The sequence below is a fragment of the Micromonospora sp. NPDC047620 genome, from assembly GCF_043205005.1.
GTDB lineage: Bacteria > Actinomycetota > Actinomycetes > Mycobacteriales > Micromonosporaceae > Micromonospora.
In genome coordinates this window covers 1-40,935 of sequence record NZ_JBIDDG010000047.1, presented here as the reverse complement: position 1 = coordinate 40,935, position 40,935 = coordinate 1, and the positions used below count along the sequence as shown (strand labels likewise).

38 protein-coding genes, 3 tRNA genes, 2 pseudogenes and 1 riboswitch are annotated in these 40,935 nt (G+C 74.0%); of the genes and pseudogenes, 21 read left to right on the top strand and 22 right to left on the bottom strand.

Annotation, left to right across the window (positions count from 1 at the left end):
* Positions 1-144 precede the first annotated feature (144 nt).
* Positions 145-712, bottom strand: a pseudogene (locus tag ACGF5C_RS32710) (YbjQ family protein).
* Between the two features lie 23 nt (positions 713-735).
* Positions 736-1,419: a S1 family peptidase gene (locus tag ACGF5C_RS32705; RefSeq protein WP_393307936.1), complete on the bottom strand. Its 684-nt coding sequence runs from the start codon at positions 1,417-1,419 to the stop codon at positions 736-738.
* Positions 1,420-1,829: 410 nt separating this feature from the next.
* Between ACGF5C_RS32705 and purS the strand changes: the two genes are divergently transcribed.
* The 4 genes from purS (at position 1,830) to ACGF5C_RS32685 (ending at position 6,396) form a co-directional block, all read left to right on the top strand.
* Positions 1,830-2,093, top strand: a complete 264-nt coding sequence (gene purS, locus ACGF5C_RS32700) for a phosphoribosylformylglycinamidine synthase subunit PurS (RefSeq protein WP_030332194.1) — start codon at positions 1,830-1,832, stop codon at positions 2,091-2,093.
* Positions 2,090-2,773, top strand: coding sequence for a phosphoribosylformylglycinamidine synthase subunit PurQ (purQ, locus tag ACGF5C_RS32695; protein WP_393307934.1), 684 nt, complete (start codon positions 2,090-2,092; stop codon positions 2,771-2,773). The genes purS and purQ overlap by 4 nt, the downstream gene beginning before the upstream one ends.
* 130 nt (positions 2,774-2,903) lie before the next feature.
* On the top strand, positions 2,904-5,636 hold the full coding sequence (gene purL, locus ACGF5C_RS32690) for a phosphoribosylformylglycinamidine synthase subunit PurL (RefSeq protein WP_393307932.1): 2,733 nt from the start codon (positions 2,904-2,906) through the stop codon (positions 5,634-5,636).
* Positions 5,637-5,640: 4 nt separating this feature from the next.
* Complete coding sequence (locus tag ACGF5C_RS32685) at positions 5,641-6,396, top strand: 2-phosphosulfolactate phosphatase (RefSeq protein WP_363703791.1); 756 nt, start codon at positions 5,641-5,643, stop codon at positions 6,394-6,396.
* 290 nt (positions 6,397-6,686) lie between these two features.
* Here the strand turns inward: ACGF5C_RS32685 and ACGF5C_RS32680 are convergent, their stop codons facing one another.
* Positions 6,687-8,741, bottom strand: coding sequence for a hypothetical protein (locus ACGF5C_RS32680; protein WP_393307930.1), 2,055 nt, complete (start codon positions 8,739-8,741; stop codon positions 6,687-6,689).
* Positions 8,742-8,901: 160 nt separating this feature from the next.
* On the opposite strand from ACGF5C_RS32680, the gene ACGF5C_RS32675 reads away from it, so the two are divergent.
* The 5 genes from ACGF5C_RS32675 (at position 8,902) to amcA (ending at position 13,664) form a co-directional block, all read left to right on the top strand.
* Positions 8,902-9,255, top strand: a complete 354-nt coding sequence (locus tag ACGF5C_RS32675) for a sterol carrier family protein (RefSeq protein WP_357693540.1) — start codon at positions 8,902-8,904, stop codon at positions 9,253-9,255.
* A 172-nt stretch (positions 9,256-9,427) separates the two neighbouring features.
* A complete protein-coding gene (purF, locus tag ACGF5C_RS32670) occupies positions 9,428-10,966 on the top strand; it encodes an amidophosphoribosyltransferase (RefSeq protein ID WP_393307928.1) in 1,539 nt (512 codons plus the stop codon).
* Positions 10,967-11,025: 59 nt separating this feature from the next.
* A complete protein-coding gene (gene purM, locus ACGF5C_RS32665) occupies positions 11,026-12,180 on the top strand; it encodes a phosphoribosylformylglycinamidine cyclo-ligase (protein WP_350702130.1) in 1,155 nt (384 codons plus the stop codon).
* 175 nt (positions 12,181-12,355) lie between these two features.
* Complete coding sequence (gene amcB / locus ACGF5C_RS32660; protein WP_393307938.1) at positions 12,356-13,459, top strand: cyclophane-forming radical SAM peptide maturase AmcB; 1,104 nt, start codon at positions 12,356-12,358, stop codon at positions 13,457-13,459.
* Positions 13,428-13,664, top strand: coding sequence for a multiple cyclophane-containing RiPP AmcA (gene amcA / locus ACGF5C_RS32655; RefSeq protein ID WP_393307926.1), 237 nt, complete (start codon positions 13,428-13,430; stop codon positions 13,662-13,664). The genes amcB and amcA overlap by 32 nt, the downstream gene beginning before the upstream one ends.
* Positions 13,665-13,812: 148 nt before the next feature.
* Here amcA and ACGF5C_RS32650 read toward each other — a convergent pair whose 3' ends face one another.
* Both ACGF5C_RS32650 and ACGF5C_RS32645 read right to left on the bottom strand, forming a co-directional pair.
* Positions 13,813-14,028, bottom strand: a complete 216-nt coding sequence (locus ACGF5C_RS32650) for a DUF3073 domain-containing protein (RefSeq protein WP_091099829.1) — start codon at positions 14,026-14,028, stop codon at positions 13,813-13,815.
* Positions 14,029-14,318: 290 nt separating this feature from the next.
* Positions 14,319-15,401: a Glu/Leu/Phe/Val dehydrogenase gene (locus tag ACGF5C_RS32645; RefSeq protein WP_393307924.1), complete on the bottom strand. Its 1,083-nt coding sequence runs from the start codon at positions 15,399-15,401 to the stop codon at positions 14,319-14,321.
* Between the two features lie 172 nt (positions 15,402-15,573).
* On the opposite strand from ACGF5C_RS32645, the gene ACGF5C_RS32640 reads away from it, so the two are divergent.
* Both ACGF5C_RS32640 and ACGF5C_RS32635 read left to right on the top strand, forming a co-directional pair.
* On the top strand, positions 15,574-16,413 hold the full coding sequence (locus ACGF5C_RS32640) for a hypothetical protein (protein ID WP_393307922.1): 840 nt from the start codon (positions 15,574-15,576) through the stop codon (positions 16,411-16,413).
* A 251-nt stretch (positions 16,414-16,664) separates the two neighbouring features.
* Positions 16,665-16,874 (top strand): BldC family transcriptional regulator, encoded by a 210-nt coding sequence (locus ACGF5C_RS32635; protein WP_007073996.1) that lies wholly within the window; start codon positions 16,665-16,667, stop codon positions 16,872-16,874.
* Between the two features lie 153 nt (positions 16,875-17,027).
* Here ACGF5C_RS32635 and ACGF5C_RS32630 read toward each other — a convergent pair whose 3' ends face one another.
* A complete protein-coding gene (locus ACGF5C_RS32630) occupies positions 17,028-17,426 on the bottom strand; it encodes a PPOX class F420-dependent oxidoreductase (RefSeq protein WP_350702123.1) in 399 nt (132 codons plus the stop codon).
* Positions 17,427-17,479: 53 nt separating this feature from the next.
* On the opposite strand from ACGF5C_RS32630, the gene ACGF5C_RS32625 reads away from it, so the two are divergent.
* On the top strand, positions 17,480-18,259 hold the full coding sequence (locus ACGF5C_RS32625; RefSeq protein ID WP_393307920.1) for a class I SAM-dependent methyltransferase: 780 nt from the start codon (positions 17,480-17,482) through the stop codon (positions 18,257-18,259).
* Between the two features lie 49 nt (positions 18,260-18,308).
* Here the strand turns inward: ACGF5C_RS32625 and ACGF5C_RS32620 are convergent, their stop codons facing one another.
* Positions 18,309-18,605, bottom strand: coding sequence for a hypothetical protein (locus ACGF5C_RS32620; protein WP_363702376.1), 297 nt, complete (start codon positions 18,603-18,605; stop codon positions 18,309-18,311).
* Between the two features lie 162 nt (positions 18,606-18,767).
* Between ACGF5C_RS32620 and ACGF5C_RS32615 the strand changes: the two genes are divergently transcribed.
* Together ACGF5C_RS32615 and ACGF5C_RS32610 are read left to right on the top strand one after the other, a co-directional pair.
* Positions 18,768-19,625 (top strand): 3-hydroxyacyl-CoA dehydrogenase family protein, encoded by an 858-nt coding sequence (locus ACGF5C_RS32615; RefSeq protein ID WP_393307918.1) that lies wholly within the window; start codon positions 18,768-18,770, stop codon positions 19,623-19,625.
* Entirely contained in the window at positions 19,622-20,365 is a 744-nt protein-coding gene (locus tag ACGF5C_RS32610; protein ID WP_393307916.1) for an enoyl-CoA hydratase/isomerase family protein, read from the top strand. Before ACGF5C_RS32615 ends, ACGF5C_RS32610 begins: the two co-directional genes overlap by 4 nt.
* A gap of 134 nt (positions 20,366-20,499) precedes the next feature.
* Here the strand turns inward: ACGF5C_RS32610 and ACGF5C_RS32605 are convergent, their stop codons facing one another.
* Positions 20,500-21,849: an ABC transporter substrate-binding protein gene (locus ACGF5C_RS32605; protein WP_393307914.1), complete on the bottom strand. Its 1,350-nt coding sequence runs from the start codon at positions 21,847-21,849 to the stop codon at positions 20,500-20,502.
* 154 nt (positions 21,850-22,003) lie between these two features.
* Between ACGF5C_RS32605 and ACGF5C_RS32600 the strand changes: the two genes are divergently transcribed.
* Both ACGF5C_RS32600 and ACGF5C_RS32595 read left to right on the top strand, forming a co-directional pair.
* Positions 22,004-22,393 (top strand): hypothetical protein, encoded by a 390-nt coding sequence (locus tag ACGF5C_RS32600; protein ID WP_393259898.1) that lies wholly within the window; start codon positions 22,004-22,006, stop codon positions 22,391-22,393.
* 52 nt (positions 22,394-22,445) lie between these two features.
* Positions 22,446-23,153 carry a DUF2786 domain-containing protein gene (locus tag ACGF5C_RS32595; RefSeq protein ID WP_393307912.1) on the top strand — a complete coding sequence of 236 codons (708 nt, stop codon included), beginning with the start codon at positions 22,446-22,448 and terminating at the stop codon, positions 23,151-23,153.
* 64 nt (positions 23,154-23,217) lie between these two features.
* Here ACGF5C_RS32595 and ACGF5C_RS32590 read toward each other — a convergent pair whose 3' ends face one another.
* Complete coding sequence (locus ACGF5C_RS32590) at positions 23,218-23,733, bottom strand: SRPBCC family protein (RefSeq protein ID WP_393307910.1); 516 nt, start codon at positions 23,731-23,733, stop codon at positions 23,218-23,220.
* Between the two features lie 213 nt (positions 23,734-23,946).
* Here ACGF5C_RS32590 and ACGF5C_RS32585 point away from each other — a divergent pair, with 213 nt between their 5' ends.
* Positions 23,947-24,906: a hypothetical protein gene (locus tag ACGF5C_RS32585; RefSeq protein WP_393307909.1), complete on the top strand. Its 960-nt coding sequence runs from the start codon at positions 23,947-23,949 to the stop codon at positions 24,904-24,906.
* A gap of 230 nt (positions 24,907-25,136) precedes the next feature.
* On the opposite strand, the gene ACGF5C_RS32580 is transcribed toward ACGF5C_RS32585, so the two are convergent.
* The 10 genes from ACGF5C_RS32580 to ACGF5C_RS32535 form a co-directional block, all read right to left on the bottom strand.
* Positions 25,137-26,270 (bottom strand): alpha/beta hydrolase family protein, encoded by a 1,134-nt coding sequence (locus tag ACGF5C_RS32580; RefSeq protein ID WP_393307907.1) that lies wholly within the window; start codon positions 26,268-26,270, stop codon positions 25,137-25,139.
* Positions 26,271-26,598: 328 nt separating this feature from the next.
* The gene (locus ACGF5C_RS32575) at positions 26,599-27,234 is read right to left on the bottom strand and encodes a GAP family protein (RefSeq protein ID WP_393307905.1); all 636 of its coding nucleotides are present in this window, start codon (positions 27,232-27,234) and stop codon (positions 26,599-26,601) included.
* Positions 27,235-27,475: 241 nt separating this feature from the next.
* Positions 27,476-27,549: transfer RNA gene (locus ACGF5C_RS32570), tRNA-Phe, on the bottom strand.
* A 101-nt stretch (positions 27,550-27,650) separates the two neighbouring features.
* Positions 27,651-27,727: transfer RNA gene (locus ACGF5C_RS32565), tRNA-Asp, on the bottom strand.
* A gap of 32 nt (positions 27,728-27,759) precedes the next feature.
* A tRNA-Glu gene (locus ACGF5C_RS32560) sits at positions 27,760-27,832 on the bottom strand.
* 154 nt (positions 27,833-27,986) lie between these two features.
* Positions 27,987-28,787, bottom strand: coding sequence for a polysaccharide deacetylase family protein (locus tag ACGF5C_RS32555; protein ID WP_393307903.1), 801 nt, complete (start codon positions 28,785-28,787; stop codon positions 27,987-27,989).
* Positions 28,788-28,861: 74 nt separating this feature from the next.
* Positions 28,862-29,815 (bottom strand): MerR family transcriptional regulator, encoded by a 954-nt coding sequence (locus tag ACGF5C_RS32550; RefSeq protein WP_393307901.1) that lies wholly within the window; start codon positions 29,813-29,815, stop codon positions 28,862-28,864.
* On the bottom strand, positions 29,805-30,416 hold the full coding sequence (gene idi, locus ACGF5C_RS32545) for an isopentenyl-diphosphate Delta-isomerase (protein ID WP_393307899.1): 612 nt from the start codon (positions 30,414-30,416) through the stop codon (positions 29,805-29,807). Before idi ends, ACGF5C_RS32550 begins: the two co-directional genes overlap by 11 nt.
* Positions 30,417-30,450: 34 nt before the next feature.
* The gene (crtI, locus tag ACGF5C_RS32540; RefSeq protein WP_393307897.1) at positions 30,451-31,959 is read right to left on the bottom strand and encodes a phytoene desaturase family protein; all 1,509 of its coding nucleotides are present in this window, start codon (positions 31,957-31,959) and stop codon (positions 30,451-30,453) included.
* A complete protein-coding gene (locus ACGF5C_RS32535; protein ID WP_393307895.1) occupies positions 31,959-33,110 on the bottom strand; it encodes a polyprenyl synthetase family protein in 1,152 nt (383 codons plus the stop codon). Before ACGF5C_RS32535 ends, crtI begins: the two co-directional genes overlap by 1 nt.
* Positions 33,111-33,175: 65 nt before the next feature.
* On the opposite strand from ACGF5C_RS32535, the gene ACGF5C_RS32530 reads away from it, so the two are divergent.
* A complete protein-coding gene (locus tag ACGF5C_RS32530) occupies positions 33,176-34,114 on the top strand; it encodes a phytoene/squalene synthase family protein (protein WP_393307893.1) in 939 nt (312 codons plus the stop codon).
* 118 nt (positions 34,115-34,232) lie between these two features.
* Here ACGF5C_RS32530 and ACGF5C_RS32525 read toward each other — a convergent pair whose 3' ends face one another.
* Positions 34,233-35,297, bottom strand: coding sequence for a serine hydrolase domain-containing protein (locus tag ACGF5C_RS32525; RefSeq protein ID WP_393307891.1), 1,065 nt, complete (start codon positions 35,295-35,297; stop codon positions 34,233-34,235).
* 91 nt (positions 35,298-35,388) lie between these two features.
* Between ACGF5C_RS32525 and ACGF5C_RS32520 the strand changes: the two genes are divergently transcribed.
* Positions 35,389-36,855, top strand: a complete 1,467-nt coding sequence (locus tag ACGF5C_RS32520) for a dihydrolipoyl dehydrogenase family protein (protein WP_393307889.1) — start codon at positions 35,389-35,391, stop codon at positions 36,853-36,855.
* Between the two features lie 23 nt (positions 36,856-36,878).
* On the opposite strand, the gene ACGF5C_RS32515 is transcribed toward ACGF5C_RS32520, so the two are convergent.
* Together ACGF5C_RS32515 and ACGF5C_RS32510 are read right to left on the bottom strand one after the other, a co-directional pair.
* Positions 36,879-37,640 (bottom strand): crotonase/enoyl-CoA hydratase family protein, encoded by a 762-nt coding sequence (locus ACGF5C_RS32515; protein ID WP_393307887.1) that lies wholly within the window; start codon positions 37,638-37,640, stop codon positions 36,879-36,881.
* Positions 37,641-37,681: 41 nt separating this feature from the next.
* The gene (locus ACGF5C_RS32510) at positions 37,682-38,599 is read right to left on the bottom strand and encodes a DMT family transporter (RefSeq protein ID WP_393307885.1); all 918 of its coding nucleotides are present in this window, start codon (positions 38,597-38,599) and stop codon (positions 37,682-37,684) included.
* 203 nt (positions 38,600-38,802) lie between these two features.
* Positions 38,803-39,003: riboswitch (cobalamin riboswitch) on the top strand.
* 36 nt (positions 39,004-39,039) lie between these two features.
* On the opposite strand from ACGF5C_RS32510, the pseudogene bluB reads away from it, so the two are divergent.
* Both bluB and ACGF5C_RS32500 read left to right on the top strand, forming a co-directional pair.
* Positions 39,040-39,668 (top strand): annotated as a pseudogene (bluB, locus tag ACGF5C_RS32505) (5,6-dimethylbenzimidazole synthase).
* A gap of 267 nt (positions 39,669-39,935) precedes the next feature.
* Complete coding sequence (locus ACGF5C_RS32500) at positions 39,936-40,775, top strand: Rieske 2Fe-2S domain-containing protein (protein WP_393307883.1); 840 nt, start codon at positions 39,936-39,938, stop codon at positions 40,773-40,775.
* The last annotated feature ends 160 nt before the right edge of the window (positions 40,776-40,935 follow it).

Here is a 40,935-nt window from a genome sequence, read left to right as displayed (position 1 = left end):
CTGACGATGCCCAAACGTCAACACACCCGGCGCGGCCACCAACACCCCCCAGCACAACCAAGATCAGTTGCACTGAACCCTAGAAACCGCCCCGAACGGGCGGGCAACAACTTCATGATCAACGGGGCCAAGGGGGCGGGAGGGTCAGGAGTCGCGGGTGGGGGTTTCGGCCGCGGTGCGGAGGTTGGGGGCGCTCGCCGGCTCGGCGATGCCGCCCGGGGACTCGGCGAAGGCGGGGTCGTGGGCGGTCTCCGCGGCGACCAGCGGCTGGTCGGGCGGCATGACGTCGGGCACCTTGGGCACCACGATCACCGCCGTGCCGTACGCGCAGATCTCCATCCACATCTCGCCGCAGTCGCGGCTGTCGAAGCGCATCCCCACCACGGCGTTCGCACCGAGGCGGCGGGCCTCCTCGCCGAGCCGGGCCACCGAGTCGGTACGCCACCGGGTCAGGTTGTCCGGCGCCATCGGGTCGTACGCGCCGCCGCGCAGGTTCTTGACCCCCTCGCGGTACGGGTTCCGCGTCCTGGCCATCGACGACACCACTTCGCCGAGGATCTGGCGGATCTCGTACCCGGGTAGTTGCTCCGTCGTCACGACCAGCACGTTTCCGATGCTGTCAGGGCGACCCCGCACCCGATCGCGAGCCTTGTTCACCTGATCGGATGCTGCAAAACGGCGCGGCGCGGACGGGCGGCGCGTGGCCGGCCATCCGCGCCGCCCGGGCGCTAACCGTCAGACACCGGCCACCGAGGTGATCCAGGCCCGGTTGTACGCGACACTGCCGTAGTTCTGGATGCTGTAGCCGTCGGCGGTCGAGGCGACGCCGACCTGGCGGCCGTTGTAGAACTGCGGGCCGCCCGAGTCGCCCCGCCACGCGTTGCCGGTGATCCGCGTGCTCCGGATCGCCTGGCCGCCGTACGCGTCGGTGGCGCTGTTGCTGGTCACCTGGACGCTCGCGGTCTTCAGCTGGCTGGCGGCGGAGCAGCCGCTGTAGCAGGTCATGCCCCAGCCGTAGATCGAGTTGGTGGAGCCGATCGGCGGGTTGCTGCTGGCCAGCGTGACGTATGAGGTGCTCACCGAGCTGGACAGGCGCATCAGGGCCAGGTCGTAGCGGCTGTAGCTGGCGCTCACCGTGCGGGTGACCCCGCCGGAGGAGCGGTAGACGCTGCCGACCCGGACGGACATGGTGCCGCCGAGGCAGTGCCGGGCGGTGAGCACCCACTCCGGCGCGATGATCGTGCCGGAGCAGGTGAACGATCCGTTGCTGAACACCGCGGCGGCCCACGGGGCGGACGAGACGCTCCCGCCGCCGATGATGGGCTGTGGGCCCGCCGGGGCGGCGAGGGCGCCGGAGCTGGCGCCGAGCAGGCCGGCCGCTGCGGTGGCCAGCACTGCGATCATGGATCGGATGCGCATGGGGGCTCCTTCGGGGATGGGCCCGGGGTCACCGGGTCGAGCTGTCGGCCGGCGGGCTGGGTGGCCCGGCGACCGGGCACGTCCGATCGACGTACGACGATGTACGGTAGGGCTCCTGAGATGTCGTTCACAAGAGGTCCATTGAAATACATCAATGAGGAGGATGGTCCGTAGGTCGGTGGCGGCGGGCATCCCGGCGGCCGGAGTGGGGCGAAACGGGCTGGTCGGCAACGGAAACGCATCGGGATCGCAACGAACCCGTATCGGTCCGCGGCCTCCGCGCCGGGAATGCCGATCGCTGCCTGAACTGCGTCCGGCCGGTGCGTCCAGGGCCGTATCTGCCAGGTAGGCTGGCTGCGCTCGCCCGTTGTGGGTCGGCACCCAACTGCGTACACAGTCAGGAGTGCCCAGTGCCTCGCGTCGTCGTCGACGTCATGCTCAAGCCCGAGATCCTCGATCCGCAGGGCCAGGCCGTCGCAAACGCGCTGCCCCGGCTCGGCGTCAGCGACGTCGCCTCGGTTCGGATCGGCAGGCGGATCGAGATCGAGTTCACCGGTGAACCGGACCTGGACCGGGCCCGGGAGATCGCCGACAAACTGCTCGCCAACCCGGTCATCGAGGACTTCACCGTCCGCCTGGTCGAGGCCGACGAGACCGCGGACGCCCGCTCGTGACCGCCCGGGTCGGTGTGGTCACGTTCCCCGGCTCGCTTGACGACGGGGACGCGGCCCGGGCCGTCCGCATCGCGGGCGCCGAACCGGTCCGCCTCTGGCACGGTGACCCGCGGCTGCACGGGGTGGACGCCGTCGTCCTGCCCGGCGGCTTCTCCTACGGCGACTACCTGCGCTGCGGGGCCATCGCCCGGTTCGCCCCGGTGATGGAGACGATCGTGGACGCGGCCCGGGGCGGCCTGCCGGTGCTCGGCATCTGCAACGGCTTCCAGATCCTCTGCGAGGCCCACCTGCTGCCCGGGGCTCTCACCCGCAACCAGCACCTGCACTTCCGCAACCGGGACCAGGTCCTGCGCGTCGAGTCGGTCGGCACCGCGTGGACGAACGCGTTCCAGCCCGGCCAGGAGGTGCTGATCCCGGTCAAGAACGGCGAGGGCTGCTACGTCGCCGACACCGCGACGCTCGACCAGCTCGAAGCCGAGGGTCGGGTGGTCGCCCGCTACGTCGGCGGCAACCCCAACGGGTCGCAGCGGGACATCGCCGCGATCACGAACCCCGCCGGCAACGTGGTCGGCATCATGCCGCATCCCGAGCACGCCGTGGAGGCGCTCACCGGCCCCTCCCTGGACGGCCTCGGCTTCTTCACCTCGGTGCTCAAGCACCTGGTGGGGGCGCCAGCGTGAGCGTGAGGAGCGAGCCGGGTCTGCGAGCCCCGCAGTCGCGAACGAAGAGCGGGGCGGTGACCGTGCGCGGCGGCACCATCGGTCGGCTCACCCGCCCGCAGGGCGGCCCTGAGCGCAGCGAGGAGAGGTCATGACCAGCCATCCGGACGAGGTACGGGAGACCCCGGAGGCCTTCCCGGCCGCCCCGGCGCAGCCGGTGGAGCCGCGCCCGGCCGCCGTCGCGCCGCCGGCCGCGCCCACCGCGCCGGCGGCGGCCGACTGGGCGGCCGGCCTGGACACCGTGCCGCACGCCGTGGACACCCCCGGTGAGCTGCAGCCGTACGCCGAGCTGGGGCTCCGCGACGACGAGTACGACCGGATCCGGCACATCCTCGGCCGCCGGCCCACGCAGGCCGAGCTGGCCATGTACTCGATCATGTGGAGCGAGCACTGCTCCTACAAGTCGAGCAAGGTGCACCTGCGCCAGTTCGGGGAGAAGGCCCCGCCGAGCGACCGGCTGCTCGCCGGCATCGGCGAGAACGCCGGCGTGGTGCAGGTCTCCGACGAGCTGGCGGTGACCTTCAAGGTCGAGTCGCACAACCACCCCAGCTTCGTCGAGCCCTACCAGGGCGCGGCCACCGGCGTCGGCGGCATCGTCCGGGACATCCTGGCCATGGGCGCCCGCCCGGTCGCGGTGATGGACCCGCTGCGCTTCGGCGCGGCCGACCACCCCGACACCGCCCGGGTGCTGCCCGGCGTCGTCGCCGGCGTGGGCGGCTACGGCAACTGCCTCGGCCTGCCGAACATCGGCGGCGAGGTCGTATTCGACCCCTGCTACCAGGGCAACCCCCTGGTCAACGCGCTCTGCCTCGGCGTGCTGCCGGTCAACCGCCTGCAGAACAAGGCCGCCGCCGGCCCGGGCAACGTCGTGGTGCTGATGGGCGCCAAGACCGGCCGGGACGGCATCGGCGGCGTGTCGGTGCTGGCGAGCGCCACCTTCGACGAGGGCAGCGAGCAGCGCCGCCCGTCGGTGCAGGTGGGCGACCCGTTCATGGAGAAGCTGCTCATCGAGGCCTGCCTGGAGCTCTACGACGCACAGCTCGTCGTCGGCATCCAGGACCTCGGCGGCGCCGGCCTGACCTGCGCGCTGACCGAGACCGCCGCGGCGGCCGGCACCGGCATGCGGGTGTGGCTGGAGCGGGTGCCGCTGCGCGAGCCCTCGATGGAGCCGCACGAGATCCTGGCCAGCGAGTCGCAGGAGCGGATGCTGCTGGTCGTCGAGCCGGAGAAGCTCGACGCCGTGCTCAAGACCGCCGAGAAGTGGGGCGTCTGGGCCACCGCGATCGGCGAGGTCACCCCGCCGTCGCCGGACGGCCAGCCGGGCCGGGTGGTGATCACCTGGCGGGACCAGCTCGTGGTCGACGTGCCGCCGGGCTCGCTGGTCGACGACGGCCCGGTCTACGCCCGCCCGATGCGCGAGCCGGCCGACCTGATCCTGCTCCAGGCCGACCGCGCGGAGACGCTGCCCCGGCCGGCCGACCCGGAGGCGCTGCGCGAGACCGTGCTGCGCATGATCGCGTCGCCGAACCTGACCGACAAGACCTGGGTCACCGAGCAGTACGACCGGTACGTGCTGGGCAACACCGTGCTCGCCCAGCCCGAGGACTCCGGCGTGATCCGGATCGACGAGCGGACCGGGCTCGGCGTGGCGCTGTCGGTGGACGGCAACGGCCGGTACGCCCGCCTCGACCCGTACCACGGCACCAGGCTCGCGCTGGCCGAGGCGTACCGGAACGTCGCCGTCACCGGCGCGAAGCCGATCGCCGTCACCAACTGCCTGAACTTCGGCTCGCCGGAGGACCCGGGCGTGATGTGGCAGTTCGCCGAGGCCGTCCGCGGCCTGGCCGACGGCTGCGCCGAGCTGGGCATCCCGGTGACCGGCGGCAACGTCAGCTTCTACAACCAGACCGGCGCGGCGGCCATCCACCCGACCCCGGTGGTCGGCGTGCTCGGCGTGCTCGACGACGTCGCCAACCGGGTGCCGATGGGCTTCGTGCCGCGCCCCGGCGGCGACCACGACCAGCTCTTCCTGCTCGGCGAGACGCACGTGGAGCTCTCCGGCTCGGAGTGGGCGTGGGTCACCCACGAGCACCTCGGCGGCGTACCCCCGCAGGTCGACCTGGCCCACGAGCGGCGGCTGGCGGACCTGCTGGCGGAGGCCGCCCGGGTCGGGCACCTCAGCTCCGCGCACGACCTCTCCGACGGCGGCCTCGCGCAGGGCCTGGTCGAGTCCTGCCTGCGGCGCGGGGTCGGCGCCCGGATCGCGGTGCCGGAGCGGTTCGCCGGCGGCTCGATGCCGTTCGTCTACCTGTTCAGCGAGTCCGCGGGGCGGGTCCTGGCCTCGGTGCCGCGCGGCCACGAGAAGGCGTTCACCGCCCTGTGCGCCGAGCGCGGGGTGCCGTTCGAGCTGATCGGCGTCACCGACCCGGCCGGCGGCGCGCTGGAGGTGCACGGCCAGTTCCGGATCGGCCTGGACGAGCTTCGGGCCGCGCACACCGCCACGCTGCCGCGCCTCTTCGGGGGCTCGGAGGTCGTCCAGGTGCCCGCGCCGGCAGCCGGCGTGGCCGGTGCGGTCGAGGCCGTGCCGCTGCCCGACGCTGAGCGGGCCGAGGTGGCGCCGGTGGACCCGGCGGACGTCGTGTCCGAGCCGATCGCGTCGGCCGGGCCGGTCCCGTCGACCGGTGCCGTGGCACCGGTGGAGGCCGCCGCCCCCGCTCCCGAGGAGCCGGCCGCCGAGGCCGCCGACGGCCCGACCGGGGCCGACGCCGCGTCCGACCCCGACTCCGGTGACACCGAGCAGCCCTCCGCGCCCGATAAGCGCTGAGGCGTTGGCCGCGGCCGTCTACGCCCAACCCGGATCCGGCGCCCGGTTCGACTGGGGGCTGACCGGCGCGGCTGAGCTCGGCCGGGTCTGCGCGGTGCTGGTGGTGGTGGACGTTCTCTCGTTCACCACCGCCGTGGAGGTCGCCGTCGGGCGCGGCATGCGGGTGCACCCGTTCCCGTGGGGGGAGCAGGCGGCCGACTACGCGCGACGGGTCGGCGCGGTCGCCGCGGTGGGCCGCCGGCAGACGACCCCGGAGCATCCGTGGTCGCTCTCGCCGGCGGCGCTGAGCACCGCGCCGGTCGTCGCCGACCTCGTGTTGCCGTCGCCCAACGGCTCGGCGATCAGCGCCGCGGCCAGCGCCACCGGCCTGCCGGTGGTCGCGGCCTGCCTGCGCAACGCGCGCGCCGTCGGGCGCTGGCTGCGCCGTCACGGGTACGGCTCGACGGACGCCCCGATCGGCGTGGTCGCCTCCGGCGAGCGCTGGCCGGACGGTTCGCTGCGCCCCGCTGTGGAGGACCAGCTCGGGGCGGCCAGCGTGCTGGACGCCCTCTCCGGGGTGACCGGCGGTCTCTCCGTGGAGGCGGCCATGGCGCTTGCCGCGCTCGCCAGCACCCCCGACGTCCCCGCCGCGGTACGCGGCAGCGTGTCGGGCCGCGAGTTGGTCGAGGGCGGCTTCGCCCAGGACGTGGAGGTCGCCGTCCGGGTCGGCGTCTCGGACGTGGTCCCGGTGCTGCGCCAGGGCGTCTTCTCGGCCGCCTGACGGTTCGCCGACGCCCGCCCGCCGGCCGCGCGCGCCCGCCCGCCGGCCGCGCGCGCCCTGCCGCCTGCCGGCCGCGCGTCCTGTCACCTGACGACCGCCCGCGCCCTGCCGCCCGCCGGGACCGCGCGGCGGCGTGCCGCCCGGGCGTCCGCTCACCCGCGTCTGCCGGGCTGTCGTCGCCTCAGCAGACCGAGTGACGGCGCCGCGCGCCACACAGCGGCGAGGGCCGCCCGGGGATCCCGGACGGCCCTCGCCGTGGTGCGCTGTCGTCTTCCGCTGTACCCGTGCGGTCAGTCGTCCAGCCAGTCCAGCCGGCGACCGCCCCGGTCCTGCTGCGGCGGGCCGTCCGGGCGGCCGCGCCCGGCCTGCGGGTCGTCGTAGCCGCCGCCCTGCTGGCCGTAGCCGCGGTCGTCGTAGCCGCCGCCGCGCTGCTGCGGGGGCTCCTGGCCGTAGCTACCCTGCTGGCCGTAGCCGCGGTCGTCGTAGCCGCCGCCGCGTTGCTGCGGGGGCTCCTGGCCGTAGCTACCCTGCTGGCCGTAGCCACCCTGGTCGTACGAGGTGGGCTGGTCGTAGCCGCCCTGGCCGTAGCCACCGCCGCGTTGCTGCGGGGGCTCCTGGCCGTAGCCGGGGCCGTCGTAGCTGCCGCGCTGCTGGTCGTAGCCGCCGCGCTGGTCGAAGCCGCCGGTCGGCTCGCCGCCCCGCCCGTACGGCGCGGTCTCGGACCGGCCGTAGCCCTGGCCCTGCTCCGGCTGGTAGACGCCCGTCGCGTAGGGATCGGCCGGGGCCGGGTACTGGGTGGGCTCGCCGGTGTAGCGGCCGGTCGGCTCGTCGTAGCGGTCGCCGTAGCCTCGGCCGCCTCCGGCTCCCGCCGAGTAGCCGGCGGCACCCGCGGCACCTGCGGCGCCCGCCGCGCCGGCCGGAGCGCCGTAGTCGTGGCCGCCGTAGCCACCGCCCGAGGCGGGGGCGTTGCCGTAGCCGCCACCGGAGGCGGGGGCGTTGCCGTAGCCGTCACCGGAGGCGGGGGCGTTGCCGTAGCCGTCACCGGAGGCGGGGGCGTTGCCGTAGCCGCCGGCACCGTAGCCGCCCGAGCCGGCGGGCTCGTCGCCGTAGCCGTTGCCGGCCCAGCCCTGCCCCGCGCCTGCCGCGCCGTAGGGCTGCGGGGGCGCGCCATACGGGTCCGGCGGCACGTCGTCGACCACGGGGCGGTGCATCATCGTCGGGGCGTCGCTGAGCGAGGTGCCGCCGACCATCGTCGGGTCCGGCCCGGCGCCTGCCCGGTTGACCACCCGGGTCTGGTCGTCCGCGCCAGCGCCCCGGTACGCCCCACGCGCCGCCGGGACCGCGCCCGCAGCAGCGGCGCCCGCCGTGGCGTCGTCGCCCTCGTCGCCGTTGTCCTTGCGCCGCATCCAGAGCAGCACGATGGTGCCGACACCCGCGGCGACGAGCAGGCCGCCGAGCAGGATGATCAGCCAGGAGCCCATGCCGCCGGAGTCCTCGTTGCTGGCGTTGGCCGCCGCGCCCGGGCTCGCCTCGGTGCTCTCCCCGTCGGTCTCGTCGAGCGCCTCGTCCGTGGGAAGCGGCTCGTCGGTGGCCGAGGGGGTGGCGCTCGGGGTCGTCTCGACCTTGATCGCCAGGGCGATGCGCTGGCCGGTGATGCTCTGGCCGGCGCTCGCGTCGAAGCTCTTGGTGGCGTACACCTCGCCGACGTTGGCGCCGACGGCGAGCCGGCCCGGCACGATCGGCTTATCGGTGGTGCCGGTGAAGCGGAAGTTGCCGCTGTCGTCGCTGACCGTGTCCCGCGTGTTGCCAGCGCCGTCCTTGAGCATCACCACGGCGTTCGGCACGGCCTTGCCGTTCGCCTGGGCGACCACCTTGCCGGAGACAACCCGGACGGTCTGCGCCTCCTGCGGACCACGAACCGTGAAGCTGCGGTCCGCGTTGCCGGACTCGCCGTTGACGGAGGCACTGATCTGGACGCTGCCGGGCTTCGTCTGACCTGCGGCGACGTTGTCAGCCAGCAGCGTGACGGTGAAGCTCTTGTTGCCGCCGGCGTCGATCTTCTCGCTGAACTCGCAGCGGCCGTCGCACTTGACCGCACCGGATGTGGTGACCTTGATCTCAGCGGAGTCGGAACCGTTGCCCACAGGCGGCCTGGCGTTGTTGTTCGCCACGACGAAGGACAGGCTTACCCGGTCTCCGGCGTTCAGCGTCGAGGGAGACGAGCCGATCTGCACGCTCGGTGGGGCGGCCAGGGCTGGTGTGGCGGGGACAGCGAGCAGAGCGCCGACAACCAGCGCCACGACCACACCGGCCCGCTGCTTCCAGGCACGTCGGTGTGTTGACACGTCCACCGCCTTCCGGGCTGACTTCCCTCGACCGGCGGGGCGCCGGGCCGGGGATCATCACGGTACGAATACGCCGTCGGCAACTATGCCTTGTCTGACCGGATCGGCGCGACCCAGGGCCAGCGTGTGACGCACTGCGTTCGGGTCGTATCGTCCCGTCGTGTCCTCTCCGCACATAAAGTCCGCCGCGGTCGCGGCGGCGTTGTCGGCGCTCGACGAGGGGCGTACGCCCGAACGGCCGGTCCTCCGAGATGCGGTCCGTGCCCTCTTGACCGTCCTCGCGGAGCGCGCCCCCGGCCGATCGGTCGAGGTGCGTGTCCCACCTTACGGCGCAGTTCAGTGCATTCCCGGGCCTCGACACACCCGCGGCACCCCGCCGAATGTCGTGGAGATGGATCCGGCGACCTGGCTGGCGGTGGCGACCGGGCGGCTCGACTGGGCCGAGGCGATCACCCAGGGTCGCGTGCGGGTGAGCGGAATCCGGGCCGATCTCTCCGAGCACCTGCCCCTCTAGCTGCGGCGACGTGTGGCCGGCTGGTGACGCTCGGGAGCCATATCGTGACTTTCTGTGTCGACGCGGATTCGCGTACACTGTCAGGCGACGACAGTGGTCCCGGCCGAGGAGTGCGAATCCCGCCCCCCGCGTGGTTCGCCAGGCCGGTCCAGACCAGCATGAGGGAGCGCAGGTGCCCCGAGGCGACGGCCGGCTGAGCCACGACCTTGATCCCCAACGACCAGGCCCCCAGGACGCGTGTGGCGTCTTCGGTGTCTGGGCGCCCGGGGAGGAGGTCGCAAACCTCACCTACTTCGGGCTATACGCCCTCCAGCACCGTGGCCAGGAGGCCGCCGGCATCGCGGTGAGCGACGGCTCCGGCGTCGTGGTCTACAAGGACCTCGGCCTGGTCGCCCAGGTCTTCGACGAGCCGACCCTGGCCAGCCTGCGCGGGCACGTGGCGATCGGCCACGCCCGCTACTCCACCACCGGCGGTTCGACCTGGGAGAACGCCCAGCCGACCATCCGGTCCACCAGCTCCGGCACCACGATCGCGCTGGCGCACAACGGCAACCTGGTCAACACGGCCGACCTCCAGCGCGAGGTCACCGAGCGGGGCCAGGTCGCCGACGGCTCGACCAACGACACCTCCCTGGTGACGATGTTGTTGGCCAGCCGCCCCGACCTGTCGGTGGAGGCGGCCGCGCTGGAGGTGCTGCCGCAGCTGCGCGGCGCGTTCAGCTTCGTTTTCATGGACGAGTCGACCCTCTACGCGGCCCGCGACCCGCACGGCGTACGCCCGCTGGTGCTGGGCCGGCTGGAGCGCGGCTGGGTGGTGGCGAGCGAGACCGCCGCCCTGGACATCGTCGGCGCGAGCGTGGTCCGCGAGGTCGAGCCCGGCGAGCTGATCGCGATCGACGAGGACGGCCTGCGTTCCAGCCGGTTCGCCGCCCCGGAGCCGAAGGGCTGCCTCTTCGAGTACGTCTACATCGCGCGTCCGGACGCCACGATCGCCGGCCGCAACGTGCACGCGGCCCGGGTGCAGATCGGTCGCCAGTTGGCCAAGGAGCACCCGGTCGAGGCCGACCTGGTCATCCCGGTGCCGGAGTCCGGCACTCCGGCCGCGATCGGCTACGCCGAGGAGTCCGGGATCACCTACGGCGCCGGCCTGATGAAGAACCCGTACGTCGGGCGCACCTTCATCCAGCCGTCGCAGACCCTGCGCCAGCTCGGCATCCGGCTCAAGCTCAACCCGCTGCGGGCGAACGTCCGGGGCAAGCGGCTGGTCGTGGTCGACGACTCGATCGTGCGCGGCAACACCCAGCGGGCGATCGTGCGGATGCTGCGCGAGGCCGGCGCGCTGGAGGTGCACGTGCGCATCTCCTCGCCGCCGGTCAAGTGGCCGTGCTTCTACGGCATCGACTTCGCGACCCGGGCCGAGTTGCTGGCCAACGGGCTGGACACCGAGGGCGTCCGCCGCTCGATCGGCGCCGACACGCTCGGCTACGTGTCCCTCTCCGGCCTGATCGCCGCCACCGAGCAGCCGAAGACCCGGCTGTGCCGCGCGTGCTTCGACGGGGAATACCCGATCGACCTGCCCGCCGGCAACCTGATCGGCAAGCACGTGCTCGAGGGGGTGGGCCGGCGGGTCGCCGCGGCGCCTGACGCTCCCGAGCACACCACCCCTCCGCTCGTCGCCACTCCGGGCGGCGCGACAACACACCGCCCGTAGCACCGCCCGGCGCGGCCGGTCACCGCCGGCGCGGCGCCAGAACCACAAAGGGGAGAACCGTGACGCACGTGTCCGAGCGCAGCGGCGCAGGAAGCAGCCCGACCGGCGCCGGCGGCGACCGTCAGCCCTGGACGGCCGGCACCGGCCGGCCGGCGCGCAAACGGTCGGTCTCGTACGCGGACGCCGGGGTCTCGATCGAGGCGGGCGACCGGGCGGTCGAGCTGCTGAAGTCGAAGGTGAAGCAGACCCGGCGCCCGGAGGTGATGGGCGACCTGGGTGGCTTCGCCGGGCTGTTCCGGCTGGACACGAAGAAGTACAAGAACCCGATCCTGGCCTCGTCCACCGACGGCGTCGGCACCAAGCTGGTGATCGCGCAGCAGATGGACATCCACGACACGGTCGGCATCGACCTCGTCGCGATGGTCGTCGACGACCTGGTCGCCTGCGGCGCCGAGCCGCTCTTCCTGCTCGACTACATCGCCACCGGCGAGGTCGTGCCGGACAAGGTCGCCGAGATCGGCGCCGGCATCGCCGACGGCTGCCGGTACGCGGGCTGCGCCCTGCTGGGCGGCGAGACCGCCGAGCACCCCGGCGTGCTCCGCCCGGACGAGTACGACATCTCCGCGACCGGCGTCGGGGTGGTGGAGGAGGCCGACATCCTCAGCCCGGAGCGGGTCGAGGTGGGCGACGTGGTCATCGCGATGCGCTCCTCCGGCCTGCACTCCAACGGCTACTCCCTGGTCCGGCACGTGCTGCTGGGCGCCGGCCGGATGCGGCTCGACGTGGTGATCGACGACTTCGGCCGGCAGCGCACCCTCGGCGAGGAACTGCTCACCCCGACCAAGATCTACGCGCAGGACTGCCTCAAGCTGATCGCCGAGGCCGAGGTGCGGTCCATCGCCCACGTCACGGGCGGCGGCATCCCCGGCAACCTCGTGCGGGTGCTTCCCGAGCACGTCGACGCGGTGGTCAACCGGTCCACCTGGAAGCCGCAGCCGATCTTCGACCTCATCCAGACCAAGGGGCGGATCGAGGACCCGGAGATGGAGGCGACGTTCAACATGGGCGTCGGCATGTTCGCGATCGTCTCCGCCGAGGACGCTGACCGTGCGCTGGCCACGCTGACCGGCCGTGGCGTCGACGCGTGGCAGGCCGGCGAGATCATCGAGGGCTCCGGCAACGTGCAGATGATCGGGCAGCACACCCGGGGATGATGATCACGTTCCGGTGACCGTACGGGCATCTGATCAGGGCTTCACCCGAGTGGCCGTCGCCGCCTAGCCTGAGGGGCACCCTCAATGCTGTCGGGGCAACCCCCTCACCGGGGTCCCGACAGCCCTTCAGGCGCGGAGGAGGGCAATGGCTGCTCGGGGACAGTCGTTCAGCGGGATGCGCGGCCTGGCCGCTGTCCCCTCGTACGTCGTGATGCAGCCGACCACCCTGTGCAACCTGGACTGCGCCTACTGCTACCTGCCGTTCCGGGGGGTCGACCGGCGGATGCCGGTGCCGGTGGCCGAGGCGGTGGCCGCGTCGGTCAACCCGTGGGCGGCGGCGGGCCGCTTCTCGGTGGTGTGGCACGGCGGGGAGCCGCTTGCCGCCGGCCGGGAGCATCTCGCCGCGTTGATCGCGCCCTTCGGGCCCGAGGTCGAGCACCACGTGCAGACCAACGCCACGCTGGTCGACGACGCGTGGTGCGCGTTCTTCACCGAGCACCGGGTGCGGGTGAGCGTGAGCGTGGACGGCCCGCGGGAGCGCAACGGCGACCGGGTCACCCGGGCCGGCGGGCCGGCGTACGACCGGATCGTGCGCGGGGTGGCGGCGCTGCGCCGGCACGGGCTGCCGTTCTCGGCGCTGGCGGTGGTGGGCCGCCCGGAGCCGGGCCTCGCCACCGAGCTGTACGACTACTTCCTCGGCCTGGGGTGTGACGTGCTCGGCGTCAACATCGAGGAGACCGAGGGGGTCAACCTCCGCGACAACTCCCACGACGCCCGGGCGGTGACCGCGTTCTGGGCGGAACTGGTGGCGGCCTGGCGGCGGGAGCCCCGGATCCACCTGCGCGAGGTCGAGTGGTCGTTGCGGTACGCCGCCGCCGTGCTGGACGGCACCGCCGACGACGTGCTGCCCCGGCGGCTGGACCCGATCCCGACCGTCGGCCACGACGGCTCGGTGACGGTGCTCTCGCCCGAGCTGGCCGGCTTCACCGACGTCCGGTATGGCGACTTCAGCAGCGGCAACGTGCTGACCACGCCGCTGGCCGACATCCTCGCCCACGCGGGCCGGACGCCCTGGGTCGGTGAGTTCCTCGCCGGCGTCGAGGCGTGCCGTACGTCCTGCCCCTATTTCGGTTTCTGCGGCGGCGGCCACGCCGCCAACCGCTACTTCGAGCTGGGGCGTTTCGACGGTACGGAGACCGCGCACTGCCGCAACAGCAAGATCCACCTACTGGAGGGAGTGTTGGAGCATGCCCGAGACCACCAGTCACCGGCAGCCTGAGCGTGGGGTGGACGCCGCCACGGGCCAGATCGCCGATCGGGTGCGGGACGCCGCGCCGGGACTCACCGCTCTGCTCCACGAGGCCGAGGCCGCGCGGCGACTACGGGCGGAGGTGGCGGGCGGCGACGGCGCGAGCGCCGTCTGCGCCTGGAACCACTTCGAGAACATCCCGACGTTCTACAACTGGAACAACCGGCCCCGCTGAGGCGGCCACACCGGGATCAGGGACCTGCCGAGCAGCCGGAGTCGCCTCCGGGACGGCATGGTCCCTGATCGTCGGTGTTGGCGCCGCTCCGGATGGGCACATGCGTGAGCACGCGGGGGATTACCGCGTGCTCAGCTGCGACCGGAGGTCAGCGGGTCGGACGTACCCAGGGATCCGGGTCTTCGTCCGCGTGATCCTCATCGTCGTCGTCGACATACTCTTTGTAGTCGTCGTCGAAGTTGTGCTCAGACTTACCAGCACCCGCCAACTCGCGCTGCAAGGCGGTGAGGTCGGTGTTCGGGGAGTGGTACTTCAACTCCCGCGCCACCTTCGTCTGCTTGGCCTTAGCACGGCCGCGCCCCATGGCTCGACCCCCTCGCACAGAATGCGGGGCAGCCCGAAGGCGGGCCCCGATGACGTCAGGCATCTCTCGTGGCTCTTACGGTACATGGGGATGCCATCGTTCGGCACCTCGGGTTACCGTCGACCGGTGCCGCGCGTCGCGGTCATCCAGCCGTCACCGATTGTACCGGGTAAGGAGCGATGCCGGGAGCGCCCGTGACACCGGACAAAGCCCGACGAAATCAGCTTAACGGCGCGCTTCGGCGCGGCGGCGCCGGAGGCGGAACCGGGCCGGCCCCGCCTCCGTGACGCTCATCGCAGATGGATCGTGCGCAGCCGGCCGACGTCGGCCATCCGCCGCTCCGCGAGCCGGTCCGCCGCCACCGCCGGGGGCACGCCCTCGGCGTCGGCGAGCTGGAGGATCTCCCGGGTGGTGTCGTAGATCCGGGTCGCGCGCAGCTTGGCCCGCTCGAAGTTGAAGCCCTCGATCTCGTCGGCCACCTGGATCACGCCGCCGGCGTTCACCACGTAGTCCGGGGCGTAGAGGATGCCGCGGTCGGCCAGCAGCTTCTCGATGCCCGGGTGGGCGAGCTGGTTGTTCGCCGCGCCGGTGACCACCTTTGCGCGCAGCGCCGGCACCGTGTCGTCGTTGAGCGCGCCGCCGAGCGCGCACGGGGCGTACACGTCGATGTCGGCGGCGACCAGCGCGGCGGCGTCGTCGACGAGCGCGACCTGCGGGTGGGTGGTGCGCGCCCACTCCAGGGCCTTCGGGTTGACGTCGGTCGCCACCACCTCGGCGCCGTCGTCGAGCAGGTGGCCGACCAGGTACTTGCCGACCTTGCCCAGGCCGGCCACGCCGACCCGCCTGCCGGCCAGGGTCGGGGCGCCCCAGACGTGCTCCGCGGCGGCCCGCATGCCCTGGAACACGCCCCAGGAGGTCAGGACCGAGGAGTCGCCGGCGCCGCCGTGCTCGACGCTGCGGCCGGTGACGTACGACGTCTCCCGGGCGATCACGTCCATGTCGGCCACGTAGGTGCCGACGTCGCAGGCGGTGTAGTAACGCCCGGCGAGGGACTCCACGAAGCGGCCGTACGCGCGCAGCAGCGCCTCGCTCTTGACCCGCTCGGGGTCACCCCAGATGACCGCCTTGCCGCCGCCGAGGTCCAGCCCGGCCAGGGCGTTCTTGTACGCCATGCCCCGGGACAGGTCGAGCACGTCGGCGAGGGCGGCCTCCTCGCTCGCGTACGGGTAGAACCGGGTGCCGCCGAGCGCGGGGCCGAGCGCGGTGGAGTAGATCCCGATGATCGCCTTCAGGCCGGACTGCTTGTCCTGGCAGAACACGACCTGTTCGTGACCGGTGGATCCCGGGTCGTCGTTGCTGGCGAATACGCCCATGAGTAGCTCCTGGTGTGGGGGTGCGTCCTTGTGGGACGCGGACCTGTGGACGCCGGCGGGATGCTGCCGGTGCCGCTGAGCCTAGTATCGGCCGACGCCGTCCGACCGCCCACGGCGCGCGTGATCGCAGCGCAGACGACGGTCGGGTTCCGATTCGTGGGAGGATCGCGCCGTGCCGTCGCTCTTCGCTTCTTACCTGCGCGTGTACGAGCCCCTGACCGCTTTCGACCGGGACCGCCAGACGTACTGGCGCCGCTACGTCGAGCAGGGGCGGGCGGTGGCCCCCGTGGAGGGGCCCAGCCGGCAACGGACGTCCGTGATCGAGGCGCTCGGCGCGGGCTGGACGCGGCTGCCCGACCTGCCGGACGAGGCGTACGTGCTGGAGGCCGACGACACGCTGCTGGTCTGCCCGTGGAACCTGCGCATCCGGGTGGCCGAGGCGGCGCTGAGCGCGCGCGACGGCGTGCCGCCGGTGCTGGCCGACGCGTTCGTGCCGCCGGTGCTCGCCGGGCAGGCCAAGGCGGTGGTGGAGGACTGGCGCAGCGGGGCGCGGGTGCTGGAGCACGGCGTGCCCCGGCTGCACGAGCAGATCGCGACGTGGGGTGTGCCGCTGCGCTGGTTCGTGCTCTTCGACCCGGAGGAGCGGCACCACGTGACCCGTCCGGGCCGGCGGGCGCTGCGCTTCCGGACGGAGATCTCGAAGGCGCGGCGCCGGTCGTCGCGGGCACTGTCGGTGCTGCGCAAGTCTGTCGGCGACGCGCCGATCACGGAGGCGGTCGAGGAGGCCGCCCGCTGGCTGGAGGAGTTCCACCCCCGCTCGATGGTGGAGCTGGACTACGGCGGCCTGGTCGACCTGCTCTCCGACGAGACGCTGGCCGCCGACGACTCGCCCGAGCTGGTGGCGAGCGGGCTCGCCGGGCTGTCCCGGGGCGAGGCCGAGGAGGCCTCGGCGGCGTACGACAAGCTGGTCGCGCGGTGGCGCGCGGTGCAGCTGCTGGAACGGTGCAACTGACGACAATTCGCCCAGGCGGGGCCGCGAAGGCGAGGCGTCCTCGTAGTTGACGCATCACGAACCGTGATCATGAGTCCGAATAAGGTACTTTCTGCCGTGTAAAAGTCGCATAAATCGGGCATGGTTCATCCGTCCGTCTAGGGACGTTCGGCCGTTCGGCCCATGTCGGACATCGGGGACTAGCCGGACCATGGGAGACGCGTCGGCCGGCGGGACCCCGGCCGATGTCTATACATGTGGAGGAGTGACCGATGGCATCGCGAACGCACGAACCAGAGCCGCTACTCACGCCGGCCGAGGTGGCGTCGATGTTCCGTGTCGACCCGAAGACGGTGACCCGGTGGGCCAAGGCTGGCAAGCTCAGCGCCATCCGCACGCTGGGGGGCCACCGCCGGTACCGCGAGTCGGAGGTCAGGGCCCTGCTGCAGGGGCAGATCCCCCAGCAGCGCCAGGGGGACTGACGGCCGGAAGTCAAACAGGTGTGCACGAAGGGCGGCGGACACGGTCCGCCGCCCTTCGTCGTGTCGGGCCCGGCCGGTCGGCGCCCGCGCGGCCGGACCGGTCGCGCATGTCGGCCGCACCGGCGCCCCGGCCGCCGCAGGGCGGCGCGCGGGTCAGTCGCCGCCCGACGGCCGGCCGGCGAGCGAGACCCGGATGCCGACCGTGCCGCCCTCGCCCCGGCGCAACCGGCTGCCGAGCAGGCTGAGCCGCCCGATCATCCGGTACTTCCGCTTGATCAGGTCGCGGACCCGTCGGGTGTCGGCCGGGCCGCAGAGCGTCGCGTGGGCGGGCACCGCCTCGCCGTGCGGGCGGCCCCGGACGTCGCACGGCGCGACCGTGACGTCGCCGCTGCGCCGGATCCGCTTCACCTTGCCGGAATCCGCCGCCGACCACACCGCCAGCGCGTCGCCGTCGCGGACCGCCCAAACCGGCGTCGGCACCGCCCGCCCGTCCTTGCGGAACGTCGTCAGCAGGATGTATTTCTCCGCGGCGAGGCGGTCCAGTGTGGCCACCTCGCCAGGATACGGCCGCTGCGGCTGACTGACCGGCCGGATAGCGTGAAGCCGTGACGGTGGAACCACGGATCGGTGACGTCTTCGGCGAGATGCTGCGCGACGCGCTCGCCGTCGCCACCGGCATCGGCCCCCGGCCGCTGGCCGGCGGGCGGCTGCCACGGCCGGTCATCGAGATCATCGAGCGGGACGACGGGCTGATCAACGGCGCGCCCGCCGCACACTACCTGGACGGCCCGGCCGACTGGCAGCCGTACGACCGCCGGGCGGTGGACCGGGTCGAGGGCGCCACCCTGGACGTCGGGGTCGGGGCGGGCCGGATCGCGCTGCTGCTCCAGGAACGGGGCGTGCCGGTCACCGGGCTGGACACCTCGGCCGGCGCGCTGGCCGTCTGCCGCCGCCGGGGCGTACGCGAGCTGGTGCACGGGACGGTCGACTCGCACGTCGCCGACGGCCGGCGCTACGACACCTTCCTGCTGCTCGGCAACAACGTCGGGCTGCTGGAGGGGCGGGAGCGGGCCCCCGCCCTGCTGGCGGCGCTCGCCGCGCTGGCCCGGCCGGGCGCGCGGGTCATCGCGCAGGGCACCGACCCGTACGGCACCCGGGACCCGCTGCACACGGGCTACCACGAGCGCAACCGGCGCCGGGGCCGGCTCGGCGGGCAGCTCCGGCTCCGCCTGCGCTACCGGGAGCTGGGCACCGAGTGGTTCGACTACCTGGTCTGCTCGCCCGACGAACTCGCCGAGCTGGTCCGGGGCACCGCCTGGCGACTGACCGACGTGGACGATCACGACGCCCCGTACTACCTGGCCACCCTGCGCCTGGCCGGCTGACGCCCGGGGCCCGCCGCGCGGCGGCACCCCGGACGACCGGCGTACGTTCTCAGACCTGGACGGTCGGGGGGAGCTGCTCGGGCGGGAGGCCGCCGTCGCCGTCGACCACCTCGTCCGGGGTGCCGTCCTCGTCGAGGTCGACCATCGTGACGTCCACCCTGCCGTCGTGGTCGGTGTCGAACTGGAACAGGTCGGGCCTGCCGTCCCCGTCGGTGTCGGCCACCCAGACGTCGGTGCGGCCGTCGTTGTTGGTGTCCGCGCGCAGCAGGTCGACCCGCTCGTCCCCACGGGTCTCCACCGTCTCCGCCGCGCCCGCACTGTCCACGGTCTCCGGTGCCTGGCTCATCTCGGTTCGTCCTTCCCTCGGTTGACGGCCGTCGTACCCGATCCGCGCCGCCCCCACGCATGTGGGGGCGAGCACCGCTGCATAGGGTCGGCCCATGAGCGAGTGGAGCGGGTGGCGGAGCGCGGGTCAACCCCGGGTCGCCGCCGGAGGCAGGGAGGCGTCATGAGCGACCGCTTTGTCGTCGTCGGGGCCGGCACGATGGGGCTCGGCATCGCGTACGTGGCGGCCGGGGCCGGGCACGCCGTCGAGCTGGTCGAGGTGGACCGGGCCCGGGGCGCCGCGGCCGTGGACCGACTCGGTGAGCTGTGGGACAGGGCGGTGGGGCGCGGCAGGTTGACCGCCGACCAGGCCGCGACGAACCAGGGGCGGGTGACGCTGCGGGCCGCGCTCGCCGACGTCGCGCAGGAGCCGGCCGTGGTGGTGGAGGCCGTACCGGAGCGGCCGGACCTCAAGCGGGCGGTGCTGCGCGAGGCCGAGGCGCTGCGCCCGGCGCTGCTGTGCAGCAACACGTCCAGCATCTCGATCGCCGAGCTGGCCGACGGGCTGGCACGGCCCGAGCGCTTCCTCGGGCTGCACTTCTTCAACCCGGTCTGGGCGATGGCACTGCTGGAGGTCGTGGTCGGCCCGGCCACCGCCGACGAGACCACCGCCGCGGCCGTCGCGCTCGCCGGCCGGCTGGGCAAGGACCCCGTCGTCGTACGCGACATGCCCGGCTTCGCCACCTCCCGGCTCGGGGTCACCCTCGGCCTGGAGGCGATCCGGATGGTCGCCGACGGGGTGGCCAGCCCGGCCGACATCGACAAGGCGATGGTGCTCGGCTACCGGCACCCGATCGGCCCGCTGGAGCTGACCGACCTGGTGGGGCTGGATGTGCGGCTGGACATCGCGCGCACCCTCCAGGCCGCGTACGGGGACCGGTTCGCGCCGCCGCCGCTGCTGGCGGAGATGGTGGCCGCCGGCAGGCTGGGCAAGAAGTCCGGCCAGGGCTTCTACCGCTGGGAAGGCGGGGTGAGGTCGTGAGCGGGCTGCGAATCGAGGAGCGGCCGGACCGGCTGGTGGTCACGCTCGACCGGCCGGAGAAGCGCAACGCCATCGACGCCGACCTGATCGCCGAGCTGCACCAGGTCTGCGCGGAGCTGGAGGCGCGCCCCCGCCTGCTGCTGCTCACCGGCGGGGCCGAGGGCATCTTCGCCGGCGGGGCGGACATCGGGCAACTGCGCGAGCGGGGCCGGCTCGACGCGCTCGCGGCGATCAACTCCGCCGCCTTCGCCCGGATCAGGGCGCTGCCGATGCCGACCGTGGCGGCGGTGGACGGGCCGGCGCTGGGCGGCGGCGCCGAGCTGGCGTACGCCTGCGACCTGCGGGTCTGCACCGAGCGTGCGGTGTTCGGGCAGCCGGAGGTGCGGTTGGGCATCCTGGCCGGCGCGGGCGCGACCCACCGGCTGCCGGCACTGGTGGGGGAGGCCCGGGCCAAGGAACTGCTCTTCACCGGCCGCCGGGTGGACGCCGAGGAGGCGCTGCGGATCGGCCTGGTCAACCGGGTGGTGGCCGAGCCCGACGAGCTGCTGCCCACCGCGCACGGGCTCCTGGACGAGATGGCCAAGGGGTCCGCGCTGGCGCTGCGGCTGACCAAGCTGACGGTCGACGCGCCGGCCGCCGCGCACCCGCACCTCGACCTGGTCAGCCAGGCGGTGCTCTTCGAGGACGAGGAGAAGCGCCGGCGGATGACCGACTTCCTGGAGCGGCGACGGTCCCGCTGACCGGGGGGCGCCCGCGTGGCGGCGTCGGCACCCGCGACGGCGGTATCGGCATCCGCGTCGCGGTGCCGGCGGCATGACGGCGACGGCCGCACCGGTGATCCGGTGCGGCCGTCCGCGTGCGACGGGTCAGCGGCTCAGTGCCGCATCTCCACGCCGGCGTCCGCGAGCGCGCGGATCACCTGCGCCGACTCCGCGAACCCGATGACCAGCACGGCGTCCGCGCCGAAGTCCTTGATCTCCTTCGCCCCGGCCGTGAAGTCCACGGGGTTGGCCTTGGCGTCGGCCGGCGGCTCGTAGGCCAGCAGCTTGATCCGGTCGCCGTCGACGCCGGTGCGCTCCAGCTCCGCCTTGACGGTGGCCTGGAGGCCCTCGCCGTAGGAGTCCTTGCGGGCCACGATCGCGATCTTCTGCGGCCCGTCCCGGAGGATCACGTCGGCCAGCGCCCGTCCCTGGAGGCTGTCCGGCGGGGCGGTGCGGAAGTAGAGGCCGTTGTCGTCCAGCTTGGTCAGCCCGGCGTCGGTGTTCGAGGAGGAGAACAGGATCTTTCCGGCCCGCACCACGTCGGGCAGGACCTCGCGGGAGATCCCGGAGGCGCCGGCGCCGATGAGGACGTGCACGTTCTGCTCCACGTGCTTCGCCACGGTGGCCTTGGCCACCTTCGGGTTGGTGCCGTCGTCGCCGTCGATCCAGACCACCGGCTCGCCGAGCACGCCGCCGGCCGCGTTGATCTCCTTGATCGCCAGGGCGGCCGCGGCGGCCATCGGCGGGTACGCCATGGCCAGGTCACCGGTCATCGGCAGCAGGCCGCCCACGACCAGCGGGGAGCCGTCGCTGCGGTCGGTGCGGCCACCGCGCTGCTTCTTCCCCTTCGGCGGGGCCTCGGTGCTCGCCGCCGACTCGTCGCCGGCGCCGACGAACTCCGTCTTGCCGTCGTTGAGCTGCTGGCCGTCGAAGTGCACCGTGGCATAGCTGGCGGTCGCCGGCTCGCCGGCGTCGGTGAACCCGGCCCGGGTCATCGAGACGCTGCGGTACTCCACGTCCTGGCCGGCGCGGGCCAACGCCAGGCAGGACGCCACGTCCTCGCAGCGCTGCCCCTCGTTGGTGACGCCGACGATCTGCTTGGCGATGGCGGCGGGGTCGGTGCTGCCGGCGAGCTGGGCGGCGATCGCGCTGATCACCACCGCGTCGTACGTCTCGGCGGTGTAGAGGAAGTCGTTCAGTTGCGGGTCGACGGACCGTAGCCGGTTCTTGAAGCTCTCCGGCAGCGGCGTCATCGGCGTGGTGCCCTTCATGCCGTCGACGAGGTTGGCGCGGTCCTTCAGCTCAGCGGGGTACGAGTTGAGCATGTTGCCGTCGGAGCCGTAGAGGCGCACCTGGTGGGTATTCGTCTCGTCGGGCCCCTCGGTCCCGCAGGCGCTGGTGGCGAGCAGGAACGTCGCGCAGGTGGCCAGGGTGGCCGCCCGCGAGGCGCGTGACTTGAGCATGGTCGTCCTTCCTCCGGCGAAGGTCCGCTGCGCACATTAGCGTGCCGACATGTGCGGCGTGACCACGGAGGCGACTCAATCCGCAGGTCGTTGGCCATGCACACGGAGAGTCACCAGCGCCGATCGCTTGACCCGCTGCCCTACCGTGCGGTGCGTGACGGAATCACCACAGCAGACGCTCGACGACGCGACCGCCGTGCTCCGCTCGGCGCTGGCCGGGGACGGCGACGCGGTGGTGGGGGCGTTCGACGCGGTCGTCGACCGGTCCGGCCTGGCCGGCGCGTACGGGGTGGCCTGGTGCCTCGCCGCGACCATGGTCGGCGGGCCGGTGCCGCAGGGCACGTGCGCGCTGGACTTTCCCGGGATCGACGAGGCGGACTACGACACGCGCTGGGTGGCCCGCTTCGTCAGCGCGTACGCCAACGCCGACGCCGACACCGGCGAGGCGCTGTTCGGGGCGGCGGCCGCCGACGGGTTGCTGCCGGACTGCCTGCTCACCCTGGCCGGCTCGACAGTGGCCACCCTGCGCAGCCGGGCCGGCTGACCGGCGACCGCCGCCGTCCCGAGCCGACCGCCCCGCGTGGCAGGCTGGGGGCATGTCCGAGGCCATGCTCAGCAAGGTGCGCAAGCTGCTGGCCCAGGCCGAGGACCCGGCCTGCACCCCCGCCGAGTCGGCCGCCTTCACCGCCAAGGCCACCGAGCTGATCGCCCGCTACGGCGTGGACCGGGCGCTGCTGGCCGCCCGGGACCCGGCCACCGACCCGGTGGGCGACCGGGTGGTCGAGGTCGTCGCCCCGTACGCCCGGGACAAGGCCGGCCTGCTCGCCGCCGTCGCCGACCCGCTGCGCTGCCGCTGCGTCCGCCGCCGGCAGGGCAGCGGCTTCGCCATGCACCTGTTCGGCTTCGCCAGCGACCTGGAACGCGTCGACCTGCTCTTCACGTCGCTGCTCGTGCAGGCCGCGCACGGGCTGGCCGCGGCCGAGGTGCCGCCCGGTGAGCATCCCGCCGCCTTCCGGCGCTCCTGGCTGGCCGGCTTCGCCCAGGTGATCGGCGTGCGGCTGAGGGCGGCCGAGGCCCACGCGGTCGCCGACTCGGGCGGGTCGTCGGTCGCGCTGGTGCTGGCCGACCGGTCGGATCGGGTGCGGCACCGCGTCGCCGAGGTGTACCCGCGCCTGCGCACCGCCGCGCCGCGCCGGCTGGCCGGCAGCGGGTTCGGCTCCGGCGCGGAGGCGGGACGCCGCGCCGACCTCGGCGGCCGGGGAGTCGCCACCGCTCCCGGTATCCGCCCGGGCATCGGCCACTGACGGCTCGGGCCACGGCGACGGTGCCCGTGGCCGGATGGGTGAGGCGGCGGGTGGCGCGGGTCGGTCAACCGGCGCCGTGGGCCACCGTGGTCGCGTAGCGGGAGAGCAGCTCGTGCCAGCCGGCGGTCAGCGCCTGCCGGTAGCCCTCCGCGGCCTCGCCGTGCCGGTCGAAGTGCCGGTGCTCGACCTTCACCCGGGTCCGCTCCGGCCCGTCCGGGTGGAAGAGGACCTCCACCTCGCTCGCCTGCGCGGGGTCCGGCACCGGCGCCCGGTCGGCGCCGATCTGCCAGGTGAAGACCAGCCGCCGGGGCGGATCCCAGGTCAGCACGCGCCCCCAGTCGCAGCGGAAGCCGTACGGGCCGATCTCGTAGAGCATCCCGCCGGCGCGCGGCTCCATGCCCAGCTCGGCCAGGTGTTCCGGGCCGGACCACGTGTACTCCATCACCCACCAGGCCGCCAGGGCGTCGGTGAACACCGCGAACGCCTCGTCCGCGGGGCCGGGGACCAGGAGAACGCTGCGCAACGAGAACTGGTCGTACTCCTGCCGGATGCCGGCCGGGTCAGCCATCTCCTGTCCCATAGGCCCGGACCATACCGGCTGATGCTCGGGTGTGCAGCTTCGTGCGCTGCCCGGTTCCGGACACCCTTTTGTGGGCCCGTACGCCCGTACGGCGGCCGGCCGGCGCGCGTTCCCGGGGCGGGACGGAGGCGGGATGGGATGGTCGACCGGATAGCGGGTAAGCGCGCCGGACGGTCCCGGCCGGACCGGGCCGGAGGAGGCGGAGCGGGGAGCATGAGCGAGAACGCGCAGCAGCGGGAGCCGGACCGGGTCGCCGGGCCTTCGCCCCGGCAGGAGGGGGCGACGGAGCCGGACGTCCTGCTCGACGTGCCGAAGGTGTCGGTCGACTCGATCCGGCTCGCCGTGGACGGGCTGGACGCCGACCTGTCCCTGCGGGCGCGGCTGGCCAACCTTCTCCAGATCGACGCCGGCGTCCGGGTGCACATGCAGGGCGTCGAGCTGGACATCACCGGGGTGCACGCCGAGGCGCAGCTCACGGTGCGCCTGGAGAAGCTGGCCGACATCCTCGACCGGGCGCTGAGCACCATCGACCGCAACCCGCAGATCATCGACGCCCTGTCGCGTACGGCGACCGCCTCGATCGACGACGTGAACCGGGCGACGCAGCAGGTGGCGAACCTGGGCGGGCAGGTCGCCGGCTCGGCGACGCAACTCGGCGGGCAGGCAACGGGTTCGGCGCAGCAACCCGGCGGGCAGAGCAGAGCCTCGGCGGAGCGGCCCGGCGGGCAGGTCAGCGGCTCGGGGGAGCGGCCCGGCGGCGCGACCGACGATCTCGGGCAGCAGGTCGGCGCCATCGGTGCGGTCGCCGACCGGTCTCTGCGGGAGCCGGGCACCCAGGGGCAGGGCGGGGGACCGGGCGCGGGCCGGGCGACGCCGGGCGGCGGCCTGGCCGGCGCCGGGGAGCAGGGCCAGCGCGCCGGGGAGCAGGCGGGGGGCGAAGCGGGCCCATCCGCCCAGGCGCGCCCTGAGCAGGGCGGGCCCGAGCAGGTCCGCAGGGGGCAGGGCGGGCCCGGACGCGGGCCGCGCGAGCAGCCCGACGAAGCCGGCGGTGATGGGACGCCCAGCGCGACGCAGCTCGCGGAGCAGGCGGGGGAGACGCTGCGGCAGGCCGGACGAAGCGTGTGGGAGGCGATCCAGAGCGGGATGGCCCAGCGCCGGCAACAGGGGCACTGACGGGGGTCGCCCCCGACCCGGGGCCCGCCCTCGTCGCGCCGGTGACGGCGGACCACCGCCCTCGTCGCGCCGGTGACGGCGGACCAGCCGCAGACGACGCCGGTCCCCACCCGCGTCCTGCGCGGGCGGGGACCATGCATCCCCGGCGACTGTGGCCAGGGGTTGTGATGGCCCGCCGACCTTCCGGCTGCCAGCCCCCGACCAGTACGGTCAGGGCGTCGGGCGCCTCGTCATGCCGCCTCGTCCCGGAAACGCACCTCGGGATAGGCCGGGGCCGGTGCGTCGAGCAGGGGCTGCGTTCGGTCGCGCAGGTGCGCGTCGAGGAACGCCGCGACGTACGCGCGGGTGATCAGCAGTTGCCGGTCCCCCGGAATGGCGCCCGGGTCCATGCCCAGTTGGGCGCCGAGGACCGGCCGGTCCGTGAAGGAGAGGTGACCACTGCCGGTGACGGTGAGCCACTGCTTCCAGCCGGCCAGGCCGGGCCAGTCGCGCAGCCAGCTCGCGTCCGTCGGCCGCTCCGAGCCGACCAGCAGGAACGGCTTGGCCACCGTACCCGCCGGGACCGGGACGAAGTGGGTGCCGTCCAGGTTGACACCGGCGTCGACCCGCCGGTCGGTGCGGAGCGCCTGCGCGGCGCTCGCGCCGCCGATGGAGTGCCCGGCCATGCCGATCCGGCTCGAGTCGATGAACCGGGCGCCGCGCCACACCGGACGCGGCCCGGTCAGCCGGTCCAGCAGGAACGACACGTCGGCCGCCCGTCCCTCGACCACCCGGGGAAGCCTGTCCTGCCCTGTCGCCTCACAGGCGAGACAGTCGGCGACCCGCCCGTCCGGGAACTCGACTCCCCGCGCCTCGTGGGGGTGGTCCACGCCGGCCACCACGTACCCCCGGCTGGCCAACTCCTCGGCCAGCCCGGTCAGCGACTCCCGGCTGAGACTGAAGCCGGGAGAGAGCACCACCAGCGGCCAGCCCCGGGCGGCCGGCCGGACCGGCACGTCGCGGCGGGCGTTGGTGCGTACGGTGGTCAACAGATCCGGCGGAAGGGGCAACCCCTCGGCGGCGATGATCCGCGCGGAGACCGCCGCGGTGGTGTAGGGCGCCCGCACTCCCGGCGCGGCCACCGCCGGGTACCAGAGCGACACCATCAGCTCCCGGCGTAGCTCGGGCCGCCACTGGTCGGGCCGGGTGTTGTCGGTCAGGTGCAGCCAGGTGGTGCCGACCGGGTAGTGGCCGGTCGGTGCCGGCAGCTTCAACGCCGGCGCCGGCGCCGACGCCTGGGCCGCGACCGGACGGCCGGCCAGCAGTGTGGCCAACAGCGTCAGGAGTACGAGCAGTGCCCGGCCGCCGCTACGCAAGGCGACCACCGGCCGCTGCGCCCGACGGCGCCGTCGCGCCGAAGCGTGTCATCAGCGCAGTTGAAGTGATCATGCTGCCTCCCTGAGGATCGATCCGTCGTGACGCGTCGACGGTAGGGATCCGCCCGGGGCTCGCACCGTGCCCGAACGACAGGCGGGCGTACCCACCTTCGTCAGGGTTCGGCCATGCGAGGTCGGCCACGGCAGCGTCGACCGGCCCGGCAGAGGGGGCGGCTTACTCCGCGTCCCTTTCAGGTGGTCTGCACCATCCGGCGCGTGTGAACGTCTGTCACCTTTGTGCCAGCGGTCCGATTGGCGCCGCCGCAAGCGGCGGTGATCAGAGCAGGCCGGACACGACGATAGCCACGAAGATCAGGATCACCGCCTCGCTGACCAACCACGAGTGGTCATTGGCCCAGTTGCGGATCTTCGGCAGCGCTGCCGTCGCCCGCTGACCGAACGCGAGCAGGGCGAGCAGTGGCAACGCCAGTAGCAGCAGCGTCAGACACAGGAACGGCAGCAGGTTCCACCACGGCTTGTCGTGGGCTGCCAGGCTGCCGGCGACTGCCAGCATGGTTGCCTCGTCACTAGGCATGGCGATGAGGAGAAGGAAGCCCAGCCCGAAGGCGAAGCGCGGCTTGGCCTCCTGCAACCTGCTCATCCACTTCGGCGGCTGGCTTCGCTCGCGGCGGGCGAAGATCATTACCATCAACGCCAGCAGCACCAGCAGCACCACCCAGTCGATCACGCGACGCGTGCCGTCATGCTTGTTCTGCCCGTTTCCAGCGCCATGCACCGTGTGGAAGACGACGTACCACGCGGTCAGCGCGACGAGTATGCCGAGCCCAGCGCCGACCAGGAAGGCGAGCGAGCTGCGCTTCGCGTTCCGGCTGGAGGCGAGGAAGATGGCGCTGACGATCTGCGGACCGGCGATCATCACGAAGGCAAGCGGCAGGACACTCAGCAGATTCACGGTCCCTCCCTGTTGCCCTGATTCTTTTCCGAACCGCCCCCGCCAGATCGGCGTTCTGGGTGATCCGGTCCGTCCGGCCACAGCGAGTTCGTGCAATCCATGTGCAACACGGAGCGGCCGTCGGCGGGATTCCGGGGTCAACGAGGGTCAGACCGAGCAGTCGTGTTCTCGGGGCGTGACGCAGAAACGCCGACCGGCGTTTCCGCTGGTCGGCGCTTCAGTAGCCCGGCGAAAGGCTATGTGGCCAGGGGCGGGGTCGAACCGCCGACCTTCCGATTTTCAGTCGGACGCTCGTACCAACTGAGCTACCTGGCCGTGTTGCTCGGTTAATGCTACCCGCACGGCGGGCTGTCCGCCGGGAGGGTCACACGCTCCGATACGCAGAACGCCGCGCGTGGTGGGCGCGGCGTCAGCGCTGGCGGTCCTGACGGGACTTGAACCCGCGACCTCCGCCTTGACAGGGCGGCGAGCACTCCAACTGCTCCACAGGACCTAGCTTTGTTGCCTCCGGCCGAAGCCGGACCGTGCCCCCAACGGGATTCGAACCCGTGCTACCGCCTTGAAAGGGCGGCGTCCTGGGCCGCTAGACGATGAGGGCGGCCCCGCCATCATTGCACACTCGCAACTTCAAGCGGACTTGCTCCCATCCGGCCCCGCCGGAGGCTTGGATAGCTTACGTGATGGTCGGCCGCTCGACCAAACCGGTATGGCCCTGGCCACATCGACCCACAAAACCGCAGGTCAAAGGCGGTCTAGCGGAGCCGGGCGATGCCGAAGCGGCGCTTCAGGTCGGTGATCAGGTGCGGGCAGGCGGCCAGGGTCGCGGCCCGATCGCCGCCCCCGTCGTGCAGCAGCACGACCGATCCGGGCCGGGCCGCGGCGCGTACCCGCTTGGTGATCGTCGCGCTGGTGGGCTTGCCCCAGTCCTGCGGGTCGACGTTCCAGTGCAGCGACCGCATGCCCAGCTGCTTGGCGACCGACACCACCTCGGGCGTCCACCGGCCGCCCGGCTGCCGGTAGAACGGCACCTTGGCGCCGGGCACCGCGGCCCGGATCGCCGCGTTGGTGCGGGCCAGGTCGCTGCGGATCTCGGCGACCGGTCGCCGGGCGAGGTCCAGGTCGTGGCGCCAGCTGTGGTTGCAGAGCTGGTGCCCCTCCCGCACGATCCGCCGCACCAGATCGGGGTGGCGGCGGGCCTGGGTGCCTACCACGCAGAACGTGGCGGTGACCCGCGCCGCGCGGAGGTGGTCGAGGATCTTCGGCGTCCAGACCGGGTTGGGCCCGTCGTCGAAGGTCAGCGCCACGGCCCGTACGCCGGTACTGCGCTGCAGGCCCGGCGGCAGTTTGCTGGGCAGCGGCCGGACCGGGCGTTTGGGCGGCGGGGTGCTGCGGGTCGGGCGCGGGCTGGCCGTCGGGGTCGGCTCCGGCGGCAGCGACGCCGAGGCGACGGGGCTGGGGCCGGCCGCCTCCGGCGGGGACGCGGAGGTGTCGCCGCAGCCGCCGAGGAGGAGGGCAAGGGCCAGACCGGATGCCAGTACGGCGCGTGGGCGCATCGTTCGCTCCCGAAGGGGGTCGGGGTCAGCGGACCCCCGACGCTAGTGGACGGCTTTCCGTCCCGGCACCCCGGTCAGCCGGCGGTGGACTGGTCCAGCGAGTCGTGTACGGCCAGCGCGAGCGAGACCGCCTCGGTGAGGTCGAGCGGCCGCACCACCCCGGCGGGCAGCGAGTCCGCCGGCCAGCCGGGCCCGGCGGCGAGCACCAGCAGCGGCCGGCGGGGCGCGGCGAGCAGGGCGGTGAGCTGGGCGGGGTCGGCGGTGGCCGGGGCGTGCGACCAGACGACCACGGCGGCCGGCCCGGTCCGGTTGACCGCCTCGACCAGCGCCGCCACCGGCACCCGGGCACCGAGCATCCGGTAGCCCACCCCGGCCTCGGCGAGCGCGGCGGCGAGCGCCTCCAGCGGCAGGCTGTGCTGTTCCTCGTCGGCGCAGGAGAGCAGGACGCGCGGCGGCCCGGTGGGCGCGCCGGCCCGGGCGACCGCCGCGAACGCCTCCGACACGCACCGGGAGACCAGGTGCTCGACCTCGATCAGGCCGGCGGTGGCGGCGTGCCGCTCCCCGATGCCGACGAGCACCGGGCGCAGCAGCCCGTCCCAGGTGGCGACCACCCCGTCCGCCTCGACGGCGCGCGCGATCGCCTCGCTGATCGCCACCGAGTCCAGCCGCATGGCGGCACGGGCCAGCCCCCGGGCGGCCGGCCCGGCCCGGCCGACCGGGATCGTCGGGCCGCCGCCGTCCCGCGCGCCACGGGTACGCGTGGGCGGGCGGGCCCCGGCGTCGGCGGCCGGTGCGGCCTCCGGCGTCCGACGGGCCCAGCGGGCCGCCTCGGCGGGGGTGACCCCCTGGGCGGTGAGCCGCCGCATGATCTCCAGGCGCGCGAGGTCGGCCGGCGTGTAGCGCCGGTGGTGTCCCGGTACGTGCTCGCTCGGGCCGAGCCCGTAGCGCTGATGCCAGGTGCGCAGGGTGGTGACGGCGACCCCCAGCTGCCTGGCCACCGCCCCCGCGCTCAGCGCCTCATCGGCCACCCGACCGCTCCGACGCGTCGTCCGCCGGCAGCGCGGCGGGGCTCGTGGCCGCGTTCGGCGGGCCGACGGTCGGCCGCAGCAGCCGGTTCACCACCCCGCCCAGCCAGGGCGCGTACGCGCGGGGATCGGCGTCGAGGTCGGCGGCCAGCTCGACGGGGTCGACCCAGCGCAGCTCGGCCACCTCGCCGGGGTCGGGCAGCAGCGGCGTGCCCGGCCGGAACCCGCCCCGCAGGACGTGGTCGTACTCGAACTCGACCCGGCCGGTGGCCGGGTCCTCGGCGTAGTAGACGTACACCCCGACCTCGGTCAGCTCGACCGGGTCGGCGCCGAGCTCCTCGCGCAGCCGGCGGTTGGCGGCCTCGACCAGCGACTCGCCGGGCGCGGGGTGCCCGCAGCACGAGTTGGCCCAGCGCAGCGGGAAGCGGGTCTTCACCCCGGCCCGGCGCTGGAGCAGCACCCGGCCGTCGGGGTCGACGAGCAGCACCGAGAAGGCGCGGTGCAGCTGGCCCGGGGGCTGGTGCGCGGCGGACACGGTGGTCTCGCCGTGTGCGCGCCCGGCGTCGTCGACGAGCTCGACGAGGTGCTTCTCGCGGGTGGTCACGGCAGGTGCCTTTCGGGTGTGCGGGCGAGGGTCATCAGGATTCCCCGGTGATGCGGCTGGCGGCGAGCTTGCCGGAGATGAGCACCATCGGCACGCCGACGCCGGGCTGGGTGCCCGAGCCGACGAAGACCACGTTCGGCAGCGTCCGGTGCAGGTTCGACGGGCGGAACGGGCCGGTCTGGAAGAGGCTGTGCGCGGCGGCGAACGGGGTGCCGGCGGCCATCCCCTGCTCGGCCCACTCGGCCGGGGTGACGGCCCGCAGCACCTCGACGCCCGCGCCGAAGCCGACGTAGCCGCGCTCCTCCAGGGTCCCGACGAGCTGGTCGGCGTAGCGGTCGGTGAGGTCGCCCCGCCAGTCGAACGGCGCCCGGTGGAGGTTGGGCACCGGCGCGAGCACGTAGTAGGTGTGCCGTCCGGCGGGCGCGACCGACGGATCCGTCCGGCTCGGGTTGGTCACCAGCAGAGACGGGTCGCTCATCAGCTCGCCGCGCCGGATGACCTCATCGAAGGTGCCCTTCCAGGACCGTCCAAAGTGGATGTTGTGGTGGGCGATCCTCCCATATCCCTGCCGGGATCCCACGTGCAGGACCACGCAGGACGGCGAGTAGGTGAGCCTGCGGGGGCGGGTCGGCGGCAGCAGGTCGCGGTAGGCGACCGGCAGGTCGGGGTTGAGTACCACCACGTCGGCCGGGATCAGCTCCCCGTCGGCGGTCAGCACGCCGGTGGCCCGGCCGTTCGCGGTCTCCACCCGGGTCACCGTGGTGTCGTACCGGATCTGCACGCCGTGTTTCTCGGCGGCGCCGGCCATGCCCCGGGAGACCGTGTGGATGCCGCCGCGCGGGAAGTAGACCCCGGCCACCGAGTCGAGGTATGCGATGACCGCGTAGATGGCCAGGGCGTCGTGCGGGGCGAGGCCGGCGTACATCGCCTGGAAGGAGAAGATCCGCTGGGTACGCGGGTCGCGGAAGAACTGGTTGATCTTCGTCTGGAGCCGGCGGAAGGCACCGCCCGCCAGCAGCCTCACGAGGTTGCCGGTGAGCAGGTCGGTGGGCGCGTCCAGGTTGCGCTCGATGAAGTCGGCGCGCTCCCACTGCCAGAGCTTCCGGGCGTAGTCGACGAAACGCAGGTAGCCGTCGGCCTCGCGGGGGCCGCAGACCCGGGCGATCTCGGCGGCCATCCGGGTGGTGTCGGTGATGACGTCCAGCGTCGACCCGTCGGGGTAGTAGGCCCGGTAGGCCGGGTCGAGCGGGGTCAGGTCGAGCCAGTCGTCCAACTCCTCGCCCACCGCGCCGAGCGCCTCGGCGATCAGGTCCGGCATGGTGAGCACGGTGGGGCCGGTGTCGAACTCGTAGCCGTCGACGCCGAGCCGGCCGGCCCGGCCGCCCGGCACCGGCTCGCGCTCCAGCACGGTCACCTGTCGGCCGCTGCCCGCCAGGTGCAGTGCGCAGGCCAGCCCACCCAGGCCGGCGCCGACCACCACCACCCGGTCTGTACGCCCGTGCACGGTGCGCACGCGACCACCTCCCTGTGCGAAGTTGCCCATCACGCCCGCCGGTTGGTGGCGGCGGTGGCGAGACCGGCCAGCGCGGTGCGCGCCGTCCCGTCGATCGACGCGGCGTCGAGCGCGGCGAGCGCCTCGGCGACCCGGTCGGAGATCATGCGCTCGACCCGGTCCACCGCGCCGGTGTCGGCGACCACGCCGGCGAGCCGGGCGATATCCCCGTCCGTCACCCCGTCGCCGACCCGGTCCAGCGCGCGCCGCTGAGCCGGCGTGGCGAGCTGCCGGGCGAGCATGAGCAGCGCGGTCGGCTTGCCGGTGCGCAGGTCGTCGCCGGCCGGCTTGCCGGTGGCCGACGGGTCGCCGTAGACGCCGAGCAGGTCGTCGCAGAGCTGGAACGCCTCGCCGACCGCGAGCCCGTAGCGGGTGTACGCGGCGATCAGCGGGGCGTCCGTGTCGACGCCGGCCAGGCAGGCGCCGAAGAGCAGCGGCTGCTGCACCGTGTAGCTCGCGGTCTTGTAGCGGGCGACCCGCAGCGCGCGGTCGACCGACCAGTTCGCCGCGTCGCTCTCGCCGAGCACGTCGAGGTACTGCCCGGCGATCGTCTCCACCCGCATCTGGTCGTAGCAGCGGCGGACGTGGAGCAGCCGGGCCGGCGGCAGGGCGGCGTGCGCGAGGAGCCGGTCGGCCCACACCATGCAGAGGTCGCCGACCAGCACCGCGACCGCCTCGCCGAACCGACGCGGGTCGCCCCGGTGCCCGGCGGCGGCGTGCTGGGCGGCCTGCGCCACCTGCACGGTCGGCCGGCCGCGTCGAGTGGCGGAGGCGTCCATCACGTCGTCGTGCACGAGGGCGAAGGTGTGCAGCAACTCCAGGGCGGCGAACGCCGGCAGCACGGCCGGCAGCGGCTCCGCGCTCCCCGCGCCGCGCCAGCCCCAGTAGGCGAACGTCGGCCGGACCCGCTTGCCGCCGGCCAGCACGCTGTCGCGCGCCGTCGCGGCGAAACGGCCCATCGCCGCGTCGATCTCGGCCAGCGCGGCGACCTCGGCGGCCAGGAAATCGGCCAGGGTGCGGTCCACCGCCGTGACCAGATCCCTCGTGTACGCGGCCAGGACCGCGCCGACGAGGTCGTCCCCGTCCCCCGGGCCTGCCGGCGTGACGCGGAGGGTGTTGCCGGCAACTGCGTCGTTGGCCATGCGGCCGAGCGTACCCTAGGGTTACGTCTTGCGTCGATTGGTGCGTCGATACTTGAGGAGGGCCGGTGGACACGGATCTCACCGCTGCCTATGACCGTTGTCGTGCGCTGCACAGACGCCACGGCCGCACCTACTATCTCGCGACCCGGCTGCTGCCCGCCTGGAAACGGCGGCACGTGCACGCCCTCTACGGGTTCACCCGCTACGCCGACGAGATCGTCGACCGGACCGAGGAGTTGTCCCCGGCCGAGCGCGCGGCGCGGCTCGACGACTGGGCCGGCCGCTTCGTCGCCGGGCTGCACGGACAGCCGGTCGACGACCCGCTGCTCCCGGCCGTGCTGCACACCATCGCCGTCTTCGATCTCGACCGGGACGACTTCGCGTCGTTCCTCAAGAGCATGGCGATGGACCTGACGGTCACCTCGTACCGCACCTACGACCACCTGCTCGACTACATGGAGGGCTCGGCGGCCGTCATCGGCACGATGATGCTGCCGATCCTGGGCAGCTCCGACCCGGCCGCGGCCCGCGAGCCGGCGCGCCAGCTCGGCTTCGCCTTCCAGCTCACCAACTTCATCCGGGACATCGGCGAGGATCTGGAGCGCGGGCGGACGTACCTGCCCGACGACGACCTCGCCCTGTTCGGCGTCACCCGCGAGGAGCTGACCGAGGCCCGCGCCCGGGGGCGCGCCACGCCCCGGATCCGGGAGCTGATCGCGTACGAGGTGGGCCGCGCCCAGGCGCACTACGCCGCCGCGGCACCCGGGATCACGCTGCTCGCGCCCGCCTCGCAGGCGTGCATACGCACCGCGTACGCGCTCTACGGCGGCATCCTCGACGAAGTGGCCGCGCAGGACTACGACGTCTTCGCCGGCCGGGCGCTGGTGCCGCGCCGCCGCCGGCTGGCGGTGGCCGCCCGCGCGCTCCTCACCCCGGCCGGCACGCCCGTGGTGATCCCCGGGCCCGCCCGGGCGCCCGCCCCGGTCCCCGTGCCGAGCCCGTGACCGTTTGCCATCCGGCTCCGGCGGTCGCACCCCGGGCCGGCGGCGCGCCCGGACCGGATCGGGCGCCCGCGGCGCCGGCCGCACTCTGGCCGCGCCCACCCGAGGCGGTCGGGGCGGGTCAGAGGCAGGAGTGCAGGGCGTCCACCAGGGCGTCGACCCGGTCGTGGTCGGCCAGATGGGACGTGGCGTAGGCGAAGGTGTAGCCGCGCGCGGGGTCGGCCCAGGCGGAGCTGCCGCCGATCCCGCCCATGCCCCAGCTTCCGTCCTCCTCCCACTGCATGCCCAGCGTCCACCGGGTGCGCCGGCCCAGCAGCAGGTCGTCGCCGTCGTACTGGACCCGCGTCGCCTCGCCCACCAGCTCCGGGCTGAACAGGCGCACGCCGTCGAGGACGCCGCCGGCGAGCAGGCCCGCGTAGAGCCGGGCCAGGGCGCCCGCCGTCGAGTGCAGGTTGACCGCCGGCACCTCCGCACCCCGCCAGAGCGGGCTGTTCACCACCGCCAGGTCCCGTCCGCCGGGCGGGTTGTCCAGCGCCCGCGCCCAGAGCGAGCCCGGCTCACCGGCCACCCGGTCCGGCCACCCCGGGTCGCCGTACCGCAGCTCGGCGCAGCGCCGCCGGTCCGCCTCGCCGAGGCCGAAGCCGAGGTCCAGCCGCCACGGCCCGGCGATCTCCTCGGCCAGGAAGCGCCCCACCGACCGCCCGTCGACCCGCCGCACCAGCTCGCCCACCAGATGCCCGTACGTCCAGGCGTGCTCGCCCGCGACGGACCCCGGCGGCCACTCCGGCTCGGCGGCGGCGAGGTCGGCGCAGAGCAGGCCCCAGTCGGCGATCGCGGCGGCGGGCCGGGGCACCGGGAAGGCCGGCAGCCCGGCGGTGTGCGTGAGCACCTGCCGGACGGTGGCCGGGGTGCGGAAGTCGGGCCAGTGGGCGGCGACCGGGTCGTCCAGGTCGAGCCGGCCCCGGTCGACCAGCATCAGGAGGCAGAGCGCGGCGACGGGCTTGCCGACCGAGTAGACGTTCACCGGCGTCTCCGGCAGCCACGGCCGCCCCGGCGACCGTTCCCCGCCGACGATGTCGACGACCGGCTCCCCGTCGTACCAGACCGCCAGGCCGGCCCCGGTCTCCCGGCCGGTGGCGAGCAGGTCGGCGAAACAGTCGTGGACGGCGGTGAAGCGGGCGCGCATCCGGCCACCGTAGGCGGCCGACGACCACCCGGGCAGCGAATATCGCGCCGGCCGGGTGGTCGGAGACCGGGCGGTGCGGAATGCTGGCGGGATGGCGGAGCCGGAACTGGTGGACGTGGTCGTGGTCGGGCTCGGGGTCGGCGGCGAGGAGGTGGCCGGGCGGCTCGCCGAGGCCGGGCTGACCGTCGTCGGCGTCGAGCGGGACCTGGTCGGCGGGGAGTGCCCCTACTGGGGATGCATCCCGAGCAAGATGATGATCAGGGCGGCCAACGCGATCGCCGAGGCGCGCCGGGTCGACGGGCTCGCCGGGACCGCCCAGGTCCGGCCCGACTGGGCGCCCGTGGCGAAGCGGATCCGCGAGGAGGCCACCGACACCTGGGACGACACGGTCGCCGTGGAACGGTTCACCGGCAAGGGCGGCCGATTCGTCCGGGGCAGCGCCCGCCTCGACGGCCCCGGCCGGGTCCGGGTCGGCGAGCGGGTCTTCCAGGCCCGGCACGGAATCGTGCTCGGCACCGGCACCAAACCGTCCGTGCCGCCGGTCGACGGGCTGGCCGACACGCCGTACTGGACCAACCGCCAGGCGATCGAAGTCGAGGAGTTGCCGGAGTCGCTGCTGGTGCTGGGCGGCGGCGCGATCGGCCTGGAACTGGCCCAGGTGTTCGCCCGGTTCGGCGTCCGCGTCACCGTCGTCGAGGCGGCGGACCGGGTGCTCGCGGTCGAGGAGCCGGAGGCGTCCGAGGTGGCCGCCGCCGCGCTACGCGCCGACGGGGTGAAGATCCACACCGGCGTACGGGCGGAGCGGGTCCGCCACGACGGGCGCGGCTTCACGCTGCACGGGGCCGACGGGGCGGAGTTCACCGGGCAGCGGCTGCTGGTGGTGACCGGCCGCCGGGCCCACCTCGACGAGTTGGGCCTGGACACCGTCGGGGTGGACGCCGGCCAGCGGTACCTGGCCGTCGACGACCGGCTGCGCGTCACCGACGGGATGTGGGCGGTCGGCGACGTCACCGGGGAGGGCGCGTTCACCCACGTCGCCATGTACCAGGCGGGGATCGTCGTCGCCGACGTGCTCGATTGCGCCCGGCGGGCCGACGGCGGGCCGGACGCCAGCGGCACCGCCCGCGTGACGGGCGGCGCGGTCAGCGCGTCCGGCACCACCGGGCCGGGCGCCCCTGCCGGCGCGGTGCCGCGCGCCGACTACCGCGCGCTGCCCAGGGTCACCTTCACCGACCCCGAGATCGGCGCGGTCGGCCTCACCGAACGGCAGGCCCGCGAGCGCGGGATCAACGTGCAGGTCGGCCTCGCCGAGCTGCCGTCGTCGGCGCGTGGCTGGATCCATCGGAGCGGCAACGAGGGCTTCGTCAAGCTGGTCGCCGACGCCGACCAGGGCGTGCTGATCGGCGCGACGTCGGTCGGGCCGGCTGGCGGCGAGGTGCTCTCCGGGCTGGTGGTGGCGGTGCACGCGGCCGTGCCGCTGGCCCGGCTCCGGCACATGATCTACGCCTACCCGACGTTCCACCGGGCCATCGAGGACGCGCTGCGGCACCTGCGCTAGCCGGTCGCGCTGCCGCGCCTGCGCTAGACGGCAGTGCCGTGCCGCCCGGCGCCGGCGGCGAACCGGGCCGCCCCGGCCGCCGCGTCGGCGGCGAGCGAGTCCATCCCGTACGCCAGCTCGGTCGCCAGCGCCGCCGGCTCCGGCTGGCCGGCGCCGGCCAGCACGGCGGCCCGGTCGTTGCGCAGGCAGGTCTGCGGGTGCCGGGCGATCTCGGCCGCCAGCCGCTCGGCCGCCGCCCGCGCCTCACCCGGGGCGACCAGCCGGTTCACCAGCCCCATCGCGTACGCCTCCTCGGCCGGCACCGGCCGGCCGGTGAGGATCAGGTCCATCGCCCGGCTCTCGCCGATCAGCCGGGGCAGCCGGACCGTCCCCCCGTCGATCAGCGGCACCCCCCAGCGCCGGCAGAACACCCCGAGGACCGCGTCGGACTCGGCGACCCGCAGGTCGCACCAGAGCGCCAGCTCCAACCCGCCGGCCACGGCGTGACCGGAGATCGCGGCGATCACCGGCTTGCCGAGCGTCATCCGGGTCGGGCCCATCGGGCCGTCCCCCTCTGGCTCGACCCGGTTGCCGCTCGGGGTGCCGATCGCCTTCAGGTCGGCCCCCGCGCAGAACGTGCCGCCGGCGCCCCAGAGCACGGCCACCGCCGCGTCGGGGTCGGCCTCGAAGGCGCGGAACGCGTCGGCCAGGGCCCGGGCCGTGGGCCCGTCGACCGCGTTGCGGGCCGCCGGGCGGTCCAGGATCACCGTGGTCACCGGCCCGTCGTGCTCGACGCGTACGCCCATCGGCACAGCATGCCCCGGTGGTGCCGGCGGCGCCAGGGGCGTCAGCGCGCCTTCGCGGCGCGGGGACGGACCAGGGTCGCGCCCAGCGCGGCGCCGACCACGCACGCCACCCCGGCCGCCTGCGGCCAGGCCAGCAGCTCGCCGAGCAGCACCAGCCCGACCAGCGCGCCGATCGCCGGCTCCAGGCTGAGCAGGATCGCGAAGACCCGGGCCGGCATCCGGCGCAGCGCGGCCAGTTCGGCCGAGTACGGCAGCACCGACGACAGCAGTGCCACCACGACGCCCAGCACGAGGGTCCACGGGTCGAGCAGCGCCGTGCCGCTGCCGGCGACCCCGAACGGCAGTACGGCGAGCGCGGCGACGGCCATTCCCAGCGCGAGGCCCCGGCTGCCCGGCACGCGGGCGCTGACCGCCTTGCCGAGCAGCACGTACCCGGCCCAGCCGACCGCGATGGCGACGCACAGCAGCAGACCCACCCGGTCCACCCCGGTCCCGCCGAGCCCGCTGATCAGCAGCACCCCGCCGCCCGCCAGGACCGCCCACGCCACGTCGGCGGGCCGGCGGCTGCCGGCGAGCGACACCAGCAGCGGCCCCGCGAAACCGATGGTGACCGCCACGCCGAGCGGCACCCGGTGCAGCGCCGCGTAGAAGGCGAGGTTCATCAGCGCCAGGGTGAGCCCGAACGCCCCGACCAGGCCGGCGGCGCGCCAGCCCAGCCGCAGCCCGGGCCGGGCCACGAGCAGCAGGATCAGCGCGGCGAAGCCGAGCCGCAGCGTGGTCGTACCGCCGGCGCTGGTGCTGCCGAAGAGTTGCTTGGCGACGGCCGCGCCGACCTGGGTGGAGAGCATGCCCAGCAGCATCAGCAGCGGTGGCGGCACGGCCCGGGGTCGGCCGAGGGCGACGGTCAGTCGGGCCGCCGGGTGGCCGGCCGGCAGCGGGCGGGAGGCGAGTGCGTACACCCGGACCACAGTGGTCGCGGACGGCGCGGCCCGCGACCGGATTTCCACCCCCCGGCCGGCGGGTCCTGCCGGCGGGCCGGGGCGGTGGATCCGGGCGGCGGCCCGGCCCTTGGTGGGTCCGGCCGGGCGGTCGACGGCCTAGCCAACCTGGGGGCCCTTTCGCGCGGGGCGGCGGGTCCGGGTGGCGCGGCGCTAGCATGCCGGGCGGCACGATCATGTGAGGTGCCCCGCGCGAGCGGGGAGAATCGGGAAGCCGGTGCGAATCCGGCACGGGCCCGCCGCGGTGACCGGGGAGCCACCGTCCACGCGCGAGAGCGCAGCCACTGGCCCGTCCGGGCCGGGAAGGCGGACGGCCAGGCGTCGATCCGGGAGTCCGAAGACCGGCCTCGCGGTCAGGTGCCCACGCCCGGAGCGTGGGCCGAGCGCAGCGGGAGCCTGCCTTGGATCTCTACGACGTCATCCATCGCCGCCGGGACGTCCGCGGCCAGTTCACCGGGGCGCCGGTGCCCGACGAGACGCTGCACCGCGTCCTGACCGCGGCACACGCCGCGCCGAGCGTCGGCTACTCCCAGCCCTGGGACTTCGTCCTCGTCCGCGACCCCGAGCTGCGGCGCCGGTTCCACGAGCACGTCCAGACCGAGCGGGACACCTTCGCCGCCACCCTGGACGGGGAGGCGGCCGAGCGGTTCGCCCGCATCAAGATCGACGGGGTGCTGGAGTCCACCCTGTCCGTGGTGGTCACCTACGACCCGGCCCGCGGCGGCCCCGCCGTGCTCGGGCGGCACGCCATCGCCGACACCGGGCTCTACTCGGCCTGCCTCGCCATCCAGAACCTCTGGCTGGCCGCCACCGCCGAGGGCTCGGCGTCGGGTGGGTGTCGTTCTACCGGGAGCCCTGGCTGGCCGAGCTGCTCGGCATCCCCGACGGCGTACGGCCGGTGGCGTGGCTCTGCCTCGGGCCGGTCACCCACTTCGAGGCCGTGCCCGACCTGGCCCGGCACGGCTGGCGGCAGAAGCGCCCGCTGGCCGAGGCGATCCACCACGACCGCTGGACGCCGCCGGCCCGCTGACCTCACCACCGCGGAAGGGCGGGCCCCATCCGGCCGGGGCGCGCCCGGTTCCGGGCCGGCAGAAACCTCGTCTGATCTCACCATCGCGGAAGGCCGGGAGCGCGGGCAACCCCGTGCTCGCGCCACCACCGATGGCGGGCCCCATCCGGCCGGGGGCGCGCCCGGTTCCGGGCCGACAGAACCCTCGTCACGCACCGCTGCCGATCCGTCACCGGATACCGGTTTGCGGTCGCTCCTGCCGGGAAGTCGGTACGGGTGCGAGCACTCATGACGAAGATCGAGCAGGCCTCCGCGCTGGACCGGATCGGCGACCGGTTGCAGTGGGCCGTCCAGGCCACCCTCCGCCCAAGGCGCGTCCGCGACCTGCTGCACGGCGTCTGGCTGGGGCACCCGCTGCACCCGGCGATGGTGCAGGTGCCGGTCGGCGCGTGGCTCAGCACGGCCGTGCTGGACCTGATGCCGGGGCAGCGCCGCGCCGCCACCACGCTGTGCGTGGTGGGCACCGTCAGCGCCCTGCCGGCCGCGATCGCCGGGCTCAACGACTGGGCGGCCCTCGCCCGAGACCAGCGCCGGATCGGCCTGGTCCACGCCGCCTCCAACAGCGTCGGCCTGCTGTTCTACGCCGGCTCCGTGGCGGCCCGGATGACCGGCCGGCACAACCTCGGCCGTACGCTCGGCTTTTTCGGGCTCAGTGCCGCGAGCATGGGGGCGTACATCGGCGGGCACCTGGCGTACAAGCAGGGTGCGCAGGTCAACCAGAGCATCTCCGAGCTGCACCGGATGAGCGACGGCTGGCACTCGATCGCGGACATGTCCGCCCTGCCGCAGCGAAAGCTGATCACCCGGGAGATCGACGACGTCTCGGTGATCCTCTACCGGCACGGCGACGACGTCACCGTGATGCTGGAGCGCTGCCCGCACCAGAGCGGCCCGCTCGGCAAGGGCGAGGTGCAGGAAATCGACGGGCACGCGTGCGTGGTCTGCCCGTGGCACGGCAGCACGTTCCGGCTCAACGGCGGCGAGGTCGTGCACGGCCCCTCCGGCAACGACCAGCAGGTCCTGCCCACCCGCATCGTCAACGGCATGCTGGAGACCCGCCTCCCCTAACCCACGCCCCCCACCCACCCCCACCCACCCTCACGCCGTTGATCATGAAGTTGTTGCCGTCCGGATCGGGGCGGTTTCTAGGGTTCAGTGCAACTGATCTTGGTTGTGCTGGGGGGTGTTGGTGGCCGCGCCGGGTGTGTTGACGTTTGGGCATCGTCAG

Bases quoted from the DNA above. Each gene is read 5' to 3' on its own strand.
- ACGF5C_RS32705 (WP_393307936.1), bottom strand. From the start codon at position 1,419: ATGCGCATCCGATCCATGATCGCAGTGCTGGCCACCGCAGCGGCCGGC.
- purL (WP_393307932.1), top strand. From the start codon at position 2,904: ATGACCAGCCATCCGGACGAGGTACGGGAGACCCCGGAGGCCTTCCCG.
- amcB (WP_393307938.1), top strand. From the start codon at position 12,356: ATGCGCGGCCTGGCCGCTGTCCCCTCGTACGTCGTGATGCAGCCGACC.
- amcA (WP_393307926.1), top strand. From the start codon at position 13,428: ATGCCCGAGACCACCAGTCACCGGCAGCCTGAGCGTGGGGTGGACGCC.
- ACGF5C_RS32650 (WP_091099829.1), bottom strand. From the start codon at position 14,028: ATGGGGCGCGGCCGTGCTAAGGCCAAGCAGACGAAGGTGGCGCGGGAG.
- ACGF5C_RS32645 (WP_393307924.1), bottom strand. From the start codon at position 15,401: ATGGGCGTATTCGCCAGCAACGACGACCCGGGATCCACCGGTCACGAA.
- ACGF5C_RS32635 (WP_007073996.1), top strand. From the start codon at position 16,665: ATGGCATCGCGAACGCACGAACCAGAGCCGCTACTCACGCCGGCCGAG.
- ACGF5C_RS32620 (WP_363702376.1), bottom strand. From the start codon at position 18,605: ATGAGCCAGGCACCGGAGACCGTGGACAGTGCGGGCGCGGCGGAGACG.
- ACGF5C_RS32615 (WP_393307918.1), top strand. From the start codon at position 18,768: ATGAGCGACCGCTTTGTCGTCGTCGGGGCCGGCACGATGGGGCTCGGC.
- ACGF5C_RS32605 (WP_393307914.1), bottom strand. From the start codon at position 21,849: ATGCTCAAGTCACGCGCCTCGCGGGCGGCCACCCTGGCCACCTGCGCG.
- ACGF5C_RS32595 (WP_393307912.1), top strand. From the start codon at position 22,446: ATGTCCGAGGCCATGCTCAGCAAGGTGCGCAAGCTGCTGGCCCAGGCC.
- ACGF5C_RS32590 (WP_393307910.1), bottom strand. From the start codon at position 23,733: ATGGGACAGGAGATGGCTGACCCGGCCGGCATCCGGCAGGAGTACGAC.
- ACGF5C_RS32585 (WP_393307909.1), top strand. From the start codon at position 23,947: ATGAGCGAGAACGCGCAGCAGCGGGAGCCGGACCGGGTCGCCGGGCCT.
- ACGF5C_RS32555 (WP_393307903.1), bottom strand. From the start codon at position 28,787: ATGCGCCCACGCGCCGTACTGGCATCCGGTCTGGCCCTTGCCCTCCTC.
- crtI (WP_393307897.1), bottom strand. From the start codon at position 31,959: ATGGGCAACTTCGCACAGGGAGGTGGTCGCGTGCGCACCGTGCACGGG.
- ACGF5C_RS32535 (WP_393307895.1), bottom strand. From the start codon at position 33,110: ATGGCCAACGACGCAGTTGCCGGCAACACCCTCCGCGTCACGCCGGCA.
- ACGF5C_RS32525 (WP_393307891.1), bottom strand. From the start codon at position 35,297: ATGCGCGCCCGCTTCACCGCCGTCCACGACTGTTTCGCCGACCTGCTC.
- ACGF5C_RS32520 (WP_393307889.1), top strand. From the start codon at position 35,389: ATGGCGGAGCCGGAACTGGTGGACGTGGTCGTGGTCGGGCTCGGGGTC.
- ACGF5C_RS32515 (WP_393307887.1), bottom strand. From the start codon at position 37,640: ATGGGCGTACGCGTCGAGCACGACGGGCCGGTGACCACGGTGATCCTG.
- ACGF5C_RS32500 (WP_393307883.1), top strand. From the start codon at position 39,936: ATGACGAAGATCGAGCAGGCCTCCGCGCTGGACCGGATCGGCGACCGG.